49 protein-coding genes, 1 pseudogene and 1 riboswitch (1 of these 51 running past the window's edge) are annotated in these 57,671 nt (G+C 43.2%); of the genes and pseudogenes, 4 read left to right on the top strand and 46 right to left on the bottom strand.

Going from position 1 to position 57,671, the window contains the following annotated elements:
- The 7 genes from aroB to GVJ38_RS02960 form a co-directional block, all read right to left on the bottom strand.
- Positions 1-248, bottom strand: the start of a protein-coding gene (gene aroB / locus GVJ38_RS02990) for a 3-dehydroquinate synthase (protein WP_159721690.1). The gene continues 805 nt to the left of window position 1, outside the view; the window shows 248 of its 1,053 coding nt (coding positions 1-248); its start codon is at positions 246-248; the stop codon falls past the left edge of the window.
- Positions 248-1,282, bottom strand: a complete 1,035-nt coding sequence (gene aroF, locus GVJ38_RS02985) for a 3-deoxy-7-phosphoheptulonate synthase (protein WP_159721689.1) — start codon at positions 1,280-1,282, stop codon at positions 248-250. The genes aroB and aroF overlap by 1 nt, the downstream gene beginning before the upstream one ends.
- A gap of 19 nt (positions 1,283-1,301) precedes the next feature.
- Positions 1,302-2,165, bottom strand: coding sequence for a shikimate dehydrogenase (locus tag GVJ38_RS02980; RefSeq protein WP_159721688.1), 864 nt, complete (start codon positions 2,163-2,165; stop codon positions 1,302-1,304).
- A gap of 341 nt (positions 2,166-2,506) precedes the next feature.
- Positions 2,507-3,286: an ABC transporter ATP-binding protein gene (locus tag GVJ38_RS02975; RefSeq protein ID WP_159721687.1), complete on the bottom strand. Its 780-nt coding sequence runs from the start codon at positions 3,284-3,286 to the stop codon at positions 2,507-2,509.
- Positions 3,287-3,290: 4 nt separating this feature from the next.
- On the bottom strand, positions 3,291-4,169 hold the full coding sequence (locus tag GVJ38_RS02970) for an ABC transporter permease (protein WP_159721686.1): 879 nt from the start codon (positions 4,167-4,169) through the stop codon (positions 3,291-3,293).
- A gap of 4 nt (positions 4,170-4,173) precedes the next feature.
- Positions 4,174-5,190: a tryptophan ABC transporter substrate-binding protein gene (gene trpX / locus GVJ38_RS02965; protein WP_159721685.1), complete on the bottom strand. Its 1,017-nt coding sequence runs from the start codon at positions 5,188-5,190 to the stop codon at positions 4,174-4,176.
- Between the two features lie 377 nt (positions 5,191-5,567).
- Complete coding sequence (locus GVJ38_RS02960) at positions 5,568-6,119, bottom strand: hypothetical protein (RefSeq protein ID WP_159721684.1); 552 nt, start codon at positions 6,117-6,119, stop codon at positions 5,568-5,570.
- 176 nt (positions 6,120-6,295) lie between these two features.
- Here GVJ38_RS02960 and GVJ38_RS02955 point away from each other — a divergent pair, with 176 nt between their 5' ends.
- The gene (locus GVJ38_RS02955) at positions 6,296-7,966 is read left to right on the top strand and encodes a phosphoenolpyruvate carboxykinase (ATP) (protein WP_159721683.1); all 1,671 of its coding nucleotides are present in this window, start codon (positions 6,296-6,298) and stop codon (positions 7,964-7,966) included.
- A 132-nt stretch (positions 7,967-8,098) separates the two neighbouring features.
- A complete protein-coding gene (gene efbA / locus GVJ38_RS02950; RefSeq protein ID WP_159721682.1) occupies positions 8,099-9,799 on the top strand; it encodes a fibronectin-binding protein EfbA in 1,701 nt (566 codons plus the stop codon).
- A gap of 153 nt (positions 9,800-9,952) precedes the next feature.
- Here efbA and GVJ38_RS02945 read toward each other — a convergent pair whose 3' ends face one another.
- The 4 genes from GVJ38_RS02945 to GVJ38_RS02930 form a co-directional block, all read right to left on the bottom strand.
- Complete coding sequence (locus GVJ38_RS02945) at positions 9,953-10,963, bottom strand: AI-2E family transporter (protein ID WP_159721681.1); 1,011 nt, start codon at positions 10,961-10,963, stop codon at positions 9,953-9,955.
- 57 nt (positions 10,964-11,020) lie between these two features.
- Positions 11,021-11,647 (bottom strand): YfbR-like 5'-deoxynucleotidase, encoded by a 627-nt coding sequence (locus GVJ38_RS02940; protein WP_159721680.1) that lies wholly within the window; start codon positions 11,645-11,647, stop codon positions 11,021-11,023.
- 129 nt (positions 11,648-11,776) lie between these two features.
- Positions 11,777-12,400 carry a DUF47 domain-containing protein gene (locus GVJ38_RS02935; protein WP_159721679.1) on the bottom strand — a complete coding sequence of 208 codons (624 nt, stop codon included), beginning with the start codon at positions 12,398-12,400 and terminating at the stop codon, positions 11,777-11,779.
- A 16-nt stretch (positions 12,401-12,416) separates the two neighbouring features.
- Positions 12,417-13,463 (bottom strand): inorganic phosphate transporter, encoded by a 1,047-nt coding sequence (locus GVJ38_RS02930; RefSeq protein WP_159721678.1) that lies wholly within the window; start codon positions 13,461-13,463, stop codon positions 12,417-12,419.
- A gap of 175 nt (positions 13,464-13,638) precedes the next feature.
- Between GVJ38_RS02930 and rpsT the strand changes: the two genes are divergently transcribed.
- Positions 13,639-13,890 (top strand): 30S ribosomal protein S20, encoded by a 252-nt coding sequence (gene rpsT, locus GVJ38_RS02925; protein ID WP_159721677.1) that lies wholly within the window; start codon positions 13,639-13,641, stop codon positions 13,888-13,890.
- A 71-nt stretch (positions 13,891-13,961) separates the two neighbouring features.
- On the opposite strand, the gene GVJ38_RS02920 is transcribed toward rpsT, so the two are convergent.
- The 35 genes and pseudogenes from GVJ38_RS02920 to purC all read right to left on the bottom strand — a co-directional run bounded on the left by GVJ38_RS02920 (position 13,962) and on the right by purC (position 56,833).
- Entirely contained in the window at positions 13,962-17,384 is a 3,423-nt protein-coding gene (locus tag GVJ38_RS02920; protein ID WP_159721676.1) for a LamG-like jellyroll fold domain-containing protein, read from the bottom strand.
- 186 nt (positions 17,385-17,570) lie between these two features.
- The gene (holA, locus tag GVJ38_RS02915) at positions 17,571-18,593 is read right to left on the bottom strand and encodes a DNA polymerase III subunit delta (RefSeq protein WP_159721675.1); all 1,023 of its coding nucleotides are present in this window, start codon (positions 18,591-18,593) and stop codon (positions 17,571-17,573) included.
- A 34-nt stretch (positions 18,594-18,627) separates the two neighbouring features.
- Complete coding sequence (locus GVJ38_RS02910) at positions 18,628-20,862, bottom strand: DNA internalization-related competence protein ComEC/Rec2 (protein ID WP_159721674.1); 2,235 nt, start codon at positions 20,860-20,862, stop codon at positions 18,628-18,630.
- Entirely contained in the window at positions 20,855-21,346 is a 492-nt protein-coding gene (locus GVJ38_RS02905; protein WP_159721673.1) for a ComE operon protein 2, read from the bottom strand. The genes GVJ38_RS02910 and GVJ38_RS02905 overlap by 8 nt, the downstream gene beginning before the upstream one ends.
- A 23-nt stretch (positions 21,347-21,369) precedes the next feature.
- Entirely contained in the window at positions 21,370-21,999 is a 630-nt protein-coding gene (locus GVJ38_RS02900; RefSeq protein ID WP_159721672.1) for a helix-hairpin-helix domain-containing protein, read from the bottom strand.
- A gap of 62 nt (positions 22,000-22,061) precedes the next feature.
- Entirely contained in the window at positions 22,062-23,105 is a 1,044-nt protein-coding gene (locus tag GVJ38_RS02895; RefSeq protein WP_159721671.1) for a SepM family pheromone-processing serine protease, read from the bottom strand.
- Positions 23,095-23,589 carry a pantetheine-phosphate adenylyltransferase gene (coaD, locus tag GVJ38_RS02890; RefSeq protein ID WP_159721670.1) on the bottom strand — a complete coding sequence of 165 codons (495 nt, stop codon included), beginning with the start codon at positions 23,587-23,589 and terminating at the stop codon, positions 23,095-23,097. The genes GVJ38_RS02895 and coaD overlap by 11 nt, the downstream gene beginning before the upstream one ends.
- Position 23,590: 1 nt before the next feature.
- The gene (rsmD, locus tag GVJ38_RS02885; protein WP_159721669.1) at positions 23,591-24,145 is read right to left on the bottom strand and encodes a 16S rRNA (guanine(966)-N(2))-methyltransferase RsmD; all 555 of its coding nucleotides are present in this window, start codon (positions 24,143-24,145) and stop codon (positions 23,591-23,593) included.
- A gap of 101 nt (positions 24,146-24,246) precedes the next feature.
- On the bottom strand, positions 24,247-24,582 hold the full coding sequence (locus GVJ38_RS02880) for a YlbG family protein (RefSeq protein WP_159721668.1): 336 nt from the start codon (positions 24,580-24,582) through the stop codon (positions 24,247-24,249).
- Positions 24,575-24,994: a YlbF family regulator gene (locus GVJ38_RS02875; protein ID WP_159721667.1), complete on the bottom strand. Its 420-nt coding sequence runs from the start codon at positions 24,992-24,994 to the stop codon at positions 24,575-24,577. The genes GVJ38_RS02880 and GVJ38_RS02875 overlap by 8 nt, the downstream gene beginning before the upstream one ends.
- Positions 24,991-26,103 (bottom strand): CAP-associated domain-containing protein, encoded by a 1,113-nt coding sequence (locus GVJ38_RS02870; RefSeq protein WP_159721666.1) that lies wholly within the window; start codon positions 26,101-26,103, stop codon positions 24,991-24,993. Before GVJ38_RS02870 ends, GVJ38_RS02875 begins: the two co-directional genes overlap by 4 nt.
- A 10-nt stretch (positions 26,104-26,113) precedes the next feature.
- Positions 26,114-29,539, bottom strand: a complete 3,426-nt coding sequence (locus tag GVJ38_RS02865) for a pyruvate carboxylase (RefSeq protein ID WP_159721665.1) — start codon at positions 29,537-29,539, stop codon at positions 26,114-26,116.
- A 5-nt stretch (positions 29,540-29,544) separates the two neighbouring features.
- Positions 29,545-30,732 (bottom strand): FtsW/RodA/SpoVE family cell cycle protein, encoded by a 1,188-nt coding sequence (locus tag GVJ38_RS02860; RefSeq protein ID WP_159721664.1) that lies wholly within the window; start codon positions 30,730-30,732, stop codon positions 29,545-29,547.
- Between the two features lie 3 nt (positions 30,733-30,735).
- Positions 30,736-31,038, bottom strand: a complete 303-nt coding sequence (locus tag GVJ38_RS02855) for a YlaN family protein (protein ID WP_159721663.1) — start codon at positions 31,036-31,038, stop codon at positions 30,736-30,738.
- Positions 31,039-31,373: 335 nt separating this feature from the next.
- Positions 31,374-33,206, bottom strand: coding sequence for a translational GTPase TypA (gene typA / locus GVJ38_RS02850; RefSeq protein WP_159721662.1), 1,833 nt, complete (start codon positions 33,204-33,206; stop codon positions 31,374-31,376).
- Between the two features lie 137 nt (positions 33,207-33,343).
- Complete coding sequence (locus GVJ38_RS02845) at positions 33,344-34,093, bottom strand: inositol monophosphatase family protein (protein ID WP_159721661.1); 750 nt, start codon at positions 34,091-34,093, stop codon at positions 33,344-33,346.
- Positions 34,094-34,101: 8 nt separating this feature from the next.
- Positions 34,102-34,377 carry a UPF0223 family protein gene (locus tag GVJ38_RS02840; RefSeq protein ID WP_159721660.1) on the bottom strand — a complete coding sequence of 92 codons (276 nt, stop codon included), beginning with the start codon at positions 34,375-34,377 and terminating at the stop codon, positions 34,102-34,104.
- 79 nt (positions 34,378-34,456) lie between these two features.
- Entirely contained in the window at positions 34,457-35,863 is a 1,407-nt protein-coding gene (gene lpdA, locus GVJ38_RS02835; RefSeq protein ID WP_159721659.1) for a dihydrolipoyl dehydrogenase, read from the bottom strand.
- A gap of 7 nt (positions 35,864-35,870) precedes the next feature.
- Positions 35,871-37,523, bottom strand: coding sequence for a dihydrolipoyllysine-residue acetyltransferase (locus GVJ38_RS02830; protein ID WP_159721658.1), 1,653 nt, complete (start codon positions 37,521-37,523; stop codon positions 35,871-35,873).
- A gap of 19 nt (positions 37,524-37,542) precedes the next feature.
- Positions 37,543-38,520 (bottom strand): alpha-ketoacid dehydrogenase subunit beta, encoded by a 978-nt coding sequence (locus tag GVJ38_RS02825; RefSeq protein WP_159721657.1) that lies wholly within the window; start codon positions 38,518-38,520, stop codon positions 37,543-37,545.
- A gap of 2 nt (positions 38,521-38,522) precedes the next feature.
- Positions 38,523-39,632: a pyruvate dehydrogenase (acetyl-transferring) E1 component subunit alpha gene (pdhA, locus tag GVJ38_RS02820; RefSeq protein WP_159721656.1), complete on the bottom strand. Its 1,110-nt coding sequence runs from the start codon at positions 39,630-39,632 to the stop codon at positions 38,523-38,525.
- A 361-nt stretch (positions 39,633-39,993) separates the two neighbouring features.
- The gene (gene mgtA / locus GVJ38_RS02815) at positions 39,994-42,597 is read right to left on the bottom strand and encodes a magnesium-translocating P-type ATPase (protein WP_159721655.1); all 2,604 of its coding nucleotides are present in this window, start codon (positions 42,595-42,597) and stop codon (positions 39,994-39,996) included.
- Positions 42,598-42,742: 145 nt separating this feature from the next.
- Positions 42,743-42,907, bottom strand: a riboswitch (M-box (ykoK) riboswitch).
- A 43-nt stretch (positions 42,908-42,950) separates the two neighbouring features.
- Positions 42,951-43,693: pseudogene (locus GVJ38_RS02810) on the bottom strand (nitroreductase family protein).
- Positions 43,683-45,107 (bottom strand): aminotransferase-like domain-containing protein, encoded by a 1,425-nt coding sequence (locus GVJ38_RS02805; protein WP_159721654.1) that lies wholly within the window; start codon positions 45,105-45,107, stop codon positions 43,683-43,685. The pseudogene GVJ38_RS02810 and the gene GVJ38_RS02805 overlap by 11 nt, the downstream one beginning before the upstream one ends.
- Before the next feature lie 222 nt (positions 45,108-45,329).
- Positions 45,330-46,307: a GMP reductase gene (guaC, locus tag GVJ38_RS02800; RefSeq protein ID WP_159721653.1), complete on the bottom strand. Its 978-nt coding sequence runs from the start codon at positions 46,305-46,307 to the stop codon at positions 45,330-45,332.
- A 163-nt stretch (positions 46,308-46,470) separates the two neighbouring features.
- Positions 46,471-46,902, bottom strand: a complete 432-nt coding sequence (locus GVJ38_RS02795; protein WP_159721652.1) for a DUF3788 family protein — start codon at positions 46,900-46,902, stop codon at positions 46,471-46,473.
- Between the two features lie 192 nt (positions 46,903-47,094).
- Entirely contained in the window at positions 47,095-48,357 is a 1,263-nt protein-coding gene (gene purD / locus GVJ38_RS02790; protein WP_159721651.1) for a phosphoribosylamine--glycine ligase, read from the bottom strand.
- Positions 48,358-48,366: 9 nt separating this feature from the next.
- Positions 48,367-49,899 carry a bifunctional phosphoribosylaminoimidazolecarboxamide formyltransferase/IMP cyclohydrolase gene (gene purH / locus GVJ38_RS02785; protein ID WP_159721650.1) on the bottom strand — a complete coding sequence of 511 codons (1,533 nt, stop codon included), beginning with the start codon at positions 49,897-49,899 and terminating at the stop codon, positions 48,367-48,369.
- Positions 49,896-50,480 (bottom strand): phosphoribosylglycinamide formyltransferase, encoded by a 585-nt coding sequence (gene purN / locus GVJ38_RS02780; RefSeq protein ID WP_159721649.1) that lies wholly within the window; start codon positions 50,478-50,480, stop codon positions 49,896-49,898. Before purN ends, purH begins: the two co-directional genes overlap by 4 nt.
- Positions 50,477-51,520, bottom strand: a complete 1,044-nt coding sequence (gene purM, locus GVJ38_RS02775) for a phosphoribosylformylglycinamidine cyclo-ligase (protein ID WP_159721648.1) — start codon at positions 51,518-51,520, stop codon at positions 50,477-50,479. The genes purN and purM overlap by 4 nt, the downstream gene beginning before the upstream one ends.
- A 22-nt stretch (positions 51,521-51,542) precedes the next feature.
- Positions 51,543-52,982, bottom strand: a complete 1,440-nt coding sequence (purF, locus tag GVJ38_RS02770; RefSeq protein ID WP_159721647.1) for an amidophosphoribosyltransferase — start codon at positions 52,980-52,982, stop codon at positions 51,543-51,545.
- Positions 52,958-55,183 (bottom strand): phosphoribosylformylglycinamidine synthase subunit PurL, encoded by a 2,226-nt coding sequence (gene purL / locus GVJ38_RS02765; RefSeq protein WP_159721747.1) that lies wholly within the window; start codon positions 55,181-55,183, stop codon positions 52,958-52,960. The genes purF and purL overlap by 25 nt, the downstream gene beginning before the upstream one ends.
- 3 nt (positions 55,184-55,186) lie before the next feature.
- Positions 55,187-55,864: a phosphoribosylformylglycinamidine synthase subunit PurQ gene (gene purQ, locus GVJ38_RS02760; protein WP_159721646.1), complete on the bottom strand. Its 678-nt coding sequence runs from the start codon at positions 55,862-55,864 to the stop codon at positions 55,187-55,189.
- Between the two features lies 1 nt (position 55,865).
- Positions 55,866-56,120, bottom strand: coding sequence for a phosphoribosylformylglycinamidine synthase subunit PurS (gene purS, locus GVJ38_RS02755; protein WP_159721645.1), 255 nt, complete (start codon positions 56,118-56,120; stop codon positions 55,866-55,868).
- Positions 56,111-56,833, bottom strand: coding sequence for a phosphoribosylaminoimidazolesuccinocarboxamide synthase (gene purC / locus GVJ38_RS02750; protein ID WP_159721644.1), 723 nt, complete (start codon positions 56,831-56,833; stop codon positions 56,111-56,113). The genes purS and purC overlap by 10 nt, the downstream gene beginning before the upstream one ends.
- A gap of 258 nt (positions 56,834-57,091) precedes the next feature.
- Between purC and GVJ38_RS02745 the strand changes: the two genes are divergently transcribed.
- Positions 57,092-57,457, top strand: coding sequence for a hypothetical protein (locus GVJ38_RS02745; RefSeq protein WP_159721643.1), 366 nt, complete (start codon positions 57,092-57,094; stop codon positions 57,455-57,457).
- The last annotated feature ends 214 nt before the right edge of the window (positions 57,458-57,671 follow it).

Here is a 57,671-nt window from a genome sequence, read left to right as displayed (position 1 = left end):
TAGAGTTTTTCTGCTTGGGCTAAACTTTTGCTTTTTTCCCCCGCCGGAACGACTACTGGTCGAACGTCAAAGCCGACTGCCACAAGTTGCGCCATGACTTTTTCACCATACAAAGGAAAAACGTGACTATCACTGATCAACGCGATTTTTTTGGCGGGCCATAAATTTTGTAGCCATTTTCCTACCTGGTCAAGAGCGCCGCTTTGGATCTTGATCTGGTAGCTGTCTGCACCTAGTTGGATCTCCATTACTGCTCGCCTTCTTCCAACTGTTTGATTTTTTGCATCGCTTCAGTCAATACGTCGACTTCACGCATCATCTTTAAGTATTGCTTTTCATTCAATGATTGCTGTCCGTCTGACCAAGCGTGTGCTGGATCGGGATGGATCTCCACGATCATGCCATCTGCACCGCTTGCTACCCCAGCTCGTGCCATCGGAGGAACTAGATCCCAGATCCCGGTCCCGTGACTTGGATCAACGATGATCGGGAAATGACTCAATTTTTTGATCAATGGTACGGCACTCAAGTCAAATGTATTGCGCGTCGCCGTTTCGTAAGTTCGAATCCCTCGCTCGATAAAAATGATCTTCGCGTTGTCTTGCACGGCGATATATTCAGCGGCATTCAACCATTCCTCGATCGTGCCTGAGATCCCGCGTTTCAAGCCAATGGGTTTTCCGGTTTTCCCCACAGCTTCTAACAAACGGAAATTTTGCATGTTCCGTGCACCGATCTGGATCACATCCGCGTATTGTGCGACCATCTCGATGTGGCTTTCATCCATCACTTCAGTAATCACTTTCAAATCGTAATGATCCGCTGCTTCTCGCATGATCTTTAACCCTTCTAGTCCTAATCCTTGAAAAGCGTAAGGAGAGGTCCGGGGTTTGAACGCGCCACCACGTAAAATTTTTGCTCCGCCGGCTTTGGCCATCCGCGCACTTTCCATGATCTGTTCTTTTGTCTCGACAGAACAAGGTCCAGCCATGGTCACAAAATTACCTGCTCCGATCTTCACACCATTGACATCTACCACGGTATCTTGAGGATGGAATTCTCGTGAAGTCAACTTGTATGTGTTGGTGATCGGCACGACATTTTCAACAGCTTCATAGCTTTGGAACGCGACTGCCCGCATGATTTTAGGATCACCGATCAGACCTAATACTAACCGATTCTTCCCGTGATTGATTTGAACGCCTAAGCCTGCTTCTTTGATTCGAGTAATGATGGGAACTAATTCTTCTCTAGTGGTACCTGGTTTTATAATTAAGATCATCGTTATCATTCCTTCATTTTTATTTGATTTGCTTTTCTAATACCGGGCGCACGACGGCTAGCGGCATCGGTTGACCGGTCCAAAGTTTGAACGCCTCTGCTCCTTGGTGAAGCAACATCCCTAGACCGTTGATCGTCTGGGCACCATTTGCTTTGGCCGCTTGCAATAAAGCAGTTTGTTGGGGTTGATAGATCAAGTCTGCGACGACTAAATCGCGCCGCAACATTTCTGGCGGGACTAAGCTGTCACTGGTTGTCATCCCCACGCTCGTCGCATTGACCAAAAGAGTACTGCCAGCGATTTTTTCGGCCAATTTTGTTTGCTCAGCTAATTCGAAAAGCTGAAATTCACAAGTCGTCACTTGTTCCAGACGTTCAATCAGTGCGGCGATTTTTTGATAATTAGGACTTGGGCGATTGAACACGTTGATTTTTCTGACACCATCTAAAGCTGCTTGGACTAAGATCGCTTGCGCAGCTCCTCCAGCACCTAATAAAGTAAGCTCTTTTCCCGGCGATTCCACCGCCTGTTCTGCCATACTTTTCATAAAACCAGCACCGTCTGTATTGTAGCCGATCAACTTTCCTTTTTGATTGACGACAGTATTGACTGCTCCGATCAGTTGGGCGGCTTGATCGACTTCATCGACTAAAGTCAGTGCCTTTTGTTTATACGGCATTGAGATGTTGACTCCTAACAGGTCCAAACTGCGGATCGCTTCCATCGCGTGAGGAAATTTTTCAGCTGTCAGATCGAAGCTTAAATAAATCGCATCAATCCCAGCAGCTTGAAAAGCCGTCGTTTGCATCAAAGGTGAAAAACTGTGGCGTGCCGGCTGCGCATAAAGTGCTGCCAGTTTCGTTTGGCCCGAAATTTTGAACATGTTAAACGCTCCCTCCTTGTGTTTCTCAGATCAACTGAACAAAAAACGCCCACTGCAGAAAATCTACAATGGACGTTTAATAACGAAAAAAGCCACGATAGATTTTCATCTACGTGGCTTAGAAAGTTCAGCTTGAATCGCCTTAGCCATCATAGATACAAACGCTTGTGTTTGCACCCATGAAGTCATGAACACAAACTCATCTAAAATAGCTAAAGTAATACGTATTCAGTTGTGAGAGTAATGTCTGATCCATTTTGCTCGCTCCAAACTGATTTAAGATTGTCCAAATTATAGTGGCCTTTTCAGGAATTGTCAACTACTTTTTCAACTTTTTTTAATCAGCCTACTTCCAGATCCGCATCCTCTTCAAAAAATAAGAACAGATCTTGCAGGCTTAAGTCCGCTTTTTCTGCCGCGGAAAAATCATGGACGATCCGTCCTTTTTTCATCACTAACAGTCGATTGCCGTAAGTCAGCGCGTCTTCCATCTTATGAGTGATCATGAGACAAGTCAATTGACTAGCAGTGATTTTTTGATCCGTGACTTGCATCAATTGTTTCGCAGTCTTTGGATCTAAAGCGGCCGTGTGTTCATCTAATAATAAAAGTTCTGGCTTAGTCAAAGTCGCCATCAGTAAACTCAAAGCTTGACGTTGCCCGCCCGACAGATGACCAGTGGGCGTGTCTAAATGATTTTCTAATCCATTGCCGATACTAGCGCAAATCGTTTGAAAATAAGCGCGCTGTTCTTTTAGTTTCCGTAGGTGCAAACCGCGTTTTTGGCCACGCTTTTGAGCGAGAGTCAAATTTTCAGCGACCGTCATCCGCGGTGCCGTTCCTAATTTGGGGTCTTGAAAAACTCGCGCGATATATTTTGCTCGTTTTTCTTCAGGCAGGCGTGTAATGTCTTGCCCTTTGATCGCAACCGTTCCTGAATCAAGCATCAAAGTTCCTGAGATGCTATTGAACAAGGTGCTTTTCCCGGCACCGTTGCCTCCTAAGACCGTGATGAAATCTCCCGGTGCCACTGTCAAACTCAAGTCAGCTAAAATTTTTTGCTGGTCTCGCGCACCATTCCGCACCGTTTTATTAGCGTGTGTGATCTCCAATGCTTGCATGTGATTACTCCTTTTCAAATCCGGTTTTTAAGTTCAACTTTTGTTTCAACTGCGGGATCATCAAACAAATCGCTAAGACAATCGACGAGATGATTTTCAAATAAGTCGTATCAAAGCCTAGCTTGATGATAGCTAAGATCAAAAATTGGTAGAAGATACTTCCTAAGATCACCGCCACTAAACGTTCAGCAAACGTCAACTCGCCAAAGATCACTTCTCCGATAATGATCGAAGCCAGTCCAATGACGATGACACCTACCCCTTTTCCCACATCAGCGTAACCGTCATTTTGAGCGATCAAAGCACCGGATAAGGCGATCACACCATTTGAGATCGTCAGCCCTACGACTTTCAAGCGGTCCGTATCGATCCCGATCGAACGCGCCATCATTTCATTATCGCCAGTCGCGATATAGGCTTGACCGTAATCCGTGTAGAAAAATAGTAATAGCAGCCCGATGATGACCCCAACTGAAACTAAGCCGAGCGTTACGATATCAAAATAAGGCGGCAAGTTTAATTTAGTAAAAAAATCTTGCAGCTTCGGTTGATTCAACAACGATAAGTTCGGTGTCTGCATCACAAACAACATCACCGAATTTAAACCTGACATCACCAAGATCCCAGCTAAAATCACCGGGATCTTCCCTTTCGTGTACAACAATCCCGTAACGAGCCCCGCGACCATCCCTGCTAAAATTCCAAGGATCGTCGCCAAAATCGGCGAGATCCCATGGGTGATGGCCGTGACACAAACCGCGCCGCCTAATGGAAATGAACCTTCTGTTGTCATATCGGGGAAATTTAAGATTCGATACGTCATAAAGATTCCCAATCCTAAGATACCCCATAAAAGTCCTTGTCCGATTACTGATATCAACATCGCCTTACTCCCCTTTGATTAATTTTGCGTCTTGTTTCACATCAGCTGGGATCGTAATGCCTAATTCTTTGGCTTTTTCCTCATTGATGATCGTCTCACCATAATCGATCACATTGACCGGTGTATCCGCTGGTTTTTTACCTTCTAAAGCTGCCGCTGCCATTTTCCCGGTCTCAACCCCTAAGTCATATTGATTTTGACCGACAGTTGCGATCCCGCCTTCTTTCACCATATTGTCAACAGAAACGAAAACGGGTTTTTTCGCTTTATCCGCTTCTCCCATCAACGCTTGAAAGGCACTTGCGATCGTATTATCTTGCGGCACATAGACAAAATCAGTCTCGGCACACATCACTTGCGTCGTTTGGGCGATCTCATTACTAGAAGAGATCGCATATTTTTTCACTTCGTAGCCGGCCGCTTTCGCTTTGGTTTCCGCTTCTTTGATCATCGACTTTGAATTTTCTTCTGCTGAGGAATAGATCATCCCCACCGTTTTAGCCGCTGGAAATAATTTTTTCGCTAACTCGATCTGTTGGTCGACTGGTGTTTGGTTAGAGACACCCGTGATATTTTTTCCCGGATGTTTCAAATCACTGACTAATTTGGCTCCCACCGGGTCACTGATGGCGCCCATAATGATCGGTGTCGTACTGGTCGCGTTGGCTAGTGCTTTGGCGGCTGGCGTTGCGATCCCTACTAAAACATCGGATTTTTTGTCGATCAGCTGTTGGCTCATCGTGTTCAGTTTACTTTGATCAGCTTGACCATTTAGAAATTCGATCTTCACATTTTTCCCTTCCGTATACCCAGCATCTTTCAAGCCGGCCACGACACCTTTTTTGATTTGATCCAGTGAAGGATGGCTGACAAACTGCAAGATCCCCACTGTTTTTACTTTTTCAGTTTGCGTTTGACTACTGCCGTTCGTACTTTGTCTAGCTCCCATTTGAAACGCGAAGACGCCAATCAAAATGATCCCGATTGCGGCAACTGCTCCAATGATTCCTTTGTTTTTCATAATGTTATCCCCCTAAATTTAGTTGTTTTTAATGTTTGAAGTGCTCAGCGAATAAAAAAAGACAATTACCCTAAACTACGGTAATTGTCGAGACAAAAACCGCATAGACTGATCTATGCGGCAGACGTTTAAATAAACCAGCATAGATACAAGAGTTAGAGCATGTCTAATCGTTGTATCTATGAAGTGAGATCCATACATACAACTTATCTACGCCAGTTGCGCCAGCTATTCATTTGAATTGATAAGTTTGCGTTTGTCATGAATACCACTCCCATTGTTGAATAATTTGACATCTTTGTTGGATGTTGTTTGTAGTTTATCCAATCTGCTACTAGATGTCAACACTAAAAACAAAAAAATTCGCAATTGTCTGATTATTTGTTTTTACTTTGGCGTAAACGCCACATGGGCAAACGATTTAATTCCGGGATGAATGTTTGATTTAAATCACTCAAGTCATCCACCACGAAACGATTTTTTTCTTTCCCGTCTTGAAAAAAGATAAAGGTGACTTTAGTGGGATCAAGCTGATATTTTTTCGCGATGGCTTGCTGATCGTAGACCACTGGATAATAATAAAACGTGCGATTCAACTCCGCTTCTTTTCGTGTAAGTAACGTCTCAACACGAGTAAAATATTTGCCGTGAGGTTGCGAAAACATTACCGAGATTGCTTTTGTCTGTTTGATTTTTGCATCTTCTGTCCCATAATCCAAAACGATCATCTGATCACTTGCGACATTTTGGGTGACGAGACTTTCTAGTTGGCTGTGCCGGATCTTGGGCTGAGCCACTGTGAGCGCGCCAAAAAAAAGCGCGAGACTCAAACATAAAACGCTAAGTGCCGCGATCCGTTTTTTCTGTTTTTTCGATCCACACAAAATTTGCTGCCAAAAAACGACCGCTTTTTGTTTTAGTTCTGACATCTCACACCCTAGCTTTCTTGAATTGACCTGCCTTTCATTTTAGCAAAGAAAATCTAACAACTGGTACTTTTTTCATTAAAAGAGTTTTTGATTAGAAAAACGTGTTTTTTTATTATTTGTAAGAGATTTATTTTAATGCTATCATAATGTAGAGAAGAATGTAAGGAGGTTTTTTTATGAGTAGTATTGGGAAGATCCCTCGCAGTGAGATCAATCAGCAAAATCCGTTGCTGTCTAATTTTCGAACTACCATCGAGACTGCTTTTTACGGGAATAATGTAAAAAAAATCAACAGCTTGACTACCGCTTATAACTTAGCCCAAGCGTGTCCTGGGACTATCACGACGGATTTAGATGTCTTGCATACCCATGAACTTGGCTTACCCACCAACGCTAAAGTGTTAGTTTCAAATGACGGAACTGTGGTGGGCCGAACCGCTGCTGCACGCCGGATCATTGGACAACAAGGCGTCGATCCCTATCATTATAGCGAGATTTTACGGGAAGCGATCTTTCAGTCGCGGGAAAAAAATTTTTACCGCGGCGATGTCTTAGTGGGTTTAGACCAAGAATTTTCAGTCTCGGCGCATTTGATGTTACCAGAAGAATATGCGGCTAATCTCTATTCTTATTTGTTGAACTTTCAAATGCATACGAGTGAGAATAAAAAATTTTACCAAGATTCGCAAGTGATCCCAGAAGGCGACATCTTTTTATTTGCCGATCCTGACTGGTCTGACCCCGAGTTTCCTCATGGTTTAGTCATCATCGATGCAGAACATAATTGTGCCGCAGTGTTAGGCTTACGCTATTTTGGTGAACTAAAAAAAGCGACCTTGACGTTAGCATGGGCCATGGCGCATCGAAATCAGTTCATCGCATGCCACGGCGGGATGAAACAATATCGTTTTGGCAAACGCAACTACACGATGGCTGCGTTTGGTCTTTCCGGCTCAGGCAAATCAACGATCACCTTAGCTCAGCATGATCATAAATACGAAATCGATGTTTTACATGACGATGCGTTTGTCATTTCTAAAAAAGATGGTGCAACGACTGCCTTAGAACCTGCCTATTTTGATAAAACGCAAGACTACCCGATGGATTCTACGGAAGTCGGCTATATCGTCACCGCCCAAAATATCGGTGTGACATTAGATGAACACAATCAAAAAGTAATGGTGACAGAAGACATTCGAAACGGCAATGGCCGCAGCGTCAAAAGTCGTTTTGCGACTAAAAATAGAGTCGATCATATCGCGGAAAAAATCGATGGTGTCTTTTGGATCATGAAAGATGATAGCTTGCCGCCGATCATAAAAGTCGAAAATCCCGCGCTAGGAGCTGCATTTGGTGTCACGCTTGCGACTAAACGCTCTACGGCCGAATACATGGTCGGCAAACGAGCCGCTGATGAACTCGTGATCGAACCATTTGCCAATCCTTTCCGCAGTTATCCACTAGCGGAAGACTACCGCGATTTTCGGGATCTATTTGCAAAGCACCAAACCGATTGCTACATTTTGAATACAGGTTTTTTCAATCAGCAAAAAGTAACACCGCAAGAAACATTGGGCAGCCTTGAGCAAATCGTTGAAGAACAAGCTGAATTCATTCCGTTTGGCCCGGTGAAAGAATTGAGTTATTTACCGCTAGCCGGTCACGAGGTCGACTTTAATGATCAACATTATTTGTGGACTTTGATCAAACGAATGAAAATTCGACTTGATTTCATCCAATCGCGGGAAGTCGTAAACGGTGGCTATGATCAATTACCAAAAGAAGCCGAGTTGTTGTTACAAGAAGTCTTAGTCCAGTTAGAGGCGTTTAGTGAAGCCTTGAAATAAAGTTTTTCTGATCCAGTGCTGGTTTTTTCAGTCAAATCATAGCGTGAAACAAAAAATGCCGGTAACTTATTTGGTTACTGGCGTTTTTTTCGTTATAATGTAAGTTAGCTTACAAGAAATGAGGGAAAAAAGATGTCCTTTGACGGAGTTTTTACCCATACCATCGTCAACGAATTAAAAACTGAATTATTGAGCGGGCGGATCGCCAAGATTCATCAGCCTTATGAACACGAGATCGTCCTAGTGATTCGAGCCCGCGGCGAAAATAAACGTTTATTATTATCCGCTCACCCTAGTTACGCTCGGATGCAGCTAACTAAGATTGCCTATCACAATCCGGAGAACCCACCGAATTTCGTCATGATGCTCCGAAAGTATTTAGAAGGCGCGATCTTAGAGACGATCCATCAAGTCGAAAACGATCGCGTCGTCCATTTCACTTTTAGTAAACGAAATGAATTAGGTGATCTGCAAAATATCGTGCTCATCGTCGAACTGATGGGCCGCCACTCTACGATCGTGTTGCTGAACGCTGAGACGAATAAAATTTTAGACGCGATCAAACACATCGGGAGCTCGCAAAACACGTACCGTTCTATCTTACCTGGTGTTGACTACATCGCACCACCTAAGCAAACACAACTGAACCCTTTTACCGCGTCGAAAACGGAAGTCTTCGAAATTTTAGCCACCGCCGAAAAATTAGATGCGCGTTATTTGCAACAACATTTTCAAGGTTTAGGTCGAGACACTGCCGAAGAATTGCGTTTTCGGTTGGCTCAAGCACCAAATGAAAAAATAAAAGTTTGGCAAGCTTTTTGGCAGCAAGTTACCCAACAACCCACTCCAACGATCGGTGAAAAAGGCCAAAAAGAATTTTTTGCGCCGATTGAGTTTGAGACTTTCACTAAAGCGCAACACTTTCCTAATTTAAGTTTGATGCTGGATGCTTTTTACGGTGAAAAAGCTGAAAAAGATCGGGTCAAACAACTGGGGAATCAATTGATTCGCAAAGTGGAAAATGAGATCAAACGCAATCAAACTAAACTTGAAAAACGTCAGCAAACACTAAAAGATTCCGAAAATGCCGAAGAATATCGCCGGCGAGGTGAACTGTTGACGACTTTTATGGCCCAAGTCCCGCGGGGCGCTGAAAGTGTTGAGCTGGAAAATTATTATGAAGAGAATCAGCCACTGAAAATTACGCTGAACCCAGCGCTTTCCCCTAGCCAAAATGCGCAAAAGTATTTCCATAAATATCAAAAGTTAAAAAATGCCGTCAAATTGATCTACACTCAAATCAAATCGGCCAAAGAAGAAATCGCGTATTTACAATCCATTTTAGCCCAGTTGGAATTAGCCGGTCCGATGGATATCGAGGTGATCCGTGAAGAATTGATCGCTAGTGGTTACTTGAAGAAAAAGCGTAGCAAAAAGCGCAACAGCAAACCTTCCAAACCGGAAGAGTTTACCGCTAGTGACGGCACGTTGATCTTAGTCGGGAAAAACAACTTGCAAAATGACCAACTGACCTTAAAAACAGCCAAAAAAACGGATATTTGGCTCCATGCGAAAAACATTCCCGGTTCACATGTGATCATCAAAGACACCGACCCGAGTGAAACGACCTTACTAGAAGCCGCCGAGCTAGCTGCTTATTTTTCTAAATACCGCCAATCAGCTCAAGTCCCCGTCGATTACGTCGCCGTAAAAAATGTCCATAAACCAAATGGCGCTAAACCCGGCTTTGTGATTTATGAAAATCAAAAAACACTTTTTGTGACTCCTGAAGAAAAAACGATCCAACAACTCCGAGAAAATCATAAAAAATAATTTTTCCTTTTGAACTAAGACGTTAAAAGCCGGCTACCTTCCCATAATTTTTAATGGGAGGTAGCCGGCTTTCGCTTGCGTTACACGTTTGGTATTACGACAGTGTCACGACTATTGCATATGGCGCTGTCCTTTTGACCCGAATTCACTAGATCACTGAGCTCCTTCGCCTTTTTTAACGTGGATGATCTCTAAGAAAAAGGTAAAGATCGGAATTCCCACGATCAATCCCCAAACACCGAGAAATTTTTCGCTGAACAACAAAATCACAAACGTGTAAAAAATCGGCAATTTAGTTCGGCTTGACATGAATTTAGGATTTAAAATATATGCTTCGATGCAGTGAACGATCAAAATCAAGATCAACACATATAAAACACTTTGGATGCCGCCGGTGGAATACGCAATCAAACTTAGGGGAATGCAGGAGACGATCGCGCCGGCTACTGGAATCAAACTCAAAGCAAAGATCATGATCGCCAGTGTCGGCAATTGATGAAAGCCGATCAACCCTAAGCCTACCGTCGTGATCGCCGTGTTGACGATTGCAATCAACAGTTGCACTTCGATCACTACACCAAATGTCTCACTGAAGATTCGGCCAAAATAAGCAATATCAGCAAACAACCAGCCGAGATCACTCGTCAAAAAATGCCGTGAAAAAGCGGCGGTCTTTTGCTTTTCTAACATGAAAAAGAAACTCAACATGAACGATAAGAAAAAAGCCAACGCAAATTCGCCCACATGTTGCAGCTGAGTGAAAATGATCCCCGCTCCACTCTCCAATTTTTCTTGCCAATTGTGATGAGCTAAATAATCAGAAACATATTTTAAGACGACATTTGAATCATAGTCACGCTTTTGATAAAAATGAACGATCGAATTATACGTTTGGATCGCTTGTTCAGTCAGCATTGACGCGTATTGAGTAATCAGCAAATACAACAACAAGACTTCTGCGATATAGACACCACAGGTCAGTAAGCTTGTGGGCAGCTGGGTCTTTTTTTCTAAAAAACCCACGATCTTCACTGACAAAATAGTAAAGATGAACGTCAATAAAATCGTGGTCATAAAGGAACGCGTTAAATATAAACTGACGATGATCAGCGCTAAAACTGAAAAGCGCCGTAAACTTTGATTATGGATAAACCGTTGATACATCTTTTCACCTCTTGTGCTTATCATAGCAGAAAAAAGGTCAGACAAGTAGCAAGTAGCCTAATCCAGCGTCGCGAGTTTGGCTAAAAACTCTGCTCGGCCATAAAATTCTTGATCTAGTAATTCGGGAAAGATCTGCGCGAAAAAGTAATGGACACTCGGGCGCGTATCAAAACTTTTGATCGTTTGAACAGCTTCCATGAACATTTCTTGATACACTTTTTCCGGATTATTTTTGATGATCTCTTCAAATGATTCATACAGCAAATCGACTTTATCTGAAATAGCTAAAATTTGTCCTTCTACCGTCTCGTCTTTGCCTTCAAATAAACGCCGGCGATAAATTGCTTGAAACTCTGGCGGAATCTCTTGCGTGATAAAACGATCAGTCATTTTTTCTTCCACCGTTTGCAACATTCCCCGCAACTCATGACTCGCGTATTTGACTGGTGTTTTGATATCTCCGATAAATCGTTCCGTGTAATCGTGGTTCAACGCTTTTTCATACAGGAGTTTCCAATCGATCGTCACGCCGTTTTGTTCTTCGATATCCCCTAAAACTTGCGCGATCGAAGTCACACGATACGCATGGGAAGCCACCGTGTGCTCCGTGAATTTGAAATATCCTGGTGCACGGCGAATCTTTTCTAAATTATTTAAACCTAAAATATATTCATTTAATCCCATGAAAACTCCTCCTCATTATTTTTGAAAAGTTTACTCTTTTTCAAAGCAGAAGGCAAGTTTGAGCAGCTATTCAGTTTCAAAACCAAAAAATCCAACTTCTACTAATAAACAGAGGTCGGATTTTTTGACTTACGTATTTTTGATCACTAAACTTTCGATCACATCAGCGGCATCTTCACAGTCGTCGATGATTGCTTCAAAATGATCGTACACATCTTTCCATTTAAGGATCTCGATTGGATCACGTTCTTCGGTGAATAATTTTTTCGTCAGCGCGCTGTAAAGGCGGTCTGCTTCTGATTCCGTCTGATTGACTTCTTGGATATAGCCTTTCAACGTTTTAGAATGTTTGAATTTCGCAAATTCGTTAGTCGCTTTGACGACGCCTTTAGTTGCAGTGACCACCAATTGTAAAAACTGCTCCGTATCTTCTCGGATCGTTTGGATCACGAGATTTTCAAATAAATAAGTCGTCGCATTCAGCCCATCTAAAATATCATCAAGGTGATTGATGATCTCCACGATATCTTCTCGGTCGATCGGCGTGATGAAAGAATCAAACAGTTCATTCATCGTATTTTTTGAGATCTCATCACCTTGATGTTCCAGTTGATGGATCACTTCGGATTTTTCTTCAAATTTTTCTGCTGAATAGTCGTCGATCAATTCTTTCAACACTTGTGCCGAAGTGGCCGAATATTCTGCGAGTTGGTTCATCGCACCAAAATAATCATAGGTTTTCTTTCTTGCCATCGTCTTCTCCTTTTTATTAAAAAATCGCTACAAATAGTTTTGCCATGATAAAAGCGATCACGCCACAACCTGGAAACGTCAAGACCCACGCTAAGATCATATCTTTTACGATACTCCAATCGACACTAGTCATCCGTTTAGCAGCACCAGCTCCCATGATCGCAGTGGTTTTCGTATGGGTCGTTGATACGGGGATCCCAAAAATCGAAGCGAGGAACAAGCAGATCGCTGCACTCAGATCCGCCGCAAAACCTTGGTATTTTTCCAGTTTCACCATGTCCATCCCAACGGACTTAATGATCTTCATGCCGCCGACTGAAGTGCCTACTCCCATCGTTAAGGAACACAGCGCCATCACCCACAGCGGGATCACAAAACCGTTGCCCGTTTTTTCGACGAGATTGTTATAAAAAAGCCCCAGCATAAAGACACCCATAAATTTCTGACCGTCTTGCGCACCGTGCAAAAAAGCATTCATCGCCGCACTGATCGCTTGGCCCACCGTAAAGACTTGGTTGGCTTTTCGGCGATTGACGCCTTGAAAAAGTTTAGCCAACAGCCGCGTTACTAAAAAGCCGCCGCCAAAACCCATTAACGTAGAAACGACTAAGCCGACCAAAACTTTGATCCACTCGCCGCCATTGACTGCCGAAAGTCCTCCCATCGCCATGGCTGAACCGGTGAGCCCGGCGATCAGCGCGTGTGATTCACTCGTCGGAATCCCAAAATACCAAGCGGTGACCGCCCAAACAACGATCGAAAACAACGACGATGCAAGGGCGACTTGTGCTGCATTGCCGGCTCCTTCAAAGGTCACGATATTACTGATGGTCTCAGCAACTTGCGCGTTAAAATACGTCATCACCAGAGCGCCGAGAAAATTCATCACTACCGCTAGCCCGATCGCCGTATTTGGTTTTAAGACCCGGGTCGATACAGCCGTTGCGATCGCATTTGGCGCATCAGTCCAGCCATTGACAAAGATCACGCCCATCACTAAAGTCACAGTCACTATTAACGCAATACTCAACTTGTCACATCCTTCTGTTTTTTTCTCATTCATAGTAGCATACCCAGCTGAATTTTTCTGCTGCTTTTTTTAGCTACTGAGAAAAATATCTGTTAAGGAAAAAAACTTGTCACGATTTTATTGCATTGCTACTTGCCTTTATGTATAATGAGTAATGTTGAATTGTACGGATTCCCGTATAAGACTTAATTTCGGAGGTGAATTCCAGATGCCAAACATTGAATCTGCAATCAAACGTGTTCGCACAAGCGAAACCGCAAATGCTAAAAATTCTTCTCAAATGAGCGCAATGCGCACGACCGTTAAAAAATTTGAAGAAGCTGCTGCAGCCGGTGCTGAAAATACTAACGAGCTTTATAAAGAAGCTGTTAAAGCAATCGATATGGCTGAATCAAAAGGTTTGATTCACAAAAACAAAGCCAACCGCGACAAATCACGTTTAGCTAAAAAATTAGCCTAAAACAGTGATGATGATTTAAAAAAGAGCCGAGAGAAATTTTTCTCTCGGCTCTTTTTTGTTGGCTGCTTATTTTAATTCAATGGATCATTTGATTTCTTTATTACGTGACGCCACCAAGCAATTCCAATGGCCACAATCACGAGTAAACCGCCGAAAAGAACTGAAACTTTTGCGATCCGATCATTGGTTTGAGGAAATCTTTTTGGTTCTGCTAAGATATTGGACCAAAAATCCGAGCTTGTGGCTGGATTAGTTTGACTAGCGGTACCCTTTGCACCTTGCTCAGCCGGTACGACTGATCCTGCTGGTACTTCTTTTACTGCGGTGTCAGTCGATCCGCTCGTGCTACCAGTTACGATCGCCGTTTGCTGACTAGTAGTGGTGGTCGTTGGTGTTTCACTCGAATGGCTTTCACTTGATTTAGTACTTGAAGTGGCCGTTGAACTTTCACTAGGCTGACGGCTATCAGAAGTAGTTGAACTTCCACTAGCCGTAACATCTGTTTCTTCGACTAAGGCTTTTTTAGCTGCTAGTAATCGCTCACAGGCCTGATCTATTTGAGCTTGATCCGCTTTGTTAGTGGTCAGCACTTGTTTAGCGGCAGCTAAAGCCGCGGTGAATTCCCCATAACTTTTAGCTGTAAAATGCTGACCCGCATGAGGTTTGATTTTTTCTGCAGCTGCGATTGCTTGTTTCAACTGATCTTTTTTGATTGCAGTCGGTTTCGCCGGTTCCAGTTGGAGCCCCGTGATCGCCGCGGTGATTTTTTCTGCAGCTTGATTCGCGGCTTCAGTCGTCAGAGTAGCCGATTGCAGCAATGCTTGGGCTTGACTAACTGCCTCAGCTAAAACTTTTTGACTCGCCGCAGTGAAAGTTTGACCTGGTTTTGCTTGAATTTGGGCCGCTTGTTGCAGCGCTGCATCTAATTTTTCAGTTGAATAATCAGTTAAGTCATTGTATATTTCTTTCCCAGCTGAATCGGCTAGCATCATTTGGCTGACGTTCATTTTTGCCGCCGAGTCAGTTGTAGTGAGCGTTAAAAAGTCAGTCGGCATCTGATCGTAAGCTAAGGTGATCTTCCACTGACCATTTTCAACTTGATCGCGTAAAATCTTCCCATCGTTTGGCTTCAAGGTCCCTTTTGCTTGACCATTTAGCTCGATGACTAAATCAACGGCTTTGACTGCTTGTTTTTTTTGCCAGTTAAAATGTAAAACGTGTTGGCTTTTCCCGATCACCACTCGCTCAGTATCCCGTTTTTTAGCTGCCAGTTCACTTTGTTTCATAAACGCTTGCGGATCAAATACACTTCCCGTCATCGAAGGTGCTTGCGGAACGCCCAACGCCTGTAAAGCTACTGGCGTGATATCGCGATTGCTACCGCCAGTTAGTCGTTTACCTTGAGGAACCGTTTGGCCGTAAAGTGCAATAAAGATGTTCGATTCAGCCGGGGATGCTCCGCCATGATTAAGACCTGAACCACCATGATCCGCATTAAAGATCACCAACGTATCATCTAAGTGACCACTATTTTTCAAGCTGTCGATCACACTTTTGAAACGTTCATCATAAGTTTTGTAATTCGTCCAGTAACGATCATTATAAAAACCGGTCGAATGCCCCGCGTGATCCATCGAATCGTCTTGTAAAAAAGTAAACGCCGTCTTATCAAATTGAGGCGAGCTGATATAGGCTGCGATTTTGCGATAAGACTGTCCCGGTGTCCCATCATATTCTTTTTGTACCGCTGCATCAGGTTCCACGATCCCATTTGGAATTTGTGACCATTCAGAAAAAACACTCAGCGTCCGCTTTGGTTGATAGTGGTTGAGGACTTTAAAGATCGATGGATAAAGTCCGGTCGGTTTCCCAAAATCATTGAAATAAAATTGACCGGCACTCTCATTATCTAATTGATAATCTGTTGGCAATTCATTCCAATCTAAACCGTGGAGGATCGAAGCATAGTTGATCCCAGACATCGTTGGATAGATCGCTTTAGCACTTGTCGACATGGCGGCTTCATGATTAAAAAAATTAAGCGCAAATGAATTTTGCCGCTTAGCTAAGAGTGCCGGATCATTCGTCCACTGGGGTGCTGCCGTTCCGTTCGCATAAAACAGTCCAGTCGGGTCCCATGGATTGCCCCCACCATCCGTTGTTAAAACGAGCACGTGCTTGTATGGATAGATCGTCGCCTTTTGAGCCACCAGCGCTTTTTGCTGGGCTGGAGCCAATGCCACATCCCCGACACTCACTAACCCATCATGATTATAATCAAATGGATCATCCGCTAAAATCGTCACTGCTTGATCGGCAAGTGTCACATTTGGTTTAACGATTTGACCTGCAACTTGTGCAGTGACTTGACTGATTTTAAAATTAGCTTTTTGATCATTCGTTGTAGGCAAGGTCGCAAATGACAGTTGCGCGATCGTCGTTTTCGCATAATTGATCAAATCAGCGGTTGAAAGTGCGCCTGTGAATTGAAGTTGCAACTTACCATTGTGATCATCGGATACGGTCGTATTACTAGTAAACGAATTATTGCGAACCCCTTTAAAAGCTACTAGCCGAGGATCATAGCTCACCTCTAAAGTTAACTGATCGATATCCCCTTCTGTTTCCCCTCTCACTTGAACATTCAAATCGTAATTACTAGCTTGGACGCTTGTCTTTGCCCCGACCAAACTAGTTTGTAAATTTTGCGTTTGAATCGGCTCTGCCACATCTTGACTATGCGCTTGTGTAGCTAGTTCAGCGATTTGATCGGCAGTCAATGCGGTCGGATATAAGCGGGCACGGTTTATAAAGCCTCGAAATAAATACTCAGCTCCATTTGCGCTACTACTGTCACCGCCTAAAACTAGATTTTGTGCATTGGGATTGGTAGTGAATTTCAATGGTCCCGCTTTAGGAAGTTTCTCGACCAACTGTCCGTTGACGTATAACGCGACACTTTGCTCATCGATCACCCCTACCGCATGAATCCATTGATGCGCTTTGACTGTCGCTTTTGGCGTGACGTAATGATCACCGGTAAAACCAAAAAAGGTTAACCGCCCACCTTCAAAGCCAAGTCCGACACCCCCACCTTGTTGATTTGAAAAAAGATCCATCTCACTTTGCGAAAGCTCATCTGCTCTAAAAAAAGCTTCCATCGTGAGTTGTTCGTGGAATTGCTGTTGTAAATTGCTTCCAAAAGGCGCTAACACGGCAGATTTTCCATCAAAATAAGCGGCCTCGGTTGCAAGTCCTGGTGCTTGTTTGATCACTGGCGTTCCTTGCGTAGTAGTCGTTAGCGGCAAGCTCGATTGCAATTGTAATTTTCCAGCGGCCACTGAAAAATCAGCGAGCGTTTTCGGCTGTGCCGGTGCACTGATTTGATCAGCTTGCGCATCAGCTGAAATAGCCTGGAGCTCACTGACCGCCCCGGTCAATGAGACCGCTAAAGCCGCCCATAATAATCGTTTCGTTTTATAAAATGAGTTCAACGTTCTTTTCCCCTTATCGCTATTTAAATTTTTTGGACAAATAGTTCTCCTTTCATAGCTAAGTATAAGAACTGTTTTTTTATTTCTCGTTTTAAATGCGTAAATTCTGTGTAAACTTCGCTAACAGAGATTCATTTACTCAATCCTACAAAAAAGAGCCCTTCAAGAAAAATCCTTGAACGGCTCTTAACTTAATTTGGCTGTCGTTTTTAAAATAAATAATTGAAAACTCAACTCTTTATCTAGTTGTCCGACTTTGACTTGGTAATCATTTTCGACTAGCTCATCATACAGCGTCGTTAAAAAAGCTAATGAGAAACGTTTGACTTGTTGTAATGCTAATTTCACTCGATACGGATGAATGCTCAATGTTTCGGCAATGTTCGCTTGCTGATACCCGATCTTTTGTAAAATTTTAGTTTGCAACAGTAACCGGATCTGACCAATCAAGATCGCATTTAATTTGATCGTCTCTTCTCCTTGCAGATGCAGTTCTTCATACGTTTTTAAGGCAGCTTCCGTTTGGCCTTGTAAGATCTGCTCAGTCAATTCAAAAATATTATGCTCAAGCGTTTTAGGAACTAATGCTTCAACGTCCGCTTTAGTGATCACCCCACTATCACCAGCAGCCAACATCAATTTTTCCAGCTCATTCATCGCTTTAGTCAGTTCAAAATCTGTTAAACGCAAAAAAAGTTCCAATGCGTCTTGGTTCAGCTTGACGCCCGCATTTGCCAAGTATTGTTGTAAAAAACGGCGTAATTCATTTTCTTTTAAAGGGGCCGTCTCAATCTCACTAGCGGCTTTTTTCAATGCTTTGGTCACTTTTTTTCGCGCATCTAATTTTTCGTAATTGGCCCAAAAAACTAAAATCGTGGAAGCTAGTGGCGCCTTTAAATACGCTAATAACTGAGTGATCTCACTCTCACTAGCACTGCCTTTACTGGTCAAAAAGGCGGGCTGCTCGACAAAGATCAACCGATAATCACCAAAAAACGGTAATGTCTTTGCTTCGGCTACGACTTCTACTAAATTATTTTCTTCCAAATCAAAGCGCATAAAATTTAATTCTTCTAAATCATCTTGCTCCATTCGTGTCAAAAAAGCTTGGCGTACTTGTTCTTGTAAATAAAGTTCCGTCCCGGTCACTAAATACATGGGTGCTAATGGTTGTTGTTTGATTTGTTGGATTGCCTGTTGTGTTTCCATGTCCCCATCCTCCTGAGTTTTTATGCTATCACGATTAGTTTAGAAAAGCTATCGTGGATTGTAAGGAACTAGTTTTTTTGAATGGGTACGGCGACCACTGGTAATAGATCATCCCTTGTTGATCGGTTCGGTGGATGTGGATTTTTTTCATTTGCAATATTTTTAATGTTTCATTTGTTGGATGCCCATAGCGATTATTGCGCCCCGCTGAAATCACAGCATCCGTTGGGCGTAACTGGTTTAAAAATTCTGCTGACGTTGAAGTGTTACTGCCATGATGACCGACTTTTAAAACATCTGCTCTTAATTGAGGAAATTTTTGCAAGACTGCCGCCTCGCCCGTTTTTTCTAAGTCGCCGGTCAATAAGAAGCGGCGCTGTCCGATTTTAAAAAACGTGACGATCGATTGATCATTTTCCCCTTCACTAGTGGTCGGTGACACAACATGCACTGCTAATTTTTTTCCGATCACATCACCAGTCTTAACTAATTTGACTTTCGTTTGATTGTTGATCAAACGTTTTAAACGCAAGGCGATCTTTTTTTCAGCCCCGTTAGCCACATAGACCGTTTGCAGTTGGAAATACCGCGCTACATTTTCCAATTCTCCCATGTGGTCCGCATCATTATGCGTCAAAATAAGATGATCGATTCGTTTGATCCCTTGGCTTTTTAAAAAAGGAACTAAATTATAATCCGACGGCGGGCGATACGTTCCCCGTTGCCAAGCCGCTTGTTTAAATTGCAATCTCCCGCCCGTGTCGATCAAAAACGTTTCTTGTTTGAAGGGTAGTTTGATAAAAATACTGTCGCCTTGTCCTACATCAACAAATGCCACCAACCCGCGAGGATCAAAACTAACACTAATAAGTAACAGGCAGATACTGCCCACTAGCCACAACTGATTTTTCCGCTTATGACACGCTAAACTTAAAAAGGCCAGAAACCAAATTAGACTAAACACTCCCACGCTCGGTTTTCCTAAAACCAATGGCTGCAATTGAAAAAATGCGAGTCCGTGTTCCAATAAAGTAAAGCATAAGCTAAGACCTTGAATTAAAAAGGTTGGGACCCACAAAAAACTCAAACAAAACAAAAGTAAGCAGCCCGGTAACAGCAGCCATTGAAAAATGGGAAACAACAACAGCGTAAACACCCCACCCAACACAGACCATTCACTAAATTCAAAAACTAATAATGGTATCATAAAAAGACTGAAAGCAATTTGGAATGTCACCGGTCGAGAAAATTTTTCCGGCAAAAAAACCAGCAGCAATGCTAGCCACAGACTCAAACGTCCGCTAGCTGTCAATAAAACAAGCGGGCGAAAGAGTAAGACCCCCAGTAAAACGAAGCTCCACTGGTCTAGTTTAGCTAATCGAAGTTGTAATGTCGTTAATAAAAAGACGATTAAAAAACTCAACAAAGCCCGTAAGACACTGACTGCCCAACCGGTAAAGCCCCACACCAAAAAACTAATGAGCAGTAAGATGATCAAACGCGTCTCGCGGACTAGTCCCAAACGCTTTAGTAAAACGTGAAACGCACCTAAATAAAATTGGATATGCAAACCAGATAAAGCAAATAAATGAAGCAGACCAGTTTTTTGGTACAATTCTTTTTGATCACTAAAATGCTCATCTTTGAAACCTAACACTAATGCTTTGATATAGCTGGCTAATTTTTGGGGAAAGCACTGATCGATTTGACGAAACAAACTTTCCCGCCAATAAGCTAAATCAGGCGGCGCTGTTTTAAAATCAGTGAGGCGGTCGGCTGTGAATTGACCAGCGAGCCCCAGCCCTAGATAATAAGCTTGCTGGTCAAAGCCTTTTAAATTACGCGCAGGTGATAACGGCTTGTTTTCTCCAGTTAATTTGACTTGTTGAACTCGTTGCGTTTGCCAAAACTTTTTTTCAGCTTCATCTTTCAAACGATACGAAACTGTAACTTTTTGTTGCTGAAACTTGCCAGTAAAACGTAGACTGCTCCCATTGATGACGACTGTATCTCGCAAAATGGTGACCGGCGCTTGGGTGACTGTCTCCGGTAGCTGTGTTAATTTTTCCATATAGCTCCACGTTCGAATGCCAAGCAAAAAGCTGAATAAAACCGTCAGCCAGATCAGCTTTGACCGTTTCATCCAGCAGATGTGTACTCCAATCACTACCCCGATCACGAGCCAGCCTTTATGTGTTGAATAGAGCACACTCACAAAACACAAACTAGCAGCGATCGGCAGTAAATAAAAATTTTTAACTTCAGTCATGGAAAAGTGCGGCAGCAGCTTCCCCTAACTGTAATTTAGTAAAATACTTATTTTCTAGTTCCACTTGATGAACGCGCGCACCCACATGTTGGATCAATTCGAGTGCGTAAGGATCATTGTGGTAATCGTGTAAATAATGGATCGTTTTGATTCCTGCTTGCAATAAAGCTTTTGTGCAAGCCAGACAGGGGAAATGTGTCACATAAACTTCCGCTTGATCAGTCGCGATCCCTAGCTTGGCACATTGCAACAGGGCATTCATCTCGGCGTGGATCGTCCGAATGCAATGGCCGTTTACCACGTAGCAGCCATCATCGATGCAATGGACATCGCCGGAAACAGAACCGTTATACCCACCGGCAATGATTCGTTTGTCTCTTACGATCGTCGCGCCCACTTCTAGTCGCGTACACGTGCTACGCAACGAAAGCAAGACCGCTTGTGCCATAAAATATTGATCCCAAGGAATTCTTTCTGTAGTCATCATGATTACCTCGTTTTTTGTTTTTACTTTATTGTAATAGAATCTTTTAAATTCTCAAGTGTCTTTTCACCAATACCTGAAACTTTTGTCAAATCTTCTACCGCTTGAAAGCTGCCGTTTTCTTCACGGTACTTCAAAATATCTTGTGCTCTTTTTTCGCCGATACCTGATAGTTCTTGAAGCTGCTTTTCATCTGCTGTGTTTAAATTGATTTTACCACCTTCACTAGTTGCCGGGTCGCCGCCCGTCACACTTCCTGTCGGATCAGGTGGTGCTGCTAATTGTTCTGGTACAGCTTCCCCGACTTTCGGAACATAGATCACTTCTTGGTCTATCAAAAGTTTAGCAAAGTTCATCCGGGTCTGATCGGCTTCCGCAGTAAAACCGCCAGCTAATTCGATCGCATCCATTAAACGCATGCCCGCTTTTAAACGGTACATCCCACCGTGATTGACGGCTCCTTTCACATCCACAAATAATTCAGCGCTGCTCGTTTCTGTAGTCGCCACCGTTGACTGACTAGTTGAAAAAGCCAACTCACTAGCAGGTGCAGCACGTTCAATTGCCGGACGCTTCAGTAGAAAAAATGCTGCGACCACCACCATGATCACCGCCCCCAATAAGACGACCGGTTTTTTTAATTGTTCTGGCATAACTTCCCTCCTTTAAAAAAAGCTACGCAAAAAAAGCCGAGCGACTTGGCTCGACTTTTACTTTATTTTAGTTGATTGAGATAATCCAACGCATCTTGAACGCTCGTAACAGGTACGATTTTCATATCGGTTTTTAACTTTTTAGCAGCTGCTTTTGCTTCCGCGTAATTTGTTTTAATGGAAGGGTCAGCCTTTTTCATATCTTTGGTAATTTTATCTTTCGGAGCAAAGAAGATCTTTGTTCCGTCAGCTGCTGCACTGGCGACTTTTTTATCGATCCCGCCGATTCGGCCGACTTCGCCTGTCGAACTGATCGTCCCAGTCCCCGCGATCTTTTGTCCGTGTCGCAAATCTTTACCAGTCAACTGTTCATAAATTTCCAAGGTAAACATCAACCCTGCTGATGGTCCGCCGATATCTTCGGTATGGAAAGTCACCTTCTGATCCGCTTTGATCTCAGTGTGATCGGTCAATGTGATCCCGATCCCCGGCTTTTTATCAGTCGGTAAGCGAATCAACTTGCCGGTCGCTTTTTTCGTTTTTCCAGCTTGGACATAAGTGATGCTCATCGTTTGACCAACTTTTTGACCTTTGACATATTTCATAAACGCTTCGCTACTCTTAAAGCTTTTCCCATCCGCTTTAGTGACCGTATCGCCGACTTCGACTTTTCCGCGGAAATTAGAATTTTTCTCCACGCCTAAAACATACACACCTTGATAGTTCAATTCATACGGTCGTTTGGCTAATTTAAGCGCTTGTTCGATCGCGGTATTTTGCGAAGACTCCATAAAAAATTGCTGCATCTGTTCATATTCTTGATCACTAGAACCGCCTGTCAATTCTTTAGCCGAGATCACTTCTTCAAACGGTTTGAACTGTGCTTTAGCAGCTGTAAAAACTGTCGCTCGCCGTACGCCGACTGAAGTCAAACTAAAGGAGCCTTTTTGCTCATCTTGTTTCCCATCAACTGTGATCAAATCTTTCAAATCGATCGTCGCTCCCGGTTCTTCAATGTAATAAGGAATCGGTACGATCAAACAAGCTACGATCACCAGCAATAAGAAGACGATTGAAAGTTTTTTTAAATTCTTTTTATTTTTCATCTTGATCACGCTTCTTTTCTAAGGCTTCACAGACCGGCTGTGGTAAATAATCGGCCACATCACCGGAAAATGCCATGACTTCTTTTAAAATACTGGAACTGATATGACTGTATTGCGGTGAAGCCAGTAAAAAGACACTTTCTAAGTCTGGTGCTAAATGGTGATTCATCGTTGCGATATCTTTTTCATATTCGTAATCTTTCACACTGCGGATTCCGCGTAATAAAAAGTGAGCGCCGCATTCTTTAGCAACTTCCACCGTCAATTTTTGTTCTTGACCAATCACTTTAACGTTTGGCAGATGAGCCACTGATCGTTTGACGATCGCCAACTTCTCACTCGCCGTGAAATAACTTTTTTTACTCGTATTGAGAAAGACGCCCACGATCAACTCATCAAACAATTTTGCGCCTCGCTCAATCGTATCTAAATGCCCCATCGTCAACGGATCAAAGCTGCCTGGGAACAAAGCGATTTTTTTCATTTTAATCCTCCCGTTCATAAATGGTCACCGCACTGATACCATAAACATTCCGTTTTTTTTGTTGGAATGGTCCGATCATTGTAGGTAGCTCGATTTTTTGATCCGTCTCGCAGACGATCACTGCTGCCTCACTCAACAATTCATCTGCGATCAACGCTTCGATCTGTGCTACGATCTCTTGTTTGGCGTAAGGAGGATCAAGTAAGACCAAATCAAACTTCTCTCCAGCAGTTTTTAATTGTTTCAGCGCTTGATTAGCCGGCAACTTCAGCAACGTAAACTGGGCTTCGGCCTTAGTCACCGCAACATTTTCCCGGATGATCTCCAATGCTCGATAATTTTTTTCAACTAAAACAGCGCGCTCCATCCCGCGCGAGACTGCTTCGATCCCTAGCGCACCACTTCCAGCAAATAAATCTAAAGCAGTCCCGCCAGCAAAATACGGACCGATCATATTAAAAATCGCACCTTTGACTTTATCAGTCGTCGGACGGGTATTTTTCCCGGCCAGACTTTTTAATTTGCGGCCACCAAATTCTCCTGCCACTACTCGCATCTTATTTCCCTCCATCAACGATTGATCTGTTTTATTATACCCTTTTTAAAATCAAAAAAGATGAAAAATGTTTGAATCAAATCAGACATTTTTCATCCTCATTAGACTGTTTCAGCTAAACGGATCTTCGTATTTGCGACATCTAATTCATCTTCGTCTTTTACTTGGTACGCGGCTTTAGTCCCGATCCGTTCCGCAAAGTTCATCGCGATATCTGGACGATAAGATTGCTCGACTTGCCGGACAAAATGCAAGTGTTGTAATTTTTCTAGCGTCAAAGCAACCTCTTCTTCATTGACGTAAAGTACGACATACTTCATCTTACGGGATACGTAATGGATCAAACCATATCGTTTCAACGTTTTTAATTGTTTCAATGAATAGACCCAAACGATTATCCCACGGCGTTTTTGGATCTGAAATTCTGTATTATCCATGACAATTCCCCTTACAATGCTGACTTTTTTCAAACGGATTCCCATAAGCGACTTTGATCTCCGGCGAAACCGTTTCAGCAAGCGTCTGTGTAATCGCATCTAAGACTTGTTGTAACTCCGTCTCAGCCATTTTAAAGGCCGCGACTTCCGGTTGCAAGTCTAATGAACGTTTCGCTTTAAACAGCGCTTGCTGAGCTTTTTTATAGCCTGGTGCATACTTCCCGTAGGCTGCGAGCTTTTCAAAAGCTGCTTGTTGGGTTAAAAAATCATTTTTCAGCTGTTGCGCGACCTGAGAATTCCTCAATGCTTGCTGGGTGGCGAGATACGTTTGATAAACCGGACTTTTTAAGACCGCTGCAATCAAATCATGGCTGAGATCTTCTAATTTAAACAACGCATCATTATAGATCATGGCCGGTCACTTCCTTTAGTTTCTTCAAATTCCTGCTTTAAGACTAGCACATTTTGTTGATCGACTGCAACCGCTAAGTTTTCAGCTCGACCATTGAACAAAGCAACTTGCGCCGGCTCACTGCACCAATAATAAAACGAGAAAAACGGATCGATCACAGGCGAATAAAAAAAGCCTGCTTGGTACTTGATCTTTTCAGTCTGGGCTAACTTTTTGAATTCTGCTGGCGTCAAATAAAAATCATCGTTGACTAAGTGTGCCGTCTGATCCATTTGCCATTCCTCTAAGCGGGACTTGGATAACACCGCAGCTGGTTGTTGTAGAAAATTTTGTAACAACTGGTGACTCGCCGTTTCAGCTCCGGCAGTCTGTTGATTTTTAGGCAACCGTTTAGTCTGTCGATAGGCATCGATCAATTCTGTCAAATGAACTTGCGTCGTCTGATCGATCTGCTGCCAATCTTGTGACGTATCTTGCATCCGATACGACAACGGATTCCCGCTATTGATTTGATACGGCATCAAACGTAGCAACATCTCTAAATCTAAATACGTGATGGCCGCTAGCTTTTTCGTTTGCGCATCAAAAAACAAGATCGCAAAACTTTGATTGTTAAACGCGATCAACGGCCGTGCCCGCATATCATCTTCACTCAATACAATCGCTACGGGTTCTTCATCATATGTGACGCCAAAATTCGCTGACAAGTTCATATTGGCAAATAGCTGTTCATTGGTCATGCCAAAGGTAAAAGGTGCCACTTTCGGTTCTGACTTAGCTACGACATTGATCCCAACGACCACGCCTTCTTCACTGTTGACGGCTAAACGTCCCGTCGCTAGCGAATAAAAACGCGTTTCAAAAAAGAATCCGCTGGGTTCGCTTTTTTCTGCTAGACCAAATGTCTGTTCAAATTGTGCCACACTTTGCCCGATAAAAGGAGCAAACCCCGTTGCTGGGATTTGCTCATATTTTAAGGCATGGTGCCGCAGCGGTTGCTCCGGAATTTTTTTTACAGTCGGCGTTGCCGGGGGAAACAAGATCGGTTGGATATAGTATCCGATCAATACGCATAAAAAGATACTGATAAAACCAATCGCACGTTTCATGGCGCCTCCCTTATTTTTCTTTGACTTCGATCAATAGATCACCAGATGCAATCGCTTCTCCTTCAGAAACATAGACATGATCGACTTCTCCGACAAATCGAGCATCGATCGAAGTTTCCATCTTCATCGCTTCAGTTACTAAAAGCGGTTGCCCTTTTTCAACATGATCGCCTTTTTTTACCAAGACTTTCAAGACTGATCCAGACATCGTCGCCCCGATCTGTTCGCGATTAGTCGGCTCAGCTTTGCGTTTAGTTTGAACTGCACTTTTGATCGAAGCATCTTTTACTACGATCTCACGCCGCTGACCATTTAAATTAAAGAACAATGTCCGATTGCCTTCAATATCTGCTTCACCGATCTCGTCTAAACGAATGATCAAGATCTTTCCTTTTTCGATCTGGACGTCGATCGTTTCACCTAACCGCATTCCTTGGAAGAAAGTCGGAGTATCAAGTAGTGTCACATCACCAAATTGCGTATACCCTTTTTGATAATCTAAAAAGACTTGTGGGTACATCAAGTAACTTAACACATCGGTTTTACTTGGCTCAAATCCAACTAATTCAGCCAGCTCTTGTTTGACCTTCTCAAAATTCACTGGTTCTGCTAAAGCACCGGGACGCTCTTGTAACGCTGGCCGACCTTGTAAGATGATCTGTTGTAATTTTTTCGGAAAGCCGCCGACCGGTTGTCCCAATTCGCCTTGGAAGAAACTAACGACAGAATCTGGAAAGCTCAGCTCATCGCCGTGGTCATAAATATCTTTTTCAGTCAAATCATTTTGAACCATGAACAAAGCCATATCTCCAACGACTTTTGAAGATGGGGTAACTTTGATGATATCACCAAACATCATATTCACATCATGATAGACTTGTTTGATCTCATCCCAACGATCACCTAGTCCGACTGCTTTTGCTTGTTGCTGCAGATTTGAATATTGACCGCCTGGCATCTCGTGCAAATAAACTTCAGTTTGCGCTGCAACGATCCCATTTTCAAAACTCCGATAATACGGCCGAACATCTTCCCAATAATGATTCAATTGACGAACATTAGCCATACTGATCTCAGGCGCACGGTCACCATTTTCTAGTGCATAATACAAACTGCTTAAACTTGGCTGACTCGTCGCACCACTCATGGCACTGATCGCAACGTCTACGATATCCACTCCCGCTTTGACTGCTGCCGAACTCGTGATGATCCCGTTACCAGCTGTATCATGGGTATGCAAGTGGATCGGCAAATCCGTCGTCGCTTTCAATTCACTAATCAATTCATAAGCGGCTTGCGGTTTTAAAAGTCCCGCCATATCTTTGATCGCGATGATATCTGCTCCGACACTCTCCAGGTCTTTTGCCATTTGTTTGTAGTAGTCGATATTATATTTTTTGCGCGTCGGATCTAAAATATCGCCAGTATAACACATCGTTGCTTCAGCGATCTTACCCGTATCTTTCACTGCTTGAATACTTTTTTCCATTTGCGGAATCCAGTTCAAACTATCAAAAATTCGGAAGACATCGATTCCTTGCTCAGCCGCCACTTTGATAAACTCTTGGATCACGTTGTCTGGATAGTTGGAATATCCGACCGCATTGGAGCCACGGAATAACATTTGCATCAACGTGTTCGGCATTGCTTTGCGTAATAATCGTAGTCGTTTCCAAGGGTCTTCGCTTAAGAAACGGTAAGCTACATCAAAGGTTGCTCCGCCCCACATCTCGCTGGAAAATAATTCAGGGATCGCTTCACCCGTTTTTTGTGCAATCTTTAAAAAGTCATGCGTCCGCACTCGAGTTGCTAATAAACTTTGATGGGCATCACGGAAAGTCGTATCAGTGAACAATACTTTGTCTTGAGCTTTGATCCATTCAATGACCCCTTTGGAACCAGCTTCGGTTAAAATATTTTTCGCTGTCTTCAATGAACGTGGTTCTAACTCTTGCGGTAAACGCGGTGGTTCATGGAAAATCTTCGTTTGCTTTTCAATGCCTGGAAAACCATTGACAGTGATCTCAGAAATATAGCGCATCGTTTTATTCCCACGATCACGAATCCGCGGAAACTCAAATAGTTCTGGCGTGTTGTCAATAAAAGTCGTTTTGGCATCACCTGATTGAAAAATCGGATGACTGATCACATTGTGCATAAACGGGATATTCGTTTTGACTCCCCGAATCCGAAATTCTTTCAAACAGCGTTGCATTTTTTGGATCGTTTGTTCAAAGGTCAATCCATGAGTACACACTTTAACTAAGAGCGAATCAAAATAAGGCGAAACTACCGCACCCGCATAGGCATTACCAACATCTAGCCGAACGCCGAAACCACCAGGTGAACGATATGTATCGATTTTTCCCGTGTCTGGCATAAAGCCATTCAACGGATCTTCTGTGGTCACCCGACATTGGATCGCTGCCCCACTCAAAATGATCTCCTCTTGTTTTGGCAAGCCGATCTCCTTGTGCAAATCTTTGCCTTGTGCGATCAATAATTGACTCGTTACGATGTCGATATCCGTGATCATCTCGGTGATCGTATGTTCCACTTGGACTCGCGGATTGACTTCGATAAAGTAAAACTTATCGCCTTCAACTAAAAATTCGACTGTTCCTGCGTTGACATAGCCCACGTGCTTCATCAATTGGACTGCTGCTTGACAAATCTCATGACGTAATTCAGGTGCTAACGATACGCACGGCGCAACTTCCACAACTTTTTGGTGGCGGCGTTGCACTGAACAATCTCGTTCAAACAAATGGATCACATTCCCGTGGGTATCGCCTAAGATCTGGACTTCGATGTGTTTCGGGTTACCGATATATTTTTCAACGTAAACTTCATCACTCCCAAAAGCAGCTTTAGCTTCACTTTTGGCGCGTTCATAGCCTTCCCGTGCTTCTTTTTCATCATGTGCGACCCGCATCCCGCGTCCGCCTCCACCAAGGGCAGCTTTGATCATGATCGGATACTCATGCGTTGCCGCAAAAGCTAAGACTTCATCAATACTTTCCACCGGTCCATCTGAGCCTGGGATCGACGCGATACCAGCTTCTAAAGCGGCAGTTTTTGCTTTGATCTTATCACCAAAAATATCTAAGTGATGAAGAGTAGGTCCGACAAACGTGATACCTTCTTCTTGACACCGACGAGCAAATTCCAAATTTTCTGATAAAAAGCCATAACCAGGATGGATCGCGTCGACTTGTGCTTCTTTTGCCACTCGTAAAATATCTTCAATATCTAAATATGCATCGATCGGTTTTTTTCCTTTTCCGACAAGGTAGGCTTCGTCGGCTTTGAAGCGATGAACAGAATACGCGTCTTCTTCAGCAAAGATTCCGACTGTCTTGATCCCTAATTCGGTACACGCGCGAAACACGCGAGTGGCGATTTCGCCACGGTTAGCTACTAAAACTTTTTTCATAAACGTTACCCCTGACTTTTTAAATATTCATATTCTAAAGCAAGTTTTGTTCGTTTCTCGTCGGCACTGATATTGAGCGCAAACGCTACACCGACAGATAAAATAAGCAGGCTGTTCCCACCTTGACTCAAAAATGGAAACGTGATCCCCGTCAACGGAATCAAACCTAGTAAACCACCTAAATTGATAAAGACTTGCAGTAAAAACAAACTTCCGATCCCGATACAGATCAATGAATTAAAAGTTTTTTTCGAACGGATGCCGACTAAAAAGATCCGGCAGATCATAAAGATCAACAGACCTAAAATAATCAATGCTCCGATCAAACCCACTTCTTCCATTACGATCGAGAAAATAAAATCGGTATGTGCTTCACTTAAGAAACCTTTTTTCTGGATACTATTCCCTAGTCCGCGTCCGAACCAGCCGCCATTATACATAGCATAATATCCATTGGCTAACTGATGCCCTTGATCCAATTCAAACTTAAAAGGATTTTGAAAGCTTTCAAAACGACTGACGATATATTGAAACCGTTCTGGGATTAACAGTGAACCGAGTCGCGAGATCAACATGATCGCTAAAGTGCTTCCGACGATTCCGCTAACTCCGACAATCACGCTATAAAACCAATTGACACCGCTAGCTAACAGCAAAATCACCGCCAGTAATGTAATAATCGCGGCGTTTCCCATATCAGGTTGGATTGCAACGAGAAAGATCATTACAAAGACTAAGCCTAACGGTCGTTTCATATCCGTCCAAAAATTTTGTTGGATCGTGAATTGTCGTTTGGATAAGATGTACGCTAAATACCAGATCACCATGATCTTCAAATATTCAGCTGGCTGCATACTAAAAGGACCAATCCGGATCCAACCTCTGGCTCCGTTGACCTCGGTCCCTACAAAACGCACGATGATCAAAAGTAAGAAGATCGTTAACGTAAAAAAAACGATCAGTCGTTGGCTTTTTAATACATCGGTCTTCATCTTATACATCAAGCTGATAATCACTAAACTCATCGCCCAAAAAATAGCTTGGTTCAATACAAGACTAGCAGGATTCTGTTCGTTGATGATCAGCATATAAGAAGTCGAACTATAGACGAACATCAACCCGACCCCACACAAAATCAAATACGGGATCAAAATACTATAATCAATAAAATGACGCTTTTGTAACTTCGGCAAGGATTAAGCCTCCTTGTGGGATTCGTTAGACTCGTAACGATTTTCATATAATTCCGTATACAAACGGTTTAAGTCGCCTTCCAAATCACTTAACATCTGGTGGCCTTCTTCTTCGGTCAACAACCCGATCCGCTCCGCAAAAAATACCTGTCGCGAAAAGCCGTACATCTGAGTGTCCACCACTTCTTCAAATGCCTTGCACTGAGAGATACAAAGGCTGTTATGCTGATTTTGGATCAGCATCTTGATGCGCTGCGCATCCTTTTTTAACACTTCGATTGCAAAATCAGAAGATACAGATTCCATTTTGCTGACCTCCTATCCTTAATTTCAATATTATAGCATAGATAAAAAATAAAACGGTAAAAAATCTGATTCCCTAACACTTTTTTGAACCTTTTGTTCGATTTTTAAGTTTTGCACAAGCAAACTAAGGCTAGCTTTTTTTTGATTTTTATGAATGAAAAATAAAGCTTATCCCACTGCGGATTTTTTAGGCGCCTCGTGTGAAACATTAACCCTGTGTGAAACTTTAAAATTTATACTGCTACATCGTTTATATCTCAGCTGCTACGAGTTGAAGCCGCAACTTTCAAAAAAAGACCAACCTCACAAATGAAGTTGGTCTCATACTAATTATTCTAATTTTTACGTTTTTTCGCTGCTTTTTCCCGTTCCGCTTTGTTTAAGACTTGTTTTCTCAAACGAATGCTTTCCGGTGTAACTTCGCAGTATTCATCATCATTCAAAAATTCTAATGATTCTTCTAACGTTAAGATCCGTGGTTTTTTGATGACGGACGTTTGGTCTTTATTAGCTGAACGCACGTTAGTCATTTGTTTTGCTTTTGTAATATTGACACCTAGATCTTTATCACGAGCATTTTCACCAACGATCATGCCTTCATAAACTTCAGTTCCCGGTTCAACAAAGACGATTCCGCGTTCTTCCACACTCATGATTGAGTACATCGTTGCTTTTCCGGCATCAACAGAAACTAAAGCCCCGTTACGACGACCGCCGATCACACCAGATAACATTGGTAAATATTGATCGAAGGTATGGTTCATGATCCCGTAACCACGAGTCATTGATAAAAATTCAGTTGAGAAGCCGATCAAGCCTCGAGCTGGTGCTAAGAAGATCAAGCGTACTTGACCATTCCCAGCATGGATCATGTCTTGCATCTCAGCTTTTCGCATACCTAATGCTTCGATCACTGAACCCATATATTCTTCCGGCGTATCGATTTGAACGCGTTCAAACGGTTCGCATTTCACACCATCGACTATTTTTTCAATAACTTCTGGCCGAGATACTTGCAATTCATAGCCTTCACGACGCATATTTTCGATCAAGATCGACAAATGCAATTCGCCCCGACCAGAAACAGTCCATGCATCAGGTGAATCCGTTTGTTCGACCCGTAATGAAACATCGGTGTGTAATTCTGACATCAAACGTTCTTCGATTTTACGTGAAGTCACATATTTTCCTTCACGACCCGCAAACGGTGAATTGTTCACTAAGAACGTCATTTGCAATGTCGGTTCATCGATGTGTAAGATCGGCAAAGCATCTTGGTGATCGACTGGCGTCACCGTTTCACCAACGAAAATATCTTCCATCCCGGATAACGCGATCAAGTCACCGGCTTTTGCTTCTTCAACTTCCAAACGTTTCAAGCCGAAGAAACCAAAGATCTTCGTCACGCGGAAATTTTTCACGGAACCATCGAGTTTCATAACTGAAACTTGGTCACCAACTTTGATCTTCCCTCGGAAAATCCGGCCGATCCCGATCCGACCAACATAATCATTGTAGTCCAATAATGAAACTTGGAATTGTAATGGTTCATCGCTATTGTCAACGGGCGCTGGAATTTTTTCAACGATCGTATCAAACACAGGTGCCATCGTATGTTCTTGATCTGCTGGATCTTCTGATAAGCTAGAAGTCCCATTCAAAGCGGAAGTATAGATCACTGGGAAATCCAATTGATCGTCATCCGCACCTAATTCGATAAACAATTCTAAGACTTCATCCACGACCACTTCTGGTTGAGCAGATGGTTTGTCGATCTTATTAACGACTACGATCGGAGTCAAATGTTGTTCTAAAGCTTTTTTCAAAACGAACCGTGTTTGGGGCATCGTTCCTTCATAAGCATCAACGACTAGTAAAACACCATCGACCATTTTCATGATCCGTTCCACTTCACCACCGAAATCCGCGTGTCCTGGGGTATCCATGATGTTGATCTTGTAATCTTTATAGTTTACAGCCGTATTTTTGGCTAAGATGGTAATGCCTCGTTCTTTTTCCAAGGCGTTTGAATCCATAGCCCGTTCTTGTAAATGCACGTGGCTGTCTAAGGTGTCTGATTGTTTCAACATTTCATCAACTAACGTCGTTTTCCCATGGTCAACGTGGGCGATAATGGCAACGTTACGAATATCTTTTCTGTATTTCACTGTCATTGCTCCTTTTCTTCTTGCGAGAGACTCACTCGATTGACAATTATAACAGATATTGTTGCCAAGTGTTAGTAAAACATTTTCAACTTTTCAGAAAATGACAAAATTCTTAATAACTTGCTAATTAAAGTGTCTTATTTATCAGCGTCGATCTGTGCCATTACTTGTTTAGTTGCGCCAAAAAATAACTCACGACCAGAAAATTTCAACGGCTGTTGATTCGCTCCGCTTGTCACCATCCCTAATTGCTCGATCATGATTTTTCCTGGTGCATAATCCCATGGACTCAGCAAGCTGATATAGGCAAGCTGCTGGCCTTTCAACATGGCGATCATCTCTAGACCGGCACAACCTAATACGCGCACGCCCATCGAACGCTCGCCGATTTTTTGCAGCTCGGTCGAATGAGCATAAAGACCGATCCCCATACCGATCAGACCATCTGCCAAGCCCTGGTCTTTAACCGGTGCCAGCTCTTGGTCGTTACAAAAAACTTTGCCGATCTTTGGCCCACCCCAGTAAAGATCTCCAGCCATAACATCATAAATAAACCCTAACTGACCGACACCTTCTTCGTAAACTGCGATCATAATACAAAAGTTTTCCCGCTGATAAACAAAATTCAATGTCCCATCGATTGGATCAATCACAAAGACTCTTCCGTGATCGATCGGTGTAGTATCTTGGCCATTTTCTTCACCTAAGATCAACGCATGTGGATCAAATCGTTTTATCTTAGCGACTAAAAATTCTTGAACTTCTTTATCAACATTCGTCACTAGGTCCGTTCGGCCAGTCTTATGGTCAACTTGTAAATGATCCCCGATCTTTGATTTGATCAGTTCGGCTGCTTCATAGATCCATTTAATGATTTCTTTTTCCATTTTTACACCTACTTTGTTAGTTTTACACGCTTTTTATTCGTTTGACGTGCTGCTTGGACGGTCTTATAAATTGAATAACCGCTCGCTTGTTCAAATTCACGATCTAGTTTTTTTTCTTCACCAATACTTTTTACTACTGTTTTAAACTCACGGTAACTCGCTAAAAAAGCTGCTTTATCAACACCTGATTCATTGGCCGTCTCGACTTGCGTCAAAAAAGCCATCACGATCAATAATTCAGCTTTTGTCCAATCGGGGTCTAGCGGATAACTATAATTGTCCATTTTTTCTCTCCAATCTCTTCTTAAGTGTAACAAAAAAAGCTGAGTGTCTCTACACTCAGCTTCGTGTTCCATTTAAGTTTTAAATGTGGATCGGTAATCCTAAAGCTAGTTCAGAAGCATCCATTACGATCTCACCTAGTGATGGATGTGGATGGATCGTCAATGCGATATCTTCTGCGTTCATCCCGGACTCGATCGCAAGTGATAATTCAGAAACCATATCACTCGCACCCACTCCGGCGATTTGAGCACCGATCAAAACATTGTCTTCAACAGTCGTCACTAAACGAATGAAGCCTTCAGTTTTTGCCAATGATAAGGCACGACCATTACCAGAAAATGGAAACTTAAATGCTTTTGCTTCGAGTCCAGCGTCTTTCGCTTCTTTGATCGTCATTCCGACAGAAGCAAGTTCAGGATCCGTAAAAGCAACGGCTGGCATTGCTTTGTAGTCAACTGCTACCTTTTTACCCGCGATCGCTTCTGCGGCGATTTTCGCCTCATAACTAGCCTTATGAGCTAAGGCTGCGCCTGGCACGATATCCCCGATCGCAAAGATGTTCGGAATATTCGTTCGACCTTGATTGTCGACTTTGATCAAGCCGCGCTCTCCCAGTTCGATCCCAGCTTGTTCTAAGCCCATATCATTCGTATTTGGGCGGCGACCGACTGTGACCATCACATAGTCAGCGTCGATACTTTCTTTTTTGCCGTCCACTTCATAATGGATCGTGACGCTATCCCCATTATCGACTGCTTCACGAGCCATCGCGTTGGTGACTGTCGTGATTCCTTTTTTCTTAAATTCGTCTTCTACGATCTTGACCATATCTTTTTCATAGGTTGGTAAGATTTGAGGTGAGCCTTCTAAGATCGTAACTTGAGCGCCCAAATTAGCATACGCGCCACCAAGTTCTGCTCCGATGACACCACCGCCGATAATAACGAATTTTTCTGGCACAGCTTTTAAATTCAAACCGCCCGTCGAGTCTAAGATCCGACCGCCAAATTTAAAGCCAGGAATCTCAATTGGCCGTGAACCCGTTGCAATGATCGCGTTGTTAAAAGTATACGTTTGGGCGGAATCAGGATGGATCACACGTAGCGTATGGTCATCAACAAAGAACGCTTCGCCTTCGATGATCTCGACTTTATGTTTTTTCAATAAAAATTTGACACCTGAAGTCAATTTGTTGACGACTTCTTTGTCTTTCCATTCTTGAGTTTTTGTAAAATCTAATTCGGCACCTTTACTTTTGACGCCAAAAGTCGAACCATCTAATGCATCTTGGAGATGGTGACCGGCTGAGATCAAGGCTTTTGAGGGAATACACCCAACATTCAAACAAACACCACCGATAAATTCTCGCTCAATGATGGCAACGTTTTGTCCCATCTCAGCGGCGCGTATAGCGGCTACATAACCGCCAGGTCCGGCACCGATGACTACTGTATCTAATTCAATGGCAAAATCTCCAACTACCATGATCTAATCATCCTTCCATTAGTAATAATTCAGGGTCAGCCAAGAGACGCTTGATGTTGTTCATAGCTTTTTGTGCTGTCGCCCCATCAACGATTCGGTGATCAAAACTCAAGGAAAGTTTCATCACACGACCGACTGCCAATTCACCGTCTGCATTAACGATTGGTTGTTGTTTAATCGTTCCAACACCTAAAATCGCAACTTCTGGATAGTTGATCACAGGTGTGAACCAACCGCCACCAACGGAACCGATATTTGAGATCGTGATCGTTCCATTCCGCATCTCATCTGGTTTCAGTGAACCATCATGCGCTTTAGCTGCTTTTTCATTGATTTCGTCTGCAATTGCAAACATCCCTTTAGTATCTGCATTTTTTACGTTTGGAACATAAAGTCCGTGGTCGGTATCTGTTGCGATCCCGATGTTGTAGTAATGTTTGTAGACAATTTCTTGGTTAGCATCATCAATCGACGCATTCAAGACTGGATATTTCTTCGCAGTTGCAGTCAAAGCTTTGACGACATATGGCAAGAACGTCAATTTCGTACCATTATCAGCAGCGACTTGTTTGAATTTCTTCCGATGATCCCAAAGTTTTGAGACTTCCACATCATCATGAAGCGTAACGTGAGGCGCGGTATGTTTCGAATTGACCATCGCTTTTGCAATTGCTTTTCGCGTCGGTGTCATTTTTTCTCTTGTTTCAGCTTCACCCATATCAGAAACATAAGGTTTAGGTGCTGCTGCAGGAGCCGCTGGTGTTTCGGCTGTAGCTGCAGATGTTTGAGCTGGAATTTTTTCTTGCATGAACGGATTTTTAGCCGCTTCAGATTGTCCACCACTCGTTGTAAAGTTATCGATGTCTTGTTTGGTTACACGACCACCTTTACCTGTTGCAGTGACTTGTGTGATGTCAACATCTTTTTCTCGTGCATATTGTCGAACCGATGGCATTGCTAAGACTCGTTTATTCGGATCAGCAGCTTGAACGACTGAACCCGTTGTAGGAGCCGCTGCAGCTTTAGCTGGCGCTTCAGGCGGAGTAGTAGAACTAGCGCTAGCACTTGGCGCGCTGTTGTGTCCTGGTGCATCGATCTCAACTAAGACGTCGCCAACTTGAGCGGTCGTCCCTTCTGGAACTAAAACATTTTTGACTGTCCCAGTTACCGGTGAAGGAATTTCTTCTACCGATTTATCATTTTGAACTTCTAGCAAAGTATCGTCTTCTTTGATGGTGTCGCCTGGTTTAACGAACCATTTAACGATCTCACCTTCTGCGATTCCTTCGCCAATATCTGGTAATTTGAATTGATAAACGTCATTTCCATCACCGTTACTACTCTCGCTGGCCACAGGTTCAGCTGCTGGAGAAGCCGGTGTTTGTGATTCAGCTGGTGCGGGTGTTGCTTCCGTTTCATGACCGGATGCATCGATCTCAACTAAGACATCGCCTACATGAGCGGTCGTCCCTTCTGGAACTAAAACGTTTTTGACTGTCCCAGTTACCGGGGAGGGAATTTCTTCCACGGATTTATCGTTTTGGACCTCTAGCAAGGTGTCGTCTTCTTTGATGGTGTCGCCTGGCTTGACGAACCATTTAACGATCTCACCTTCTGCGATTCCTTCACCGATATCCGGCAATTTAAATTGATAAGCCATGCTTTATTCGCTCCTTTTTTTAAAATTCAACGATCTCTTTCACTTTCGCTTCGATATCCGCAGCATTTGGCAACCAAATACCTTCCGCTTGACCAAATGGGAAGATCGTATCGGGAGCCGAAACTCGACCGATCGGTGCTTGAAGCGATAAAATCGCTCGTTCTGAGATCTCAGAGACGACTTGCGCCCCAACACCGGCTTGTTTTTGTGCTTCTTGGACCATCACGACGCGGCCAGTTTTTTCAACTGATTTAATGATCGTATCGATGTCCAAAGGTGCCACCGTTCTAAGGTCAATGATTTCTGCGTTGATGTTTTCTTTTGCAAGATTGTCCGCCGCTTTGATCGCTTCTCGAACCATTGCACCATAAGCAATGATGGACACATCACTACCTTCTCGAGTCACAGCCGCTTTATCTAAAGGAACTTCATAGATCCCATCTGGCACTTCTTCCCGGAACGAACGATATAATTTCATATGTTCCAAAAAGACGACTGGATCATTGTTCCGAATCGACGCGATCAATAAACCTTTTGCATCATAAGGATTTGAAGGGATGACTACACGTAAACCTGGTGCTTGTGCCATCAAGCCTTCTAAATTATCTGAATGCAGTTCTGGTGTGTGCACACCGCCACCAAATGGCGAGCGGACCGTGATTGGTAAATGCCGAGTATTACCCATCCGATAACGTGTCCGAGCCATTTGACCCACGATTTCGTCCATTGCTTCAAAGACAAAGCCGAAAAATTGGATCTCAGGAACGGGTCGAAAACCTTCTAGCGCCAAACCAAAACCTAGACCGGCGATCCCTGATTCAGCTAGTGGCGTATCAAAGACGCGTTCTTCACCAAATTGATCTTGCAAACCTTGTGTTGCTCGGAAGACCCCACCATTTTTCCCGACATCTTCACCGAAGATCAACACGTCTTGATCTTTTTCCAGCATCAAAGCCAAGGCATCTGTGATTGCTTGGATCATTGTTTTTTGTGCCATAATTATTTCGACTCCTTCGCTTCATAGAATTCAATTTGTTCTTTGATATTTTGCGGTTGAACTTCAAACATATTTTTCAAGAAATCAGAAACTTTTTGTTTTGGTACGCGATCGGCTTCTGCGATGGCTTGTTTGATCTCTTCTTTTGTTTGTTCGATCACGGCATCTTCTTTTTCTTTTGACCAAAGTCCCTTATCCGTCAAATAGTTACGGAAACGGATCAATGGATCTTTTTTCTGCCATTCATCATCTAATTCTTTTGAACGGTAACGAGTTGGGTCATCCCCTGACAACGTATGAGGACCATAACGATAAGTCACCGTCTCGATCAAAACAGGGCCATTGCCTTCAGCTGCCCATTCCCGAGCCATTTTTGAAACGTAATAAGTCGCTAATGGATCCATCCCATCAACTTGGATTCCTGGGATACCTGCAGCAACTGCTTTTTGAGCTAATGTTTCAGCAGCAGTTTGTTTTGCTCGAGGGGTTGAGATCGCAAAACCATTATTTTGCACGATAAAGACAGCGTTTGCATGGTATGAACCTGCAAAGTTGATCGCTTCATAAAAATCCCCTTGAGAAGTCCCGCCGTCACCAGTGTAAACGAATGCGACGTTTTTACTTCCGCGTTTTTTAAGTCCTAACGCTACACCAGCGGCTTGCACATATTGAGCGCCGATAATGATTTGCGGTGGCATCGCTTGTAGATCTTCAGGATAAAGATTCCCCGCCACATGTCCCCGAGACCATAAAAAGGCTTCTGATAATGACAACCCGTGTTGAACTAGTTGTGGTACATCTCGATAACCTGGGAATAAACGATCTTCTTTTTCAAATGCGAAATGGCTCGCTAATTGACTTGCTTCTTGACCGGCTGTCGGTGCAAAAAAGCCTAGTCGTCCTTGACGGTTCAAAGCAGTCGAACGTTGATCTAACACTCGTGACCACACCATTTGCGTCATTAATTCAACTAATTCATCATCTGATAGATCAGGGATCAACGCTTCATTTGTTACTTTCCCCGTCTCATCGATTGCTTGATACATTGGAAAATCACTGCCAACATCTTTTAGCAAGGCTGCAAAATCAATCGCTTTCTTTTTTTTCGCCATGTCTTACACGTTCCTCTCTTTGCTGAAAATAATCGCTGTTACAGCGCGCATATCTGTACTACTGCAAACGCAGTTCCATATTTAAAATAGCATTAATAGCATTCAAAGACAATCAAAAAGCATTTAGAAAATGAAGATTTAAAAGCGCTTGCGAGATCTCATTTGTGAATAACAGCGCGAGTTTGGTTTTTGTAAACTGATTTAAACTTTTTTTCTAGCTCATACTTCGGATTAAAAAGCGGTTTCAACTCAAGCTTATCCACTCAAAACCGCTCTTCAATCGATTGACGATCCGCCGCTTAAAAAAACTTTTCAAGCAAAAAAAAGAAACAGAACAACATCTCTGCTGTTCTGTTACAATTTATAACCATTCTTTGGCGATTTTAATGTAAAGCGTCTTGCCGAATTGGACGGCTAACATATAACCAGCTACGATTCCGACAAACCAAAGCCAATAGCTTGCTGGTAGTTGCACAAAATCAAATTGTTCCCGTAATGGAGACAACACGATCGCAGCACCACAGATCACAGCTAAAAATAAACTACTGAAAACTTGGATCGCCGGTTTACTTTGGATAAACGGAATTTTTCTCGAACGAACCATCAAGACGACTAACGCTTGAGTCGTCAACCCGACCATAAACCAGCCAGTCTGGAATAAATTTTGCTGTTGGATCGTATCGGCATGAAAAACAAACCACATAACTAAAAAGGTCAAAATATCAAAGATCGAACTGATCGGCCCGATACAAACCGTGAATTTCAACAGTCCACTCGTCTCCCATTTAGTTGGCGCCACGAGTTCTTCCGCATCGACATTGTCCCAAGGGATCGTTAATTGCGCTACGTCATAGATCAAATTTTGTAGCAACAACTGAATCGAAAGCATCGGTAAAAACGGTAGGAACGCACTGGCGATCAAAATCGAAAAGACATTCCCAAAATTAGAACTGATAGTGATTTTGATGTATTTCATCATATTAGAAAATACTCGCCGGCCTTCGATCACACCGCTTTCCAACACGTTCAAACTTTTCTCCAATAAAATGATCGAACTAGCATCTTTGGTGATATCAGCTGCTGTGTCTACGGAAATCCCAACATCAGCTTTTCGCAGTGCCGGTGCGTCGTTGATCCCATCACCCATAAAACCAACCGTGTGACCTTTAGTCTGTAGTGCTTCGATGATTCGTGCTTTTTGCATCGGATTCAATTTAGCAAATAAATTAGTTTCTTCAGCAGCTTGTTGCAACTCTTGTGTTGACATCGTTTCGATCTGATTACCTAATAAAAATTTTTCGGCTTCGATCCCGACATCTTGACAAACTTTTTGCGCTACGATCGCATTATCACCGGTCAAAACTTTAACAGTCACGCCATGTTTATGCAATGAGGCAATGGCGGGTTTGGCCGTTTCTTTAGCCGGATCTAAAAAGCCCATGAAGCCGATCAAGGTCATTTCTTTTTCATCCGCAACACTATAGATCGCTTCACTGTGAGCATCTTTTTTGACGGCAACGGTGATCACTCGCATCCCTTGACGGTTCATTTTTTCATTGACCTCAGTCAACTGGGCGCGTAATTCAGGAGTAAAGGGCAGAATCTTGCCATTGATCTCGACATTTTTACAGATCGATGCCATTTCTTCGACCGCACCTTTTGTAATCATTACTTGGTGCTCGTCCGCTTTCACTACTACTGTGAGCCGCCGCCGTGAAAAGTCAAACGGGATCTCATCGATCTTGTAGATCTGTTCAAAGGGCACATTCTGATTTTCATCATGATAATAATTGATCACTGCGATGTCCATCAAATTTTTCCAGCCCGTTTGGTAAGATGAATTGATATACGCATAGTCTAGTACTTGTTTATTTTCATTGCCTAACGGATCGAGGTGTTGGACTAACACGACGCGGTCTTCGGTGATCGTTCCCGTCTTATCCGTACACAAAACATCCATGCTGCCGAGGTTTTGGATCGATGGTAATTCTTTGACGATCACTTTGTGTTTTGATAAGGTCAAGGCCCCTTTTGCCAAATTAGAACTCACGATCATCGGCAGCATTTCAGGAGTCAAGCCGACAGCTACGGCGATCGCAAAGAAAAATGCGCTACCCCAATTACCTTTTGTTAACCCGTTGATCAAAAAGACTAATGGGAACAAGAACATGATCAAGCGTAATAATAATTTACTGATCTTAGCAAGACCGATATCAAACGTCGTCTTGCCGCGTTTCGTCGTTGCATTTTGCGCGATGTCCCCAAAAAAAGTTTGTTGGCCGGTTTTTAAAATGATTCCTTTTCCTTGACCACTCAAAACATCCGTCCCCATAAAAACTAAATTGTGCAAATCGATCGCTGTTTCGTTTTCACCGATTTCACCGGTCACATATTTTTCGATTGGCATTGATTCACCAGTCAAAGACGACTGGTTGACAAACAAATCTTTCGTCCAAATCAATACTGTATCAGCTGGGATCATGTCCCCCGTCGCTAGATTTACGATATCTCCAGGAACGACTTCATCCATTGGAATCTCGTGGGTCTCGCCTTCACGAGTGATAGCTGCGGTGTTTTCGATCATTTCTTTTAATTCGATACTTGCTTTTTGCGAACGGTATTGTTGGATGAACGTGATTAACGCACTAGCTAAGATCATGATTGCCATTACGATCGCCGCTTGGAAATCAGCAGTCAACAGTGAGACGACCATCAAAAGAGCTAAGACATAAACAAAGAGATCATTGAATGATTGCAAAAATAATAGGATCGTAGGGGTTGGCTTTTGCGCAGAGATTTCGTTGGGACCATATTCTTCTAACCGAGCTTGAGCATCTTCAGTCGATAGTCCTTGTAACGAGGTTCGTAAACTCAAAAAGAGATCACGTTCAGATAGTTTAGCTAATTTTTTTAAGTTCTCATCTTTATTAACTTTTTTGGTGATGAGGTTTTTTCGGTTCATCATGATAGTTCCTCCTAGTTTTGCTGAGCGGTGTCAGCGGGCTTAAAATTTTCCTCGGTCGACTCTCTTCATGATCCATGTTCCTCACCTACCTTTTTTGTTAGCAAAGCAAAAAGCGCACACTCAAAAATGAGCATGCGCGTAGAACTTTCATGATCATCGTCGAGCTTTAGCACTATAGGGCGTAGACAAACTGTCAGCTACATTAAAGATCACCTTCACGATGACCTCTGTTCAACCAGCTCGGAGTCTCTCGATTCCTTTGCGGCAGCAGCTTATGTCCAAATAGGAGCCTCACCTAACAATATTTTTTTAATTTCTAGGAACACTATAGTGGAGTTTTTCCAGCGTGTCAATCAAACTTTTTTATTTGGTTGGTAGATTTTTTTCATTTGAATAAATTTATCAACTAAAAAGTTCGGTTCAGCCGCAAAATAGTCTGCAAATTTGACACTCCAGCGTTTTGTTTCACGAGCTTCAGCAAAAGCTTCCATCGTTTGATCGTATTGTTCAATTGCTTGATAGTCATAGTCTTGGTAGGTGTCGTAATGGACGACGACTTTTTGGGGTAAACGCGGTTTCACTTTCATTTCGGTGATCGGTTTTCCAATGGCTAGACCAGCAAGTGGCAACATGTGATCAGGCAACTTCAATAACGTCGCCACTTGATCTATCTGGCGCCGCAGACTACCAACTACGACACAACCAAGGCCGAGGCTTTCTGTTGCGACCACCGCATTTTCTAGTGCGAGCGCCGTATCAGTCACCGCCGTCAGTAACGGATCAAGACTCATCTCTGTTTGATACGCTCTGTCATAATGCTGTGCGACTTTTTCCGTGCGTTTCAAATCAGCCACAAAGATCAAAAAAGCAGAACTTTTTAAGATGTGAGGGTTACTCGGATTTAAGGCCACTAATTTTTCTCGGAGTTGGCGGTCTTGGATCACAAAATACTGTAAAATTGACCGTTCATCCAACTAGGAGCTTGCTGACTCGCCGCTAAAATTTGTTGCAGCTCACTTTCACTGATCGAATACGTTTCATCGAATTCTCGATACGTCCGATGCGCTAACAATTGGTCTAACACTTTATTTTTCATCTAATGGTCCTCCTAAAATTTTAGTGATCTCGGCTAACACCGCAAAAAATTGTTGGCGTTCTTTGGCTTCTAGCCGAGTGTAATTGATCCGCATCGCTTGAGTAGCTTCACTGAATAAAAAAGCGGGGGCGATCGCGATGTGGCGGTCTAAAAAAAGTTGCCAATCTTTCCGAGTCAATTTTTTCGTCCGAAATGTCAGCCAGGCATACAATCCACCTTCGATCGGTTCATACTCCCAAGCACTCAAAAACGGCTGCATCGCTTGGGTAAAAGCAGTTGCGCGCTTTTTTAATTCCGTCACTAGCATCGCCCGCTTTTTTTCAAACGCCGGATCGAACAAGGCCGTATGCGCGACGACTTGGGGAAAAACGCTGATGGAAAAATCCAGCGTCTGCTTAGCCTCGGCTAACCGGCGAATCAATTCAGGATCGGCGACGATCCAACCAATCTTGATGGACGATCCAAATAATTTCGACAGTGAGCCTAAATAGATCACTTGATGCGGAGCTGTTTTTTTCAAAGCAGGCGGAACACTACCAAAACGCAGCTCACTAAAGACATCATCTTCTACTACCGGCAGTTGATATTTTTGACAAAGCGCAAGCAGCTGTTCTCGGCGTTTTTTTGCCATCGTCTTACCCGTCGGATTTTGAAACGTCGGATTCAAGATCAGTAGTTTGAGTTTTTTACTCACGATCATTTGTTCCAAAGCTGCTAATTCGATTCCTGCTTCATCCATTGGAACACCATACAGTGAAATGTCGGCCGCCTCAAAGATCGGTAACGAATATAAAAACGAAGGATCCTCGATCGCCACACTATCCCCAGCTTGCAACATCACTTGCAACAGCAAAAACAAAGCTTGTTGTGCACCAGCTGTGATCAAGATCTGATCGGTCGAAAGCCCCAATCCTTCTTCTTGTTTCAGCCGTTGACAGATCAATTCCAAAAGCGGTTGGTAGCCATGCAGTCCTTGCTTTTTTTCTTCCAATAATAATTCTTCCCACGTATAAGCTGGCAGTTGAAAATCGGGAATCAAGTCAAGTGGTAACTCCCCAGAATATAAATCCAATGCAATCGGTAACGCGTGCATTTTAGTTAAAAATGGTTCATGGTGTTGAAATTCACGCCGAAAATGCTGGCGCCAGTCCACACGTGGCGTCCCGCTACGCCCCCACTTGCCTTCACTCACCACTGTCCCACTACCGCGTTTACGATCAAGCCACCCTAATGCAGTCAATTCAGCTAACGCATGAACCAATGTCGAACGATTCACACCGTAATATGTTGCTAATGTCCGTTCAGCCGGCAATCGGTCCCCCGGATGCAACTGTCCGTTTTGGATATATGAAATGATCTGTTCCATAATTTGCTGATAGATCGGTCGTTTACTTTTTTCGTCTAATTGCCACATCGTGTCATCCTCGAATTCTTTAAACTAATTTTACGCTATCGTAAAGTTTAACGACTGTCAACTAGTCCACAAGAAAAGCTGCCTGAGCTAGTTCGGACAGCTAAAAAATTTTATAGGACGACAAGAGTTTACTAGTGAAAATTTTATAATCCCTTAGCCCACAAAAAAAACAGGAACAGCTAGATCGAAATGATCTGAACTGTTCCTGCGGGTTAACTTTTATTAAATCGTATCACCGTTGAAGATCGAATTTTTCACGACGACGTAATCGACTTTGCGGATCGCTTCTAAATCTTTTCCGCCGGCATAAGAGATCGATGACTGAAGATCTTGCTGCATTTCATTTAACGTGTCTTTCAAGGAACCTTTATACGGGATCCAAATTTTCTTCCCTTCGACATTTTTCTTTTCGCCTTTTTGAAATTCTGAGGCGCTACCGAAATATTCTTTATAAACGACACCGTCTTCAACCATCGTTTCACCTGGTGATTCTTCGTGCCCGGCAAACAATGAACCGATCATCACCATCGAAGCACCAAAGCGAACTGATTTTGCGATATCGCCATGGGTCCGAATGCCTCCATCAGCGATCAACGGTTTCCGCGCCGCTTTCGCACACCAGCTAAGAGCCGCCAGTTGCCAACCGCCCGTCCCAAAACCGGTCTTGATCTTCGTGATACAAACTTTACCAGGTCCGATCCCGACCTTAGTCGCATCAGCACCAGCATTTTCTAATTCTCGAACGGCTTCTGGTGTCCCAACATTACCAGCGATCACAAAAGTTTCCGGCAATTGCTTTTTGATGTGACGGATCATGTTGATCACTGCATCCGAATGGCCATGGGCGATATCGATGGTGATATAATCAGGACACAAACCTTCCGCTGCTAGTTCATCCACAAAGCCATATTCATTTGCTTTTACACCAACACTGATTGATGTAATCAAGCCCCGGCGCTGCATTTTTTTAATGAACGGGATTCGTTCGGCTTCATAAAAACGGTGCATAATATAAAAGTAGCCATTTTCTGCTAAAAATTCTGCAATCGTATCATCGATGATCGTCTGCATATTAGCTGGGACTACGGGCATCTTAAAAGTATGTTTACCTAGCGTAACACTCGTGTCACACTCAGAGCGACTCGTTACGATACATTTATTCGGGATCAGTTGAATATCTTCATAATCAAAAATTTTCATAGTTGTCCTCCTGGCACAGTTAGCGATTTCGCTTATACAGCACACAAAATTTTTCAAAAAAAACATAGGGCAGTAACAACGCCCTATGTAATTTACCTTATTTTGTTTTAAAAAGCAAGGACTTTTTTCTTTCTTATCCTAAAAACACGAACATTAAAACTCACTAACGGTTTTCTCGTAATTTTTTTGCTTGTAAGCTCACTAAATAGATAACGTCTTCCATCTCTTCTTCAGACGAAACTTTCAACTCCAACTGATGGGTTTGTGCAGTGAGCTGGCGATACTTTTGTTTAAACTCTGCTGACATCACCGGTAACATCGGTCTTAAGTAATCGTCTGCAAAATCCGGCAAAGGCACCACGACAGAAAAATAATCATCGTGGATAATCACAAAACCTAATGTTCCACCAAATTGCTCAATCTTGATATACCAGCCGACTTGCTTCCGAAAAATAATTTTGATCGCTGGTTCATAATGTCGATCCAATTGAGCTAACATGATCTTTAGATATTTCGGGTTAGGTAAAAAAGCCATGATCTGTTGCAAATCTGGTTTTTCTGATTTTAACCGCGTCGTTTGCCATTTATTTTCCATGGGGACTCGCCTCTTTCGTTTGCTTCATTTGATCGCGCCGCCATGATCAGTTTGCTTTTCATTTTACTACTTCCATCTAATCATTTTTTCATTTGTATTTTAACATAAAGAAATCACTTTTGTCATGAAAAGAATTCCAAGGACTAAAAAAACCGAAAAACCGCCTTTAAGACGATACTTCGGTTTCTAAGATCAATTCTCATTTGATTGGATTGCTTTCGCTCCAATATCATGTCGATAAAAATAATTTGCCATTTTTTGAGTCTGCAACGCTTGTTCAACTTTTAGTTTAGCTGCTTCAATGCTCTCAGCTGTAGCCGCAACTAATAAAACGCGTCCGCCATTTGCTACCAACTGCTCATTTTTTTCAGCCACCCCGGCATAGTACGTCATAACACTGGCATCAAAAATGGGAAGCGGCATGCCTGTTTGATACGTATTCGGATAACCAGCTGCAGCTAAGACGACGCCGACACAACAAGTCTCAGCCCATTCAAGGGTAGGCTTTCGATCATTTAACAAATCATCAATGACTGCAGCTAGATCACTTTTTAAACGAGGCAAGATCACTTGCGTTTCCGGATCACCAAACCGAGCGTTGAATTCGATCACTTTTGGTCCAGTCGCGGTTTGGATCAAACCTGCATATAAGATGCCGGTAAATGGTGTCTGATTTTCTACCATTCCCCGGGCCATTGGTTGAACGATCGTTTCGACTGCTTGCAACACTTCAGCTTCACTGATTTGCGGCACGGGTGAGTAAGCACCCATCCCCCCGGTATTAGGTCCTTGATCGTGATCAAATGCTCGCTTATGATCTTGCGCGATCACCATTGGATAGACTTCTTCTTCTTTCACAAAAGCTAACAGCGAAAATTCTTCCCCGGTTAAAAATTCTTCGATCACGACCGTTTGCCCGCTCGCGCCAAATTTTTTAGCTTGGAGCATTTCTTTTAAAGCTTGTTGGGCCGTCGCCAACTCTTCTGCGACTACGACCCCTTTGCCAGCTGCCAGACCATCGGCTTTGATGACGATCGGCACTCCTTGTTGTTGCACATACTCCCAGGCACTTTCATAATCAGAAAAACTTTTATAGGCCGCCGTGGGAATCTGGTGTTTGATCATCAACTGCTTTGCAAATTCTTTTGAACCTTCGATCATAGCAGCGGCTTTATTCGGTCCGAAAATAGCTAAGCCCGCCGCTTGAAACGCATCCACGATCCCAGCTAATAGTGGCTGTTCGGGACCGACAAAAGTCCATGTGATCTTCGTTCGTTTAGCAAAATCGATCAAACCAGCAAAGGCCATTTCAGTCACTGGAACTAGTTTGATCCCGTCCAATGCCATTCCAGGATTGCCCGGTGCACAAAAGACACTCGTGACGTGAGGACTCGCTAAAAATTTTTGGGCAATCGCATGTTCACGCCCCCCTGAACCAATCACTAAAATTTTCATGGCGTCCTCCTAATGTCTAAAATGTCGTGTGCCGGTAAAGAGCATCGTGACACCATAACGGTCGGCCATTTCAATGGAGGCTTGGTCTTTGATGCTACCACCAGGCTGAACGATCGCTTTAATTCCGTGTTGTGCTGCGTATTCGACACTATCATCCATTGGGAAAAAAGCATCACTTGCTAAGACAGCACCATCCATTTTATCAGCAGCTTGGTCTAAAGCGAGCTTAACGGAGCCGACCCGATTCATTTGACCAGCACCGACGCCTAATGTCTGATGTTCGTTTGCTACGACGATCGCATTAGACTTAACATGTTTCACCGTTTTCCAAGCAAATTCTAAAGCCGTAAGTTCAGCTTTAGTTGGTTGGCGTTTAGTAACGACTTGCCACGTATCACTTGTTTCCAAAGCGCGATCTTGTTCTTGAACGAGTACACCGCCTAAAACAGAAACGACTTCAGCTTGACTGGCTTGCTCAGCTTGACTAAAGTCCAATGTCAGCAAACGCAGATTCTTCTTCGCTGCTAAGATTTCAAACGCTGCGGGTTCGAAATCTGGTGCGATGACGATCTCTAAAAATAAATGATGCAAAGCTTCGGCCGTTTTGACATCCAGTGTTCGATTGGCAACCACGATCCCACCAAAGATCGAGACCGGGTCGGCTTCATAAGCAAACTGGTACGCTTCATAAATATCACGACCAGATCCAATCCCGCACGGATTCATATGTTTTAACGCCACCACAGTTGGTTCGGTGAATTCCCGAATGATCCGAAGCGCAGCATCCGCATCTTTTAAATTGTTATAAGATAGTTCTTTACCATGTAGCTGCTGCGCGTTAGCTAACGAATAAGCAACCGGTAACGCAGTTTGATAAAAGGCCGCTTGTTGGTGACTGTTTTCTCCGTAACGCAACGTTTGCTTCAAGTCATACGTCAGCGTTAGTTTTTCTGTTGGTTCACTGGTGACAGATTGCGTCAAATAATCGGCGATCAATGCATCATACGCTGCTGTTTGGCGAAAAACTTTAGCTGCTAATTTTTTCCGCAATGTCAAACTCGTACTAGCCGACGTTTTCAGTTCAGCTAAGACGACCGGATAATCCGCCGGGTCGACTACGACAGTGACCGCCGCAAAATTTTTCGCAGCTGAACGCAGCATGCTCGGGCCTCCGATGTCGATATGTTCGATTGCAGCTTCTTCGGTGACATCTGATTGTGTGATCGTTTCTTTAAAAGGATAAAGATTGACACATACTAAGTCGATCGGTGTGATCTCATGGTCGACTAACGCTTGCGTGTGGCTAGCTAGATCACGTCGCGCAAGTAATCCACCATGGATCTTAGGATGCAACGTCTTGACTCGGTCATCCAACATTTCGGGAAAGCCCGTCACTTCTTCAATTGCGATCGGCGCTAACCCAGCAGCTTGTAACGCAGCTTTCGTTCCACCAGTCGAAACTAATTCAAAGCCTGCTTCAACTAATCCTTTCGCAAATTCTACGATACCAGTTTTATCAGATACACTTAGCAATGCTCTCATGGATGTACTTGCTCCTTTTCTTGTTTAATCACTTGCGCGATTGTTTGAGGATAGAGTCGGTGTTCGACGGCATGGATTTTTTGCTCCAAGCTAGTTAACGTCTCGTCTGGTTCTAAGTCCACTACAGCTTGCGCGATGACTGGCCCGGTGTCCATTCCTTTATCAACATAATGAACCGTGACTCCCGTTTGGCTAACTCCGGCTTCAAAAGCGTCTTTGATCCCATGCAGTCCGGGAAAATCCGGTAATAACGCCGGATGTAAATTGAGGATCTTTTGCGGAAAAGCGGCTAATAAGGTTGGACCGATCAGTCGCAAGTAGCCCGCTAAAACGACTAGCTCGATTTCATTTGCTTGCAACACACGCAACAGTTGCGTCTCATAACTTTTTTTATCGGGAAATTCTTTGAGTTCGAAACTGACACTGGGGATACCTAATTTTTTAGCCCGTTCTAACACAAATGCATCGCGATGATCAGAAAAAACCAAGCTTAACTCCGCAGCAAGTTCACCTGTTTTGATTGCGTTAGCGATCGCCTCAAAATTCGATCCATTTCCTGAAGCTAAGACTGCGATTTTCATTTAGTTGACTCCTTTAATACGACAGCCTTCGTTTCTTTTACTTTCACTTGCCCGATCGGATAACAAACTTCACCATTAGCAGCTAAACTTTCAGTGACAGCGGCGACTTTTTCTGGACTGACAGCTAAAACCATCCCGATTCCCATATTAAAGATCTCATACATTTCATCAGCTGGGATCGCGCCTAAACGAGCCATCAAATCAAAAACGGGTAAAACTGGCCATGACCCCAGTTGGATCTCAGCGGCTAAATCAGTGGCTAACATCCGCGGCAAGTTTTCGATAAATCCACCACCCGTGATATGCGCGATTCCATTGACTAAATTGTCTTTGACTAAAGGCAGCACTGCTTTCACATAGATTTTCGTCGGTGTCAGTAGTTCTTCTGCCAATGTCTGTCCTAACTCTGACACATAATCTGTCAGCTGATAGTCATAATCAGTAAAAAATAATTTTCGCACTAACGAATAACCATTTGAGTGAATCCCACTAGCCGGTAGACCTAATAAAATATCTCCCGCTTTGATTTTTTCACCGGTGATCAGTTGGCTCTTTTCAGCCAAGCCAACTGCAAAACCAGCTAAATCGTATTCGGCTTCACCATACATCCCGGGCATTTCCGCTGTCTCACCACCGATCAAAGCAGCGCCGGCTATTTGACAACCGTCTGCGACACCTTTGACTACTTGTTCAAGCCGGACGGGAACATTTTTCCCGGTCGCGATATAATCTAAAAAGTACAACGGTTCAGCGCCTTGTGCAACGATATCATTGACACACATCGCGACACAGTCGATTCCGATTGTCGCATGCTGATCTGCTTCAATGGCTACTAATAGTTTAGTTCCTACACCATCCGTTCCTGAAACTAGCACAGGTTCTTGAACTTGAAAACCGCTAAGATCAAAGCAGCCGCCAAATCCTCCTAGAGCTCCCATTACACCGAGCCGCTCGGTTTTTTGTACATGTTGTTTGATTCGATCGACGACTTCATAACCAGCCTGCACATCGACACCGGCCTTTGAATACGCATTTCCCACAAAATTCGCTCCTCACTACCTGTTAAAAAAACGAAACTTTTTCTTTTAACGAGGCTTGGTATTGTTCTTCATAATCATATAAAGGCGTTGGATAATCACCGTTGAAATACGCCATACATAAACCGGAATAAGGTTCAGCAAAGTCAAGCCCGATCGCTTCGATCAAGCCGGGTTCACTTAAAAATGCTAATGAGTCAGCACCGATACATTCCCGAATCTCTTCGACTGTGTGATTAGCCGCGATCAATTCTTTCCGTGTTTGGATATCAATCCCGTAAAAACAAGGATAGCGCAATGGCGGTGAAGCGATCCGCACATGGACTTCTTTTGCGCCCGCTTCTTTTAATAAGTTGACGATCCGACGACTCGTGGTCCCACGAACGATGGAATCATCTACCATGATCACACGTTTACCCGCAACGACTCCCCGAACAGCAGATAATTTCATCCGTACACCTTGCTCGCGTAATTCTTGCGTCGGTTGGATAAATGTCCGAGCGACATATTGATTTTTTACTAAGCCCATCTCATAGGGGATCCCCGAAGCTTCCGCATAACCGCTAGCAGCAGATAATGATGAATTGGGTACACCGACTACCATGTCTGCTTCAACGCCCGCTTCTTTTGCTAATAGGCGCCCCATATTTTTTCGTGCGCTATGCACATTGACGCCTGCGATATTTGAATCCGGCCGCGCAAAATAAATATATTCCATCGAACAGATCGAATGCTGCGTGTCTTCTGTAAAAGAATCGATCGTGATCCCCTCATCATTGATTATGATGAGTTCACCTGGTTGGACATCGCGAATAAATTCTGCTCCGACAACTTCTAACGCACACGTTTCAGAGGCCACGACATATGCACCATTGACCATTTTCCCGATCGAAAGAGGACGGAACCCGTTCGCATCTAGCGCAGCAATCATAGCATCTTCAGTCAAGACTAAATAAGCAAAGCCACCTTTGACCGTATTCAAAGCTTCTTTTAAGCGTGCGCAAAAAGTTGACTGTTGGCTGCGGCGGATCAAATGCATCAAGATCTCTGTATCGGAATTAGAATGGAAGATCGCACCGCCTTCTTCTAGTGCGGTGCGTAAACTTTTGGCGTTAGTCAAATTGCCATTGTGCGCTAGTGCGATATCGCCATCAAAAAATTTGAACAAAAATGGTTGGATGTTATCGACGCTACCATTTCCCGCGGTAGCATAGCGGACATGCCCGATCGCTGCTTGACCAGTCAAAGCAGTTAATTGTCGTTCATCTTTGAACACTTCTGACAAAAGGCCGAGATCACGATAACCGTGAAGGGTCCCAGCTTCATTGGATACGATCCCAGCACCTTCTTGTCCGCGATGTTGCAAGCTGTGCAGACCAAAGTAGGTGACCGAAGAAGCTTCTGGATGACCCCAGATCCCAAACACACCACACTCTTCATTTAAACTTTTTGCTTCATTAAACATGGAATGGCTTCCTCCCAAACTCCTTTAGCCTTTGTCGTTGCAACTGAGATCTGACCGTCTTGGGCTCGGATCTTCAACTGATCAGCTGTCGTTACGCGACCGATCAATTTCGCTTCTGTCACGATCTGTTCAAAGACGGCTTGATCTTTTGGATCGATCGATACCACAAAGCGTGATTGCGTCTCTGCAAATAATTGTTCTTTTGGCAAAGGTAACGTAACGTCGATCCCCAACTCATATTCAAAGGCCGCTTCAGCTAAGGCAACTGCCACCCCACCTTCTGAACAATCATGACAGCTGGCGACCAGTCCTTGTTGGATCGCAGCTAAAACATTTTCTTGATTTGTTTTTTCATACATTAAATCAAACGATGGCAAACGACCTTCGATTTTACCTAACTGCATTTTTTGGATCTCAGAACCATTAAAGTCGGCTTTCGTTTGTCCGACAAGATAAATCAAATCATCACTAGTTTTAAATCCTTGCGTAGTAATGTGCGCCAAGTCTTCGATCAAGCCCACCATCCCAATGACCGGTGTTGGATAAATCGCCTGACCATTCGTCTCGTTGTATAAAGAAACATTCCCAGAAATGACGGGTGTCTCTAACAATTCACACGCAGCTGCGATCCCATCTGCTGAATGCCACAACTCCCAAAAGCCAGTTGGTTTTTCTGGTGAGCCGTAGTTCAAACAATCTGTGATCGCTAATGGTTTCCCGCCAGCTGCGACGATATTTCGAGCCGCTTCCGCCACTGCGATCTGTCCGCCGATTTCAGGATCTAAATATAAATAGCGGGCGTTACAATCCATCGTTAGAGCCAGTGCTTTATTGGTTCCTCGCACGCGTAAAACAGCCGCGTCACTGCCAGGAGCGACGACTGTATTCGTCCGCACACGTGAATCATACGTTTCGTAGATCATTTTCTTTGAAGCGATCGTTGGCTGCTGCAATAAATTTAGTAATGTCGTCGTCGCATCCTCGATCGTAGGAACAAAATCCGACAATTGAGCAAACGCTTTGATCCGTTCCGGTTCGCGTTGCTCATTTTGATAAACCGGGGCATCTTCAGCCAGTGCATCAACAGGTAGATTCGCCACTTCGACTCCGTGATGATATAACCGATACAAGCCATCATCGGTTACTTCACCGATCGTGACCGCATCTAACTCATATTTTTTGAACAAGTCGATCACCGCTTGTTCTTTGCCTTTTTTAACACAGATCAGCATTCGTTCTTGGGACTCTGATAACATCATCTCATAAGGAGTCATCCCCGTTTCCCGTTGCGGTACATCATCTAAATACAATTTTAATCCTGAACCGGCTTTCGAAGCCATCTCAGCGCTGGAAGAAACAAGTCCAGCTGCCCCCATATCTTGGATCCCCACTAATAAATCACCGTGGTGCAAAATCAATTCTAAACAAGCTTCTAACAATAGTTTTTCCATGAACGGATCTCCGACTTGGACCGCCGAACGTTGTTGTTCTTCACCTGCTATGAATTCTTCTGAGGCAAAAGTCGCACCATGGATGCCATCGCGTCCTGTTTTCGCTCCGACATACATGATCGAATTTCCTACGCCTTTTGCTTGTCCTTTTTGAATATCTTGGTGGTCGATCAAGCCGACACACATAGCATTGACCAGTGGATTGCCTTCATAACATGGATCAAAGGCTACTTCGCCACCAACAGTTGGAATGCCGATACAATTACCGTAACCTGAAATGCCCGCAACGACTTCTTCTAACAAATATTTCGTCCGGGAATTATCCAATTCACCAAACCGCAGTGAATCTAATACCGCGATTGGACGTGCGCCCATGGAAAAAATATCGCGGATGATTCCGCCGACACCTGTAGCAGCACCTTCATATGGTTCAACAGCAGAAGGATGGTTATGGCTTTCTGCTTTAAAAACTACTGCTTGGTTGTCTCCGATATCAACGATCCCGGCACCTTCACCAGGTCCTTGCAAAACTTGTGGTCCACTAGTAGGAAATTTTCGTAAAACGGGTTTAGAATTTTTGTACGAACAGTGCTCACTCCACATGACAGAAAAAAGCCCCGTCTCCGTATAGTTTGGTAAACGTCCTAAAATTTTTTCCGTGATCAAGTGATACTCCGCGTCGCTTAAACCCCACTCGCGATAAATTTTTTGTTCTTTGATCAATTCCGGTGTTGGTTCAGTCATCGTCATCATTTAAGCGTTCACCTTTCCAAAGTTTTTTAAGATCGAAGTAAAGAAACGTTTGCCATCCGCACTGCCTAATAACTCTTCCACCGCTCGTTCTGGATGGGGCATCATGCCTAACACATTGCCCGCTTCATTTGTGATCCCCGCGATTTTTTCAACACTGCCATTGATATTTTCTTCCGCATACGTAAAAACGATTTGATCATTGGCTTTTAAACGAGCGAGTGTTTTGTCATCACAATAATAATTACCTTCACCGTGTGCGACCGGCAATTGCAAGACCTCGCCTTGTTCGTACTCACTCGTAAAACGCGTTTTAGCATTGACCACTTTGATCGGTGTGACTTGGCTGATAAATTTCAGCGAAGCATTTTTTCTAAGGGCTCCGGGCAACAGACCTGCTTCAGTCAAAATCTGAAACCCATTGCAAGTGCCAAAAACGGGTCGACCTTCATTAGCCAGTCGGATGACTTCCGGCATGATCGCTGCAAAACGAGCAATCGCACCACAACGTAAGTAATCGCCATAAGAAAAGCCTCCGGGCAACAACACGCCATCAAAGCCAGCTAAGCTTGTTTCATCTGAACGAACATATTCACATTCAGCTCCCAGCACTTCTTTCACTGCCCAATACAAATCTAAATCACAGTTTGAACCAGGAAATACGATGACTGCAAATTTCATCTTACACTTCCTCCAGTAAAGCGACTTCGAAACGATAGGTCTCCATATTGACGTTAGCTAACAATTGATCACAAATTTCTTCCACCATCGCTTCTACAGGACGCAAACTAGCTTCAATCTTCATTTCAAAATATTTACCGATCCGAATTTCTTGGATTTCTTCATAACCTAAACGATGAACGGCTCCTTTGACTGCTTCACCTTGCGGATCTAAAACCGAATCTTTGTACGTCACATACACTTTTACTAAATACATGCCACACTCTCCTTTAAACGATCTAAAACTTCTTGATAAACCGGTACTAGCTCGCCTAATTCTCGGCGGTAAATATCTTTATCTAAATGACTTTGCGTTGCAGTATCCCATAAACGACAAGTATCTGGTGAGATCTCATCAGCGAGTAAGATCGTTCCATCTGTTTGACGCCCAAATTCTAGTTTGAAATCAATCAATGTGATCCCACAAACTGCAAAAATTTTTTGTAGTGCTTGATTCACGGCTAATGCCAGCGTTTTTAATTCTGCGAGCTCCGCTTTTGTCGCAATCTCTAACACTTCGATTTGATCTTCTGTGATCATCGGGTCATCTAGCGCATCATTTTTAAAATAAAATTCAACGATTGGAAACTTCAATGGCGTCCCTTCAGCAATTGCCAAGCGACGGGAAAAACTACCAGCAGCTACATTTCGAACGACGACTTCTAAGGGAATGATCGCGACTTTTTTGATCAATTGCTCGGTCGAGGACAATTGTTTGACGTAATGACTTTCAATTCCCGCAGTTTTTAATGCGTCAAAGATCAAACCGGTAATTTGATTGTTTAATTCGCCTTTTCCTGCAATTTGATCTTTTTTTGCTCCATTCAAAGCTGTCGCTTGATTCAAATATTCCACCCAAAAAAATGCTGGATCATCTGTTTGATAAATCTTTTTTGCTTTTCCTTCATAGCTCAATGCGCCTTTTTCCACCGTTAAACGCTCCTTTATTCTGAACGATAAATCACAATAACAAAATTATCGTTCGTTTATTAACTCGAGTTCAGTTTATCAACCAACTGAAATTCGGTCAACATTTTATCGTATATTTTTATTTTTTTATTTTAAATCGTTCGGGTTTATTTTCGAAGTTGTCTGGTCAAGAATTATTTTTTTCACGAGATAACGTTTACAGCTCCACTCAAGCATGCTAGTATTTAATTAATCGTAGTTTTAAGGGAGGAAGGAAAGATGTTGGATTCCGATTCAGTCGCTCACGATTTTTTGGCTCATTTAGAAGACGCAGAAAAAACTGACTTGCTCAACACTTTACTTGCTTTGAACCATGTGCATCATAAAAACACCGATGCTAGTTTCTTTTCCTATCGAGCATTCAAAAAACTCTTTGACCGGGAAACGTCTGAATGTGTTCAAAGTTATCGTTTCATCAACGGCCGGAATAATGAACTATTAATCAACCAATTAAAAGACCGATCATTTTTGAAAAGCCATTATCGGATCGAGATCTTCTACGACCTAGAAGAATATGGGTATCAATTGATCGAAGCTTTGTTAGCTGAATTAAAAGAATCACTGTTAGTTAAATCTTACGCATAAAAACATTAGATTTGGGATCGCACGCTTTACTAGCGAACATTTTATATTCCCTCAGTCTAATCAAAACCACCCGTGTGAACGGGTGGTTCAGACTGTAGACAAAGTCCCTTTTTGGATGATGTTTACAGTCTTTTCTTTTATAATAGAATTGAAAACGAATTCAATGCTATTGAAAGGAATGAGAGCGATGATGTCAAAACATCCGTTAGATGGT

The organism is Enterococcus sp. CSURQ0835, from assembly GCF_902706605.1.
Taxonomy (GTDB): Bacteria; Bacillota; Bacilli; order Lactobacillales; family Enterococcaceae; genus Enterococcus_A.
This window is presented reverse-complemented; position numbering and strand designations above follow the sequence as displayed.

Excerpts from the sequence above, each read along its gene's own strand:
- aroF (WP_159721689.1), bottom strand. The coding sequence starts at position 1,282 with ATGATCTTAATTATAAAACCAGGTACCACTAGAGAAGAATTAGTTCCC.
- GVJ38_RS02980 (WP_159721688.1), bottom strand. The coding sequence starts at position 2,165 with ATGTTCAAAATTTCGGGCCAAACGAAACTGGCAGCACTTTATGCGCAG.
- GVJ38_RS02975 (WP_159721687.1), bottom strand. The coding sequence starts at position 3,286 with ATGCAAGCATTGGAGATCACACACGCTAATAAAACGGTGCGGAATGGT.
- GVJ38_RS02970 (WP_159721686.1), bottom strand. The coding sequence starts at position 4,169 with ATGTTGATATCAGTAATCGGACAAGGACTTTTATGGGGTATCTTAGGA.
- trpX (WP_159721685.1), bottom strand. The coding sequence starts at position 5,190 with ATGAAAAACAAAGGAATCATTGGAGCAGTTGCCGCAATCGGGATCATT.
- GVJ38_RS02960 (WP_159721684.1), bottom strand. The coding sequence starts at position 6,119 with ATGTCAGAACTAAAACAAAAAGCGGTCGTTTTTTGGCAGCAAATTTTG.
- GVJ38_RS02955 (WP_159721683.1), top strand. The coding sequence starts at position 6,296 with ATGAGTAGTATTGGGAAGATCCCTCGCAGTGAGATCAATCAGCAAAAT.
- efbA (WP_159721682.1), top strand. The coding sequence starts at position 8,099 with ATGTCCTTTGACGGAGTTTTTACCCATACCATCGTCAACGAATTAAAA.
- GVJ38_RS02945 (WP_159721681.1), bottom strand. The coding sequence starts at position 10,963 with ATGTATCAACGGTTTATCCATAATCAAAGTTTACGGCGCTTTTCAGTT.
- GVJ38_RS02940 (WP_159721680.1), bottom strand. The coding sequence starts at position 11,647 with ATGGGATTAAATGAATATATTTTAGGTTTAAATAATTTAGAAAAGATT.
- GVJ38_RS02935 (WP_159721679.1), bottom strand. The coding sequence starts at position 12,400 with ATGGCAAGAAAGAAAACCTATGATTATTTTGGTGCGATGAACCAACTC.
- GVJ38_RS02930 (WP_159721678.1), bottom strand. The coding sequence starts at position 13,463 with ATGAATGAGAAAAAAACAGAAGGATGTGACAAGTTGAGTATTGCGTTA.
- rpsT (WP_159721677.1), top strand. The coding sequence starts at position 13,639 with ATGCCAAACATTGAATCTGCAATCAAACGTGTTCGCACAAGCGAAACC.
- holA (WP_159721675.1), bottom strand. The coding sequence starts at position 18,593 with ATGGAAACACAACAGGCAATCCAACAAATCAAACAACAACCATTAGCA.
- GVJ38_RS02910 (WP_159721674.1), bottom strand. The coding sequence starts at position 20,862 with ATGACTGAAGTTAAAAATTTTTATTTACTGCCGATCGCTGCTAGTTTG.
- GVJ38_RS02905 (WP_159721673.1), bottom strand. The coding sequence starts at position 21,346 with ATGACTACAGAAAGAATTCCTTGGGATCAATATTTTATGGCACAAGCG.
- GVJ38_RS02900 (WP_159721672.1), bottom strand. The coding sequence starts at position 21,999 with ATGCCAGAACAATTAAAAAAACCGGTCGTCTTATTGGGGGCGGTGATC.
- GVJ38_RS02895 (WP_159721671.1), bottom strand. The coding sequence starts at position 23,105 with ATGAAAAATAAAAAGAATTTAAAAAAACTTTCAATCGTCTTCTTATTG.
- coaD (WP_159721670.1), bottom strand. The coding sequence starts at position 23,589 with ATGAAAAAAATCGCTTTGTTCCCAGGCAGCTTTGATCCGTTGACGATG.
- rsmD (WP_159721669.1), bottom strand. The coding sequence starts at position 24,145 with ATGCGAGTAGTGGCAGGAGAATTTGGTGGCCGCAAATTAAAAAGTCTG.
- GVJ38_RS02880 (WP_159721668.1), bottom strand. The coding sequence starts at position 24,582 with ATGGATAATACAGAATTTCAGATCCAAAAACGCCGTGGGATAATCGTT.
- GVJ38_RS02875 (WP_159721667.1), bottom strand. The coding sequence starts at position 24,994 with ATGATCTATAATGATGCGTTGTTTAAATTAGAAGATCTCAGCCATGAT.
- GVJ38_RS02870 (WP_159721666.1), bottom strand. The coding sequence starts at position 26,103 with ATGAAACGTGCGATTGGTTTTATCAGTATCTTTTTATGCGTATTGATC.
- GVJ38_RS02865 (WP_159721665.1), bottom strand. The coding sequence starts at position 29,539 with ATGAAAAAAGTTTTAGTAGCTAACCGTGGCGAAATCGCCACTCGCGTG.
- GVJ38_RS02855 (WP_159721663.1), bottom strand. The coding sequence starts at position 31,038 with ATGGAATCTGTATCTTCTGATTTTGCAATCGAAGTGTTAAAAAAGGAT.
- GVJ38_RS02845 (WP_159721661.1), bottom strand. The coding sequence starts at position 34,093 with ATGGAAAAAGAAATCATTAAATGGATCTATGAAGCAGCCGAACTGATC.
- GVJ38_RS02840 (WP_159721660.1), bottom strand. The coding sequence starts at position 34,377 with ATGGACAATTATAGTTATCCGCTAGACCCCGATTGGACAAAAGCTGAA.
- lpdA (WP_159721659.1), bottom strand. The coding sequence starts at position 35,863 with ATGGTAGTTGGAGATTTTGCCATTGAATTAGATACAGTAGTCATCGGT.
- GVJ38_RS02830 (WP_159721658.1), bottom strand. The coding sequence starts at position 37,523 with ATGGCTTATCAATTTAAATTGCCGGATATCGGTGAAGGAATCGCAGAA.
- GVJ38_RS02825 (WP_159721657.1), bottom strand. The coding sequence starts at position 38,520 with ATGGCACAAAAAACAATGATCCAAGCAATCACAGATGCCTTGGCTTTG.
- pdhA (WP_159721656.1), bottom strand. The coding sequence starts at position 39,632 with ATGGCGAAAAAAAAGAAAGCGATTGATTTTGCAGCCTTGCTAAAAGAT.
- mgtA (WP_159721655.1), bottom strand. The coding sequence starts at position 42,597 with ATGATGAACCGAAAAAACCTCATCACCAAAAAAGTTAATAAAGATGAG.
- GVJ38_RS02805 (WP_159721654.1), bottom strand. The coding sequence starts at position 45,107 with ATGTGGCAATTAGACGAAAAAAGTAAACGACCGATCTATCAGCAAATT.
- guaC (WP_159721653.1), bottom strand. The coding sequence starts at position 46,307 with ATGAAAATTTTTGATTATGAAGATATTCAACTGATCCCGAATAAATGT.
- GVJ38_RS02795 (WP_159721652.1), bottom strand. The coding sequence starts at position 46,902 with ATGGAAAATAAATGGCAAACGACGCGGTTAAAATCAGAAAAACCAGAT.
- purD (WP_159721651.1), bottom strand. The coding sequence starts at position 48,357 with ATGAAAATTTTAGTGATTGGTTCAGGGGGGCGTGAACATGCGATTGCC.
- purH (WP_159721650.1), bottom strand. The coding sequence starts at position 49,899 with ATGAGAGCATTGCTAAGTGTATCTGATAAAACTGGTATCGTAGAATTT.
- purN (WP_159721649.1), bottom strand. The coding sequence starts at position 50,480 with ATGAAAATCGCAGTCTTAGCTTCAGGAAATGGATCGAATTTTGAGGCG.
- purF (WP_159721647.1), bottom strand. The coding sequence starts at position 52,982 with ATGTTTAATGAAGCAAAAAGTTTAAATGAAGAGTGTGGTGTGTTTGGG.
- purL (WP_159721747.1), bottom strand. The coding sequence starts at position 55,183 with ATGACGATGACTGAACCAACACCGGAATTGATCAAAGAACAAAAAATT.
- purQ (WP_159721646.1), bottom strand. The coding sequence starts at position 55,864 with ATGAAATTTGCAGTCATCGTATTTCCTGGTTCAAACTGTGATTTAGAT.
- purS (WP_159721645.1), bottom strand. The coding sequence starts at position 56,120 with ATGTATTTAGTAAAAGTGTATGTGACGTACAAAGATTCGGTTTTAGAT.
- GVJ38_RS02745 (WP_159721643.1), top strand. The coding sequence starts at position 57,092 with ATGTTGGATTCCGATTCAGTCGCTCACGATTTTTTGGCTCATTTAGAA.